Annotated in this window: 53 protein-coding genes (2 of these 53 running past the window's edge); 33 read left to right on the plus strand and 20 right to left on the minus strand. The window is 62.4% G+C overall.

Features of this window, described 5'->3' with window-relative positions; translation table 11 throughout:
• From FPZ08_RS21500 to FPZ08_RS21510, 3 genes are all read left to right on the plus strand, one after another.
• Nucleotides 1-1,679 carry the 3' portion of an SEL1-like repeat protein gene (locus FPZ08_RS21500; RefSeq protein ID WP_146292737.1) on the plus strand. The gene continues 1,846 nt to the left of window position 1, outside the view, so 1,679 of the gene's 3,525 nt are visible here — the last part of the coding sequence; its start codon lies beyond the left edge, outside the window; its stop codon occupies nt 1,677-1,679.
• Nucleotides 1,680-1,834: 155 nt separating this feature from the next.
• A complete protein-coding gene (locus tag FPZ08_RS21505) occupies nt 1,835-2,761 on the plus strand; it encodes a sulfite exporter TauE/SafE family protein (protein WP_146292739.1) in 927 nt (308 codons plus the stop codon).
• Nucleotides 2,758-3,519 (plus strand): TIGR02186 family protein, encoded by a 762-nt coding sequence (locus FPZ08_RS21510; protein ID WP_146292741.1) that lies wholly within the window; start codon nt 2,758-2,760, stop codon nt 3,517-3,519. Before FPZ08_RS21505 ends, FPZ08_RS21510 begins: the two co-directional genes overlap by 4 nt.
• On the opposite strand, the gene pdeM is transcribed toward FPZ08_RS21510, so the two are convergent.
• A complete protein-coding gene (gene pdeM / locus FPZ08_RS21515; protein ID WP_186767129.1) occupies nt 3,516-4,178 on the minus strand; it encodes a ligase-associated DNA damage response endonuclease PdeM in 663 nt (220 codons plus the stop codon). The two genes, FPZ08_RS21510 and pdeM, sit on opposite strands and share 4 nt — an antisense overlap.
• A gap of 41 nt (nt 4,179-4,219) precedes the next feature.
• Nucleotides 4,220-6,709 (minus strand): ligase-associated DNA damage response DEXH box helicase, encoded by a 2,490-nt coding sequence (locus tag FPZ08_RS21520; RefSeq protein WP_146292745.1) that lies wholly within the window; start codon nt 6,707-6,709, stop codon nt 4,220-4,222.
• A gap of 208 nt (nt 6,710-6,917) precedes the next feature.
• Between FPZ08_RS21520 and FPZ08_RS21525 the strand changes: the two genes are divergently transcribed.
• From FPZ08_RS21525 to FPZ08_RS21535, 3 genes are all read left to right on the plus strand, one after another.
• Nucleotides 6,918-7,208 (plus strand): DUF6460 domain-containing protein, encoded by a 291-nt coding sequence (locus FPZ08_RS21525; protein ID WP_146292747.1) that lies wholly within the window; start codon nt 6,918-6,920, stop codon nt 7,206-7,208.
• Complete coding sequence (locus tag FPZ08_RS21530) at nt 7,208-7,879, plus strand: nucleoside/nucleotide kinase family protein (RefSeq protein ID WP_146292749.1); 672 nt, start codon at nt 7,208-7,210, stop codon at nt 7,877-7,879. Before FPZ08_RS21525 ends, FPZ08_RS21530 begins: the two co-directional genes overlap by 1 nt.
• Nucleotides 7,880-8,284: 405 nt before the next feature.
• Complete coding sequence (locus FPZ08_RS21535; protein ID WP_146292750.1) at nt 8,285-9,652, plus strand: MATE family efflux transporter; 1,368 nt, start codon at nt 8,285-8,287, stop codon at nt 9,650-9,652.
• Between the two features lie 78 nt (nt 9,653-9,730).
• Here FPZ08_RS21535 and FPZ08_RS21540 read toward each other — a convergent pair whose 3' ends face one another.
• Nucleotides 9,731-11,353 carry an ATP-binding response regulator gene (locus FPZ08_RS21540; protein WP_146292752.1) on the minus strand — a complete coding sequence of 541 codons (1,623 nt, stop codon included), beginning with the start codon at nt 11,351-11,353 and terminating at the stop codon, nt 9,731-9,733.
• Nucleotides 11,354-11,526: 173 nt separating this feature from the next.
• On the opposite strand from FPZ08_RS21540, the gene mscL reads away from it, so the two are divergent.
• The 3 genes from mscL (at nt 11,527) to FPZ08_RS21555 (ending at nt 13,813) form a co-directional block, all read left to right on the plus strand.
• Entirely contained in the window at nt 11,527-11,961 is a 435-nt protein-coding gene (gene mscL, locus FPZ08_RS21545) for a large conductance mechanosensitive channel protein MscL (protein WP_146292753.1), read from the plus strand.
• 274 nt (nt 11,962-12,235) lie between these two features.
• Nucleotides 12,236-12,871 (plus strand): response regulator transcription factor, encoded by a 636-nt coding sequence (locus FPZ08_RS21550; protein ID WP_146292755.1) that lies wholly within the window; start codon nt 12,236-12,238, stop codon nt 12,869-12,871.
• Between the two features lie 207 nt (nt 12,872-13,078).
• A complete protein-coding gene (locus FPZ08_RS21555; RefSeq protein ID WP_146292756.1) occupies nt 13,079-13,813 on the plus strand; it encodes a phosphotransferase enzyme family protein in 735 nt (244 codons plus the stop codon).
• Nucleotides 13,814-14,470: 657 nt separating this feature from the next.
• On the opposite strand, the gene FPZ08_RS21565 is transcribed toward FPZ08_RS21555, so the two are convergent.
• The gene (locus FPZ08_RS21565; protein WP_146292758.1) at nt 14,471-15,067 is read right to left on the minus strand and encodes a CGNR zinc finger domain-containing protein; all 597 of its coding nucleotides are present in this window, start codon (nt 15,065-15,067) and stop codon (nt 14,471-14,473) included.
• Between the two features lie 102 nt (nt 15,068-15,169).
• Here FPZ08_RS21565 and FPZ08_RS21570 point away from each other — a divergent pair, with 102 nt between their 5' ends.
• The gene (locus FPZ08_RS21570; RefSeq protein WP_146292759.1) at nt 15,170-16,045 is read left to right on the plus strand and encodes an alpha/beta fold hydrolase; all 876 of its coding nucleotides are present in this window, start codon (nt 15,170-15,172) and stop codon (nt 16,043-16,045) included.
• Between the two features lie 172 nt (nt 16,046-16,217).
• Entirely contained in the window at nt 16,218-16,775 is a 558-nt protein-coding gene (locus FPZ08_RS21575) for a hypothetical protein (RefSeq protein WP_146292761.1), read from the plus strand.
• 54 nt (nt 16,776-16,829) lie between these two features.
• On the opposite strand, the gene FPZ08_RS21580 is transcribed toward FPZ08_RS21575, so the two are convergent.
• Nucleotides 16,830-17,183, minus strand: coding sequence for an iron chaperone (locus tag FPZ08_RS21580; protein WP_146292763.1), 354 nt, complete (start codon nt 17,181-17,183; stop codon nt 16,830-16,832).
• Between the two features lie 155 nt (nt 17,184-17,338).
• Here FPZ08_RS21580 and FPZ08_RS21585 point away from each other — a divergent pair, with 155 nt between their 5' ends.
• Nucleotides 17,339-17,845, plus strand: coding sequence for a cupin domain-containing protein (locus FPZ08_RS21585; protein ID WP_146292765.1), 507 nt, complete (start codon nt 17,339-17,341; stop codon nt 17,843-17,845).
• Between the two features lie 122 nt (nt 17,846-17,967).
• On the opposite strand, the gene FPZ08_RS21595 is transcribed toward FPZ08_RS21585, so the two are convergent.
• Genes FPZ08_RS21595 through FPZ08_RS21605 form a run of 3 tightly spaced genes read right to left on the minus strand, consistent with a single transcriptional unit; the run spans nt 17,968 to nt 19,381 of the window.
• Nucleotides 17,968-18,540, minus strand: coding sequence for a dihydrofolate reductase family protein (locus FPZ08_RS21595; RefSeq protein ID WP_146292767.1), 573 nt, complete (start codon nt 18,538-18,540; stop codon nt 17,968-17,970).
• Nucleotides 18,540-19,058, minus strand: a complete 519-nt coding sequence (locus FPZ08_RS21600; RefSeq protein ID WP_246132755.1) for an SRPBCC family protein — start codon at nt 19,056-19,058, stop codon at nt 18,540-18,542. Before FPZ08_RS21600 ends, FPZ08_RS21595 begins: the two co-directional genes overlap by 1 nt.
• Complete coding sequence (locus tag FPZ08_RS21605; RefSeq protein ID WP_246132756.1) at nt 19,055-19,381, minus strand: ArsR/SmtB family transcription factor; 327 nt, start codon at nt 19,379-19,381, stop codon at nt 19,055-19,057. The genes FPZ08_RS21600 and FPZ08_RS21605 overlap by 4 nt, the downstream gene beginning before the upstream one ends.
• Before the next feature lie 165 nt (nt 19,382-19,546).
• Between FPZ08_RS21605 and FPZ08_RS21610 the strand changes: the two genes are divergently transcribed.
• From FPZ08_RS21610 to FPZ08_RS21625, 3 genes are all read left to right on the plus strand, one after another.
• The gene (locus tag FPZ08_RS21610) at nt 19,547-20,236 is read left to right on the plus strand and encodes an outer membrane protein (RefSeq protein ID WP_186767131.1); all 690 of its coding nucleotides are present in this window, start codon (nt 19,547-19,549) and stop codon (nt 20,234-20,236) included.
• Nucleotides 20,237-20,351: 115 nt separating this feature from the next.
• Nucleotides 20,352-20,930, plus strand: a complete 579-nt coding sequence (locus FPZ08_RS21615; protein WP_146292775.1) for a dihydrofolate reductase family protein — start codon at nt 20,352-20,354, stop codon at nt 20,928-20,930.
• A 658-nt stretch (nt 20,931-21,588) separates the two neighbouring features.
• Entirely contained in the window at nt 21,589-24,159 is a 2,571-nt protein-coding gene (locus FPZ08_RS21625) for an autotransporter outer membrane beta-barrel domain-containing protein (RefSeq protein WP_146292777.1), read from the plus strand.
• A gap of 15 nt (nt 24,160-24,174) precedes the next feature.
• Here FPZ08_RS21625 and FPZ08_RS21630 read toward each other — a convergent pair whose 3' ends face one another.
• From FPZ08_RS21630 to hemA, 5 genes are all read right to left on the minus strand, one after another.
• On the minus strand, nt 24,175-24,636 hold the full coding sequence (locus FPZ08_RS21630; RefSeq protein ID WP_146292779.1) for a hypothetical protein: 462 nt from the start codon (nt 24,634-24,636) through the stop codon (nt 24,175-24,177).
• Between the two features lie 17 nt (nt 24,637-24,653).
• Nucleotides 24,654-25,919, minus strand: a complete 1,266-nt coding sequence (lysA, locus tag FPZ08_RS21635) for a diaminopimelate decarboxylase (protein ID WP_246132757.1) — start codon at nt 25,917-25,919, stop codon at nt 24,654-24,656.
• 74 nt (nt 25,920-25,993) lie between these two features.
• Complete coding sequence (locus FPZ08_RS21640; RefSeq protein ID WP_146292781.1) at nt 25,994-26,779, minus strand: nucleotidyltransferase domain-containing protein; 786 nt, start codon at nt 26,777-26,779, stop codon at nt 25,994-25,996.
• Between the two features lie 139 nt (nt 26,780-26,918).
• On the minus strand, nt 26,919-27,293 hold the full coding sequence (locus FPZ08_RS21645; RefSeq protein ID WP_146292783.1) for a VOC family protein: 375 nt from the start codon (nt 27,291-27,293) through the stop codon (nt 26,919-26,921).
• 137 nt (nt 27,294-27,430) lie between these two features.
• Nucleotides 27,431-28,711: a 5-aminolevulinate synthase gene (gene hemA, locus FPZ08_RS21650; protein WP_146293401.1), complete on the minus strand. Its 1,281-nt coding sequence runs from the start codon at nt 28,709-28,711 to the stop codon at nt 27,431-27,433.
• Between the two features lie 336 nt (nt 28,712-29,047).
• Here hemA and FPZ08_RS21655 point away from each other — a divergent pair, with 336 nt between their 5' ends.
• The 3 genes from FPZ08_RS21655 to FPZ08_RS21665 all read left to right on the plus strand — a co-directional run bounded on the left by FPZ08_RS21655 (nt 29,048) and on the right by FPZ08_RS21665 (nt 32,212).
• A complete protein-coding gene (locus FPZ08_RS21655; RefSeq protein WP_146292785.1) occupies nt 29,048-30,361 on the plus strand; it encodes a hypothetical protein in 1,314 nt (437 codons plus the stop codon).
• 305 nt (nt 30,362-30,666) lie between these two features.
• Entirely contained in the window at nt 30,667-31,437 is a 771-nt protein-coding gene (locus FPZ08_RS21660; RefSeq protein WP_146292787.1) for an SDR family NAD(P)-dependent oxidoreductase, read from the plus strand.
• A gap of 109 nt (nt 31,438-31,546) precedes the next feature.
• Nucleotides 31,547-32,212: a YiaD family glycine zipper/OmpA-like lipoprotein gene (locus tag FPZ08_RS21665; RefSeq protein WP_146292789.1), complete on the plus strand. Its 666-nt coding sequence runs from the start codon at nt 31,547-31,549 to the stop codon at nt 32,210-32,212.
• Nucleotides 32,213-32,381: 169 nt separating this feature from the next.
• On the opposite strand, the gene FPZ08_RS21670 is transcribed toward FPZ08_RS21665, so the two are convergent.
• Nucleotides 32,382-32,714, minus strand: a complete 333-nt coding sequence (locus FPZ08_RS21670) for a hypothetical protein (protein ID WP_146292791.1) — start codon at nt 32,712-32,714, stop codon at nt 32,382-32,384.
• A gap of 170 nt (nt 32,715-32,884) precedes the next feature.
• On the opposite strand from FPZ08_RS21670, the gene FPZ08_RS21675 reads away from it, so the two are divergent.
• Nucleotides 32,885-33,271 (plus strand): PRC-barrel domain-containing protein, encoded by a 387-nt coding sequence (locus FPZ08_RS21675; protein WP_146292793.1) that lies wholly within the window; start codon nt 32,885-32,887, stop codon nt 33,269-33,271.
• A 79-nt stretch (nt 33,272-33,350) separates the two neighbouring features.
• Here the strand turns inward: FPZ08_RS21675 and FPZ08_RS21680 are convergent, their stop codons facing one another.
• Both FPZ08_RS21680 and FPZ08_RS22105 read right to left on the minus strand, forming a co-directional pair.
• Entirely contained in the window at nt 33,351-33,797 is a 447-nt protein-coding gene (locus tag FPZ08_RS21680; RefSeq protein WP_146292795.1) for a MaoC family dehydratase, read from the minus strand.
• A 201-nt stretch (nt 33,798-33,998) separates the two neighbouring features.
• Nucleotides 33,999-34,172, minus strand: coding sequence for a hypothetical protein (locus FPZ08_RS22105; protein WP_186767132.1), 174 nt, complete (start codon nt 34,170-34,172; stop codon nt 33,999-34,001).
• Between FPZ08_RS22105 and FPZ08_RS21685 the strand changes: the two genes are divergently transcribed.
• From FPZ08_RS21685 to FPZ08_RS21740, 12 genes are all read left to right on the plus strand, one after another.
• Nucleotides 34,171-34,722 carry a TetR/AcrR family transcriptional regulator gene (locus FPZ08_RS21685; protein WP_186767336.1) on the plus strand — a complete coding sequence of 184 codons (552 nt, stop codon included), beginning with the start codon at nt 34,171-34,173 and terminating at the stop codon, nt 34,720-34,722. The genes FPZ08_RS22105 and FPZ08_RS21685 overlap by 2 nt on opposite strands.
• Before the next feature lie 8 nt (nt 34,723-34,730).
• Nucleotides 34,731-35,879: an FAD-dependent monooxygenase gene (locus FPZ08_RS21690; RefSeq protein WP_146292798.1), complete on the plus strand. Its 1,149-nt coding sequence runs from the start codon at nt 34,731-34,733 to the stop codon at nt 35,877-35,879.
• A 51-nt stretch (nt 35,880-35,930) separates the two neighbouring features.
• Nucleotides 35,931-36,902: a Bug family tripartite tricarboxylate transporter substrate binding protein gene (locus FPZ08_RS21695; protein ID WP_186767133.1), complete on the plus strand. Its 972-nt coding sequence runs from the start codon at nt 35,931-35,933 to the stop codon at nt 36,900-36,902.
• 7 nt (nt 36,903-36,909) lie between these two features.
• On the plus strand, nt 36,910-38,106 hold the full coding sequence (locus FPZ08_RS21700) for a CaiB/BaiF CoA transferase family protein (protein ID WP_146292802.1): 1,197 nt from the start codon (nt 36,910-36,912) through the stop codon (nt 38,104-38,106).
• A 23-nt stretch (nt 38,107-38,129) separates the two neighbouring features.
• Nucleotides 38,130-38,600 carry a MaoC family dehydratase gene (locus FPZ08_RS21705; RefSeq protein ID WP_146292804.1) on the plus strand — a complete coding sequence of 157 codons (471 nt, stop codon included), beginning with the start codon at nt 38,130-38,132 and terminating at the stop codon, nt 38,598-38,600.
• Nucleotides 38,597-39,322 (plus strand): Rid family hydrolase, encoded by a 726-nt coding sequence (locus tag FPZ08_RS22110; RefSeq protein WP_186767134.1) that lies wholly within the window; start codon nt 38,597-38,599, stop codon nt 39,320-39,322. The genes FPZ08_RS21705 and FPZ08_RS22110 overlap by 4 nt, the downstream gene beginning before the upstream one ends.
• A gap of 34 nt (nt 39,323-39,356) precedes the next feature.
• Nucleotides 39,357-39,803: a tripartite tricarboxylate transporter TctB family protein gene (locus FPZ08_RS21715; RefSeq protein ID WP_186767135.1), complete on the plus strand. Its 447-nt coding sequence runs from the start codon at nt 39,357-39,359 to the stop codon at nt 39,801-39,803.
• Complete coding sequence (locus FPZ08_RS21720; protein WP_146292809.1) at nt 39,803-41,317, plus strand: tripartite tricarboxylate transporter permease; 1,515 nt, start codon at nt 39,803-39,805, stop codon at nt 41,315-41,317. Before FPZ08_RS21715 ends, FPZ08_RS21720 begins: the two co-directional genes overlap by 1 nt.
• 77 nt (nt 41,318-41,394) lie before the next feature.
• Nucleotides 41,395-43,050: a thiamine pyrophosphate-binding protein gene (locus FPZ08_RS21725; RefSeq protein ID WP_146292811.1), complete on the plus strand. Its 1,656-nt coding sequence runs from the start codon at nt 41,395-41,397 to the stop codon at nt 43,048-43,050.
• A gap of 266 nt (nt 43,051-43,316) precedes the next feature.
• Entirely contained in the window at nt 43,317-46,217 is a 2,901-nt protein-coding gene (locus tag FPZ08_RS21730) for an Ig-like domain repeat protein (RefSeq protein WP_186767136.1), read from the plus strand.
• Between the two features lie 1,039 nt (nt 46,218-47,256).
• The gene (locus FPZ08_RS21735; protein ID WP_146292815.1) at nt 47,257-47,634 is read left to right on the plus strand and encodes a hypothetical protein; all 378 of its coding nucleotides are present in this window, start codon (nt 47,257-47,259) and stop codon (nt 47,632-47,634) included.
• A 533-nt stretch (nt 47,635-48,167) separates the two neighbouring features.
• On the plus strand, nt 48,168-48,833 hold the full coding sequence (locus FPZ08_RS21740) for a recombinase family protein (RefSeq protein ID WP_146292817.1): 666 nt from the start codon (nt 48,168-48,170) through the stop codon (nt 48,831-48,833).
• A gap of 42 nt (nt 48,834-48,875) precedes the next feature.
• Here the strand turns inward: FPZ08_RS21740 and FPZ08_RS21745 are convergent, their stop codons facing one another.
• The 3 genes from FPZ08_RS21745 to FPZ08_RS21755 all read right to left on the minus strand — a co-directional run bounded on the left by FPZ08_RS21745 (nt 48,876) and on the right by FPZ08_RS21755 (nt 52,897).
• Nucleotides 48,876-49,310 (minus strand): hypothetical protein, encoded by a 435-nt coding sequence (locus tag FPZ08_RS21745; RefSeq protein WP_146292819.1) that lies wholly within the window; start codon nt 49,308-49,310, stop codon nt 48,876-48,878.
• Nucleotides 49,311-49,544: 234 nt separating this feature from the next.
• Nucleotides 49,545-51,137, minus strand: coding sequence for an ATP-binding protein (locus FPZ08_RS21750; RefSeq protein ID WP_146292820.1), 1,593 nt, complete (start codon nt 51,135-51,137; stop codon nt 49,545-49,547).
• 284 nt (nt 51,138-51,421) lie between these two features.
• Nucleotides 51,422-52,897: a DNA sulfur modification protein DndB gene (locus tag FPZ08_RS21755; protein ID WP_186767137.1), complete on the minus strand. Its 1,476-nt coding sequence runs from the start codon at nt 52,895-52,897 to the stop codon at nt 51,422-51,424.
• Between the two features lie 200 nt (nt 52,898-53,097).
• Between FPZ08_RS21755 and FPZ08_RS22195 the strand changes: the two genes are divergently transcribed.
• The gene (locus FPZ08_RS22195; protein ID WP_210246835.1) at nt 53,098-54,603 is read left to right on the plus strand and encodes a DEAD/DEAH box helicase; all 1,506 of its coding nucleotides are present in this window, start codon (nt 53,098-53,100) and stop codon (nt 54,601-54,603) included.
• Entirely contained in the window at nt 54,600-55,571 is a 972-nt protein-coding gene (locus FPZ08_RS22200; RefSeq protein WP_210246836.1) for a hypothetical protein, read from the plus strand. Before FPZ08_RS22195 ends, FPZ08_RS22200 begins: the two co-directional genes overlap by 4 nt.
• 183 nt (nt 55,572-55,754) lie before the next feature.
• On the opposite strand, the gene FPZ08_RS21765 is transcribed toward FPZ08_RS22200, so the two are convergent.
• A protein-coding gene (locus FPZ08_RS21765; protein ID WP_146292824.1) for a tyrosine-type recombinase/integrase crosses the window boundary here: on the minus strand, nt 55,755-56,303 show its 3' end. The gene runs 1,098 nt beyond the window's last position; 549 of the gene's 1,647 nt are visible here — the last part of the coding sequence; the start codon falls outside the window, past its right edge; it ends in the stop codon at nt 55,755-55,757.

Raw genomic sequence — 56,303 nt, forward strand, 5'->3', positions numbered from 1 at the left:
TCGATCCGAGCAGCGTCGAGCGGCCGCCGCGTCCGCAATCGAGCTTTGCCACTACTGGTGCCGATCCGTTCGCGGCACCGCCCGTGAATGCGGCGCCGCAGGTCGAAACGTCGGTCAGCCAGAGCAGCACCAGCACGTTCGTCGCCGCGGCCCGCCGGGCCCAGCGCGCGCGGCAGGAAGCGGTCACGCCTGCCGTCTCCAGCAATTCGTTGATCAGCCGCGCTCTGGCCCGGGTAAAGCCCGGTTCCGCCGCTGCGGCGCCTGCGGGTGACGAGGCCGTTCCGCCTGCGCCCAAGGCCGAAAAACCCGCCAAGCCCGTCAAGCCGGCAAAGCAGAAGAAGGCCAAGGCCGACGAGCTTCCGCCCGTGGCGCCGACACTGGGCGCCGATAGCGATGCGCTGGCCGAACCGCGGCAGAGCTTCCTGACCCGGCACCGCCGCCCATTGCTGCTGGCGGCGACGCTGGTGGCCGTATCCATGCTGGCGCTCAACCTGGTCATGCAGCGCACGGCGCCGACCCCCGCGCCCGCGGCCCCGCCCGTCGCCGAGACCGAGCAGCCTTCGGCTGAGCCGGCGGCGACCGACGATGTGTCCCTGGTCCGGCCCGAGCCGCGCGCCATCGACATGATCGACAGCAACGCCACCGCTTCGATCAATCCCGGCCAGCCGATGAGCTTCACCAGGCCCGTCGTCGCCACGCCGATGCCCCCTTCGCTCATGGCGCTGACCAGCGGCGGGATAGAGGCCGCGCCGGCCGATATTCCAACCGATATTGTCCCTGATGTCACCGGCAGCATCGACCGCGATGCGGCTGCCGTCGAGACATTCGAGCTGCCGCCCGAGGGCGTTGGCCCGCTCGAACTGCGCCAGGCTGCCGCTGATGGTGACGCCCGCGCCCAGTTCGAAATCGGCGCCATCTATACCGAAGGCCGCGCCGTCACCCAGAATTATCCCGAGGCGGCCAAGTGGTACGAGCGCTCCGCCGCGCAGGGCTTCGTGCCGGCGCAATACCGCATCGGCAATCTCTATGAAGCCGGGCAGGGTGTGGACAAGGATTTCGAGGTCGCCAAGCTGTGGTACCAGCGCGGCGCCGAGGCTGGCAACCGCATGGCCATGCACAATCTGGCCGCGCTCTATGCCGGCGGGCAGTTGGGCGACCAGGAATTCGAATCGGCGGCCGAATGGTTCGCCCAGGCGGCCGCGCGCGGCATGACCGACAGCCAGTTCAACCTCGGCATGCTCTATGCCCGCGGGCTGGGCGTGGAGCAGGATTTCGAGCAGTCCTATAAATGGTTCTCGCTGGCCGCCCGCAATGGCGACGGCGATGCGGCCAAGGCCCGCGACGATATCGCCAAGTCGCTGACCGCCGAAGCGGTGGACCGTGTCACGGGCGAACTGGCCCAGTGGCAGGCCGAACCGATCGACCTGGCGGCCAATTTCGCGCCTTTGGGCACCTGGTCCACCAGCTTCGATCCGGGCGAGACCATCACCACCAAGGATGTGATCTCCAAGGTGCAGATGGTGCTCGACAAGCTCGGCTTCGATGTCGGCACGCCCGATGGCCTGCCCGGCCCCAAGACAGCCGAGGCCATCAAGGCGTTCGAGCGGGGCACCGGGATGAGCGAAAGCGGCGCCGTCAATCCCCGCCTGCTCGCCGTGCTGGGCAGCCAGCCCGTCTGACCATCGTCTGACACCGAACTGTCGTTTGACAGGGCCCGACCCTGGCCCTAATCCCGTGCCGTGATGAGCTTCCGCTGCGCCGGAAGTCTTGACCTATTGTTGACGGACGGCCTGTAAGGTCGTGCGGCGTAGTCATTTTCAAACGGATCAGGGTCTTGCAGGTCTATCTGCCGATCGCCGAGTTGTCCGTGAACCTCTTCTTTCTCGTGGGGATCGGAGGGGCGGTCGGTTTCCTGTCCGGGCTCTTCGGGGTCGGCGGTGGTTTCCTGCTGACGCCGCTGCTGATTTTCTCCGGCGTACCGGCCCCGGTAGCGGTGGCTTCGGTCACCGGGCAGGTGGTGGCGGCTTCGACCTCGGGGGCGCTGGCGCATTACCGACGTGGCGCCATAGACCTTCATCTGGCGCTTTACCTGGTGCTGTCGGGCGTGCTCGGGGCCTTCGGTGGCGTGGCCATGTTTGCGCTACTGCGCGATGCCGGCCAGCTCGACCTGGTAATTTCGCTGGGCTTCCTGGTGCTGCTCGGCTCGGTCGGCGTGCTGATGCTGGTAGAATCCACCCGCGCCATCCTCAAGCAGCGAAAAGGCGTGGTGGTGCGCGAGCGCCTGCCCAACCAGCACAACTGGATCCACGGCCTGCCCATGCGGGTGCGGTTCAAGAAATCGCGGCTTTATATCAGCGTCCTGCCGGTGCTGATCATCGGCCTCTTCATCGGCTTTGTCGGCTCGCTCCTCGGTGTCGGCGGCGGCTTCATCATGGTGCCGGCACTGGTCTATCTGCTGCGTGTGCCCGGCAATGTTGTCATCGGCACCTCGCTGGCGCAGGTGGTGGCGATGATGGCGGCCACGACGATCCTGCATGCCGTGCAGAGCCAGAGCGTCGATATATTGCTCGCCTTCTGCCTGATGGTCGGCGGCACGGCCGGTGCCCAGTTCGGCGCTTCCGCGGGCAAATATCTGCGCGGCGAACAGTTGCGCGGGCTACTGGCTCTGCTGGTGCTGGCCGTCGCCATCCGCTTCGGCCTGTCGCTGGTGTTGGCGCCGGCCGATGTGTTCTCCATGGCGGTGACCGGGGGGGCGCAATGAGCCGGCTGCTGGCCCTGCTCGTCTGCCTTTTTGTGCTCGCCGCGCCGGCCCAGGCCGAGCGGCTGGTGTCGCAGGTCTCCAACGAGACCATCGAGATCACGTCGAGCTTTGCCGGCGAGCGCATGAACTTTTTCGGCACCATCATTCCCGATGCCGGCTCGACCGACAAATTCGTCACCGGCCCGTTCCATGTCGTCGTGGTCGTGCTCGGGCCAACGCAGAACCGCGTTGCCCGCAAGATGAACAATGTGCTGGGCATCTGGCTCAATACCGACCAGGTCGAATTCACCAATTTCCCGAGCTATTTCCACGTCCTGTCGAGCGGCAGGCTGACTGACATCACCGATGTCACCACGCTGACCACCAACCTCATCCTGCCCGAATCCCATACCCTGGCAGCCAGCGGCAGCGACTGGTGGAAGGGCGCTATCTTCGGCCGCGAACTGGTGCGGCTGATGACCGAGCAGGGCCTGTTCGGCGTACAGGAAAACGGCGTCAACTTCCCGGCCGACAATTTCTATTCGGCCCGGCTGACCCTGCCCAGCAACGCGCCGCCGGGGCCCTATATCGCCCTGACCTATGTGTTCAAGAATGGCGAAATCGTTGCCCGCAAATCCGAAGGTTTTGCGGTGCGCAAGATCGGTTTCGAGCGGTTTCTGGCGCAATCGGCGGTGCAGCAGCCGTTTTTCTACGGGCTGGTCTGCGTCATCCTGGCGCTGTTCACCGGCTGGCTCGGTGGCGTGCTGTTCAGGCGCTAGCCCCGGACAAGCCGCTTCGGGCTCACCGGATAAGTCCGGTCCTTCCCCAACATGGTCACCTCGACCGAGGGCCAGTTTAGCAGGCCGAAAAACGCCGGGGATAAAATATTGAGCGACCCCGTGGAGGCCCCGTAGGCCGGGAGAATCAAGAGCCTGTTATCGTGGACGAAGCAGGGGCGGCGGGTGGAGCGGCCCTGGAAAAAGACATGCGCCGCCGGGTGCAGATGGCCGGCAACAAGGCCGGTTGTGCCGCGTTCCGGCTCATGGGTGAAGGTCAATCCGGCCAGTTCCAGCCGCGGCAGGCAGGTGCCGCCGATGGCATGCGGGGCCGGATCGTGATTGCCTGACAGCCAGATGCAATCGACCATTTCGGTGACCGCATCGAGTCTCATTCGGTCCGCTAGTGTTAACAGACTGCTAGCATCGACGCGATGGAACGTGTCACCGAGCGAGAGCAGCCGGGCGGCGCCGGTGCGGCGCAGGTCGGCCTCGAGACGAGCCAGAGTGAGGCCGGTATCATAGGGTGGCAGCATCTGCCCGCGACGCGCGAAGCTCGCCATTTTTTCGAAATGCAGGTCGGCAACCAAAAGGGTCTGTTGGTTGTGCCAATAGAGCGCGCCCGAGGGCAGGGGTTCGAAATTGTGGCCGGCAAAGCGCAAGATCGGCGTCTCCGTGACCTCGGCTCTAGAGAGTGCTTGATTCAACTTTGCCCTAGGGCTTCCCGCATCAGTTCATCTGCGGCATCAGCCATAGCCGATTCGCGGCCTTCGCCGAAAATCGGCTCCTTGCCGATATCGAGCATGACTGGGACGGCGAGCGGCGAAATTTGCGCCAGGGGCTGGTGGACGATGTGGTTGCGGATGCGGCGCAGCATGTCGCCGAGGCGCTCGATATCGAGCAGGCCGCGGGCGGCGTCGCGGCGTGTGGCCTGGATGAGGATGTGGTCGGGCTCGTGCTGGTAGAGCACGTCATAGATGAGGTCAGAGCTCATGGTGATCTGCCGGCCGGATTTCTCCTTGCCGGGATGGCGGCGCTCGATGAGGCCGGAGATGATGGCGCAGTTGCGGAAGGTGCGCTTCATCAGGGCGGATTCATCGAGCCAGGCTTCAAGATCGTCGCCCAGCATGTCCTCGGAGAAGAGGTCGTCGAGCGACAGCCTGTCGGTGCGGATCAGCGCCGAGAGATCGCCCAGGCCCCAGATGGCCAGGGCATATTCCGAAGCCACGAAGCCGAGCGGGCGGGCGCGGGCGCGCTCCAGCCGGCGGGTGAGCAGCATGCCGAGCGTCTGGTGGGCCAGGCGGCCTTCGAAGGGGTAGCAGACCAGGTAATTGTGGGCGCCGCGCGGGAAGGTTTCGACCAGCAGGCTGTCGCGTTTGGGCAGGACGGAGACGTCGCGCTGCAGGCGGAGCCACATCTCGACCTGGTCGGGCAGTTTCTTCCATTCGTCCGGACTATCCATGATGCGACGGACGCGCTCGGCCAGATAGGTCGAGAGCGGGAACTTGCCGCCCATATAGCTCGGAATTTTTGGATTGCTGGCCGGGGCGCGGGAGACGAAGGCCTCGTTGTCGCGCATGCCCTCGAAGGCGACGATTTCGCCGCCGAACATGAAGGTGTCGCCGGGCAGCAGCGTGCCGAAGAAATATTCCTCCATCTCGCCCAGCACGCGCCCGCCGGCCCCGATGGGGCTGTTGCTCTGGCCCTTCTTGAGGCCGCGCTGGCGGATGAGGCGGACGCGTACCATGGGTTCTTCGATGATGGTGCCGATATTGAGCCGGTATTGCTGGACCACCTGCGGATTGGCGACGCGCCACTTGCCGTCATCGGTGGGCTTGAGCCGGGCATAGCGCTCATAGGCGCGCAGGGCGTAGCCGCCGGTGGCGACGAAATCGAGCACGCGATAGAACTGCCCTCGTGGCAGGTCGCGATAGGGCCAGGCGTGGCGGATTTCGTCATAGAGGTCGTCGGCGGCAAAGGGGCCGGCACAGGCCATGCCGAGCACGTGCTGGGCGAGAACGTCATAGCCGCCCGAGACCGGGTCTTCGCTGTCCTGATGGTTTTCGGCGACGGCTTCGAGCGCGGCTTCGCATTCGAGCACTTCGAAACGGTTGGACGGGACCAGCACGGCCTTGGAGGGTTCGTCGAGCCGGTGATTGGCGCGGCCGATGCGCTGCAGCATGCGCGACGACCCTTTGGGGGCGCCGACCTGCACGACCAGATCGACATCGCCCCAGTCGATGCCGAGATCGAGCGTCGAGGTGCAGACCACGGCCTTGAGATTGCCGGCCACCATGGCGCTTTCCACCTTGCGGCGCTGCTCGACGGAGAGCGAGCCGTGATGCAGGGCGATGGGCAGCATGTCGTCATTGACGGCCCACAGGCCCTGAAACAGCATTTCGGCCTGGGATCGTGTGTTGACGAACAAGAGCGTGGTCTTGTGGCGCTTGATGACCTCGTAGAGGTCGCGATGGGCGTAATTGGCCGAATGCCCGGCCCAGGGCAGGACCTGCTCGGTTTCGAGAATTTCGAGGACGGGCGGGGCGCCGCCCGAGGCGGTCAGCAGATGGGTGGGCTTGTCCGGCACCGGCCTGGCGATCCAGTCGCGCAGCAGGTCGGGTCGGGCAACGGTGGCGCTGAGGGCGGTGATCTGGAGGTTTGGGGCAAGGCGGGTGATACGGGCGAGGGCCAGCGACAGAAGTTCGCCGCGCTTGGAGGTGACCAGAGCGTGCAGTTCATCGAGGACGATGCGGCGGAGCGAGCCGAAGAACAGGTCGGCATGGGGATGGCTGATGAGCAGGCAGAGCTGCTCGGGCGTGGTGAGCAGGATATTGGGCGGCTTGCTGCGCTGGCGGGCGCGCTTGGAGGCGGGCGTGTCGCCGGTGCGGGTTTCGGCTGATATCTTCAAACCCATTTCAAGAATGGGCGCGTTGAGATTGCGCTGCACGTCCACCGCCAGCGCCTTGAGCGGGGAAATGTAGAGCGTGTGGAGGCCGTCGAACGTGCCGTCGGCGAGGTCGGTGAGGGTAGGCAGAAAGCCGGCCAGAGTCTTGCCCGCGCCGGTGGGGGCGATGAGCAAAGCCGAGGCGCCGGCATGCCAGGAGGCGAGCACGTCGAGCTGATGCTGGCGGGGGGACCAGTGCTTGCGAGTGAACCAGTCTGATATGATGGGGTTGAGGGGAGAGTCTTTCATGGATACCCCCTCCTAGCCTCCCCCTGATAGGGGGAGGAATCCGGCCGGTGATTGGGGCAAGATGGTGCCAAAGCCCCGATGCGGCTCCTCCCCCTATCAGGGGGAGGTTGGGAGGGGGTATCCGCAAACCTAAAAACCACCAGCCGCACCTTCTGCAAATCGCCAAACACCCTATATGATCCCCCAGGACCACAACAGGGAGGCCTCTATGGCCGATCAACACCAGACCGAGACGCGGCGTTCCGGTATCGAGCGCTTCTTTGGCGGTCACCCGATCAATGTCATCATCAAGCTGGCCTTCATTTCGCTGCTGGTCGGCGTTTTCATGAGCGTTTTCGGGCTCGATGTGCAGGGGCTGGTGCGCGGCACGGTTATTCTGTTCCGTGAAGCCCTGCGCGACGGGTTCGGCGTGTTCCGCGACATTGGCGGCTATATCCTCACCGGGGCGGCCCTGGTCGTGCCGATCTGGCTGCTCATTCGCGTCAGCAAGAGAAGCTGATGGCGCCCGAGCGGCTGCATCTGACGCCGCAACAGGCGCTGTCGCGGCTGGTGCCGCATATTCTCGACATGGAGAGCCGGGCGCAGCATCGCATCGCCATTGGTCTGGCGGGCGGGCCGGGCGCCGGCAAGTCGACACTGGCGGCGGAGATGGTGACCATGCTCAATGCCGTTCATCCGGGCAGTGCGGCTCTGGTGCCGATGGATGGCTTCCATATGCGCCATGCCAAGCTCGAAGCCCTGGGGCAGGTGGACTACAAGGGCGCGCCGCATACATTCGAGGGCGCCGAATTCGTCAATTTCCTGCATCACCTCAAGGTGGCGACGTCTGCGGTCAGCGGGCCGGGATATTCGCGCAAGATCGAGGATGTGGTGGAGGACGATTTCACCGTCGGCCCGGAAGTGCGCGTGCTGGTGGTCGAGGGGAATTACCTGCTGCTGACCGAGGGGCCATGGGCGGGGGTGAAGCCGCTGCTGGATTATGCGGTGTTCGTGGATGTGCCGCGGGAAGTGGTGAAGGCGCGGCTGCTGAAGCGCCATGGCGAGGAAGGGTTGTTCACCGAGGAGCGTAACCGGGCGCATATCGAGCGGAATGATTTGCCGAATTATGATCTCGTGTGCCTGTCGCAGGATCGGGCGGATGTGGTGATTGCCATGGATGTGGAGGGGTAGGAAGGATACCCCCTCCTGACCTCCCCCTGAAAAGGGGGGAGGAATCCGCGCGGTGGGTGTTGCAGGATGGTGCCCCACGCGCCGCTCTCCCTTCTCCCCTTGTGGGAGAAGGTGCCCGAAGGGCGGATGAGGGGGCTGCGAGGCATCCGCAGATATTGAAGCATGGGCGAGCTCAGCCCCCTCACCCGCAATTTCCTCTGAACGAGGAAATTGCCCCGTCTCCCACAAGGGGCGAGGGGTGGTCCGGTGGGTGGGGTGAGCTATTGTGCCCAACAACCACCGCTCATTCCCGCGAAAGCGGGAACCTCCGTTTCCTTTCGCCGCATTGCCAACAGAGGTTCCCGCTTTCGCGGGAATGACCGCGTGGATAGGGTCAGGTTCCTCCCTGGTCCCGAGTCGCCTCCCATGTCTCCCCGTCCGCAATATCCCTTTACCGTGCGTCATGCCGATGTGTGGAAAATCGCTCTGCCCGCGTCGGTGGCTTTCATCACCGAGCCGCTGGTGGGCATTGTCGATATCACCGTCATCGGCAGGCTGGGCGATGCCGGGTTGCTGGGCGGGCTGGTGCTTGGCGCGCTGCTGTTCGATATCATCTTCTCGCTGGCCTATTTCCTGCGCATCGGCACGGCGGGTCTGACGGCGCAATCGGTGGGTGCGCGCGACAGCCGCGACGGCTTGCTGCATGTGAGCCGGGCCATCCTGCTCGGCGTGGGTATCGGCGGGCTGATGATTGCGCTGGGCGGGCCGATCCTGTTTCTGGCGACCTGGTTCCTGGCGCCGGAATCCGGGGCCTCGGCGGCTTTGGCGGACTATTTCCACTATCGCATCTGGTCGGCGCCATTCTCGCTGATCAACTACGCCTTGCTCGGCTGGTTCTATGGCAGGGCGGCGGCCAAGACCGGCATGATGCTGCAATTGCTGCTGCATGGCTGCGATATCGTGCTGTCGATCTGGTTCGTGCATGGGCTGGGCTGGGGCGTGCCGGGCGCGGCTGTTGGCACAGTGATCGGGCAGGCGGTGGCGGCGGCGGTGGGTCTGGGCCTGCTGCTGCGCCACTATGGCGGCCTGGGCGCCGTGCTGCGTCATATCGCGCCGGGCGAACTGATGGATGCGGTGGCGCTCAAGCGCATGTTCGGGCTGAGCCGCGACCTGATGATCCGTTCGGCCGCCTTGATGGGCGCCTATGCCTGGTTCGCCGCGCAGGGCTCGCGCATGGGCGAGGTGGCGCTGTCGGCCAATGCCGTGCTGCTGAACCTGTTGATGATCGTCGCCTATTTCCTCGATGGTATCGCCCAGGCGGCCGAGCAATTGACCGGCAAGGCGGTGGGCGCCAATTGGCGGCCGGCCTTCGACCAGGCCTATGGGCTGTCCATGCTGTGGGGGCTGGTCATTACCCTGACTCTGGGCCTGGCCTGGTATTTCGGCGGGCCCTGGGTCATCGGGCTGATGACCACCAATGCCGAAGTGCAGGCCTATGCGCTGACCTACCTGCCGATTGCGGCGCTCTGCACCGTCACCTTCATGCCGGCCTTCGTCTATGACGGCATTCTGGTCGGCACCACGCTCAACACCACGATGCGCAACGGCATGGTCGTGTCGCTGGTGGTGTTCCTGGTGGCGGCGCTGGCGCTGGAGCCGGTTTGGGGCAATTGGGGCCTGTGGGCCGCGATGCATTGCTGGTTCGTGGCGCGCGGCGGGATCTACTGGTGGGCCCTGGAACGGCGCAAGGCCGGGCTGTTCGCCTCTCCCATGGCTCAACAGACCTCATCCTGAGCTTGTCGAAAGACGAGGTCGTGGCACGATCTCGCCACGCCCTCGTGGTTCGACAGGCTCACCATGAGGGCTACGGATTCAACCCGCCCGCATGGCGGGGCTGCGGCTCTGGTTGGCGAGGCCGCTGATGGCGGCGCGCAGGGCGGCGGGCTTGACCGGCTTGGTGACGACGGCAATGCCGCGCTCCTCGGCGAGCGCGCGCACGGCGGGGCTGCGATCGGCGGTGACCAGGGCGGCGGGCAGGTGGCCGCCGACATTGTGGCGCAACCACTCGATGGCATCGAGTCCCGATGTCTGGTCGAGGTGGTAATCCATCAGCACGAGATCGGGATACCAGCCTTCGAGCAGGCGTTCGCGGTCGATCTGTTTCAGCGAGAGGGCGGAGCGCACATCGCAGCCCCAATGGCGTAGCAGGCCCTCCATGGCCTCGATGATGGCGCGCTCATTGTCGACGCAGAGCACCTTGAGATCGAGCGTGCCGAAACTGGTTTCGGCCGGGGCGGGGTTGGCCTCCGGCGTGGCGCGGACGGTGCGGGTGGCGGGCAGGAACAGCGAAAACCGCGAGCCGCTGCCCTCGCGGCTGTCGAGCTCGAGCGTGAGGCCCAGCGCGGTCACCAGGCGCTGTACGATGGAAAGGCCCAGGCCCAGGCCCTGCGCCATGCGGGCGCCGCGTTCGAGCCGGGAGAATTCGGCGAAGAGCAGCCGGTGCTGGTCCTTGTTGAAGCCGATGCCGGTATCGATCACGTCAAGCCTGATGCGGTTGCCGCGATGGCGCAGGCCCACCAGCACCTTGCCGCCGGGCTGGGTATATTTGATGGCGTTGGAGACCAGGTTCTGCACGATGCGGCCGACCAGCATGCGGTCCACCAATACGGTGGCGTCGGTGGCCACGATGCGCAGCGAAATGTTGCGCTCGCGCGCCATGGGGCCGAATTCGACCTCGATCTTCTTGAGCAGGTCACGCCCGGCCACCGCCGCTGGCGCCGGCTTGAGCGCGCCGCTGTCGATGCGCGAAATATCGAGCAGGGCGCCCATAATGTCTTCGACGGCGGTGAGCGAGGCTTCGATGGAATTGGCCAGATCGGCCAGCCCGGTGGATTTGGCGCGCTCGATCAGCGTCGAGGTATAGAGGCGCGCGGCGTTGAGCGGCTGCAGCAGGTCGTGGCTGGCGGCGGCGAGGAACCGCGTCTTGTCGTGATTGGAGGCGTCGGCCTTGGCGCGGGCGCTTTCGAGCTCGGCATTGACCCGGGTCAGCGCCGCGGTGCGTTCCTCCACCCGCTCTTCCAGCGACTGGTTCATGCCGGCCAGTTCGCCCTCGGCCCGCACCCGCGCGGTGACATCGGAAAAGCTGATGACGAGACCCCCGTCGGGCAGGCGGCTCGAATGGAATTCCAGCACCTGCCCGCCACTGCCCAGCCGCTGGGTCACCGTGGTCGGCGCCGCCGTGAGCAGGTTGATGCGTTCGATGGCCAGCCGCGCCGCGTCGCCCTCGCCCAGATCGCCCCGATCTCCCAGGAACAGCGCGATATCGAACAGCGGCGTGCCCGGCCGGGTCAGCGGCATGGGCAAAGCCAGCAGCGTGTTGTAGCGGCTGTTTGATGTGACCAGGTGCAGCCTGGCATCGAACACGGCAATGCCCTGCGGAATGTGGTCTATCGCCTGCCTGAGGCTGCTGGCGCTGTCATGTCGGTGGGCGGACATATCGATTGCGATCCTGGGGCTTGGGGGCGCGCGGGAACTATCGGCTCGCCATCAAACCTGCGCAAGACCGACTCTGGACCCATTGCATTTACTTGCAAGCTAAGGAATTCTCGACACCCGCCGGTCGCGCGGGCCGTCTTGGGAAGGGCGGATCACCAGAAGAGGGTTAGGCCATGTTCAAGGAATTTCGTGATTTCGCCATCAAGGGCAACATGATCGATCTCGCCATCGGCGTGATCATCGGCGCTGCCTTCGGGGCCATCGTCTCCTCCATCGTCGATGATATCTTCATGCCGATCATCGGGCTCATCATCGGCGGCATCGATTTTTCCAACCTGTTCGTCGTGCTGTCCAATCCCGGCGAAGTGCCGGTGCCCTCGCTCGCCGCTGCCAAGGCCGCTGGTGTGGCCACGCTCAATATCGGCCTGTTCATCAATGCCGTGGTCAAGTTCACCATCATCGCCTTCGTGCTGTTCATGGTGGTCAAGGCCATCAACAGCATGAAGCGCCAGGCCGCCACCGAGCCGGTCGCCGAAACCCCGGCCCCGAGCAAGGAAGAAGTCCTGCTCACCGAAATCCGCGACGCACTGCGCGCCAATCCGCGCTGATCGCTCGAAAAGCCGGCCTTGCAGGGCCGGTTTTTCTTTGTCGGAGATATAGGATAAAAGTCCGTTGACAAAGCAGAGATAGGCAAATAGACCTAGTATCTAGGTGCTATATCCTACGTGTTGTCCATGTCGGACGGCGCGAACACTTAGCGCAAACTACCGCTGCGATTCACCGAGGGGGCGTGTCGCGGGCCTGTCACATGCGGGCCGGCGATGGCGAAGGCTTGCCGCCCGATGGTCGCGCTTGAGCGAAACTTGTCAGGGCAGAGGCAATATGAGCGACCAGATTTACTATCATTCCTTCCTCAACCGCGACCGGCTGATCCATGTCGTGGATGCCGACCCGGCCACCTGCGAGGCACTGAGCGTGCTGTTCCGCCTCGAAGGGTTCCAGACCACTTTCTCGCTGGAAGCGGCCCATTTCATCGTCAGCCTCGAGCGACGGCGGCCCGATATCGTCGTGCTCAACCTGCGCGTGGGCGAGGAAAGCGGGCTGACGCTGCTGCGCCGCGTCAAGGCGCTCCGCACCGGCACGCCGGTCTTCATGCTGGCCGATACGCCCCAGCTCGAAGCGGCGGTGACGGCCATGAAGCTGGGCGCTTCCGACGTCATCTCCAAGCCCATCGATACCGAGCATCTGCTGACCGTGATCCGCGACGCCCTGCGCCGCGACATCCATTTAGGCGCCATGCAGGGCGGCAGCCGACCGGTGGAAGTGCGTGGCTTTTCCCAGCTTACCCCGCGCGAGCGCGAAGTGCTGCAGCTCATCACCAACGGCCAATCCAACAAGGAAGCCGGCCGCGAACTGGGCATTTCCCCGCGCACGATAGAAGTGCATCGGGCACGGGTGATGGAAAAGCTGGGGGCCAGGAATACCGCGGACCTGATGCGGATCGTGCTGACGAGCTGAGCGGGGTAGGGGTGGCCTTGTCCACGAGGTCATTCCCGCGCAGGCGGGAATCCACGCTATGGAGAGCCCTGTAAGAATGGATTCCCGCCTGCGCAGGAATGACGCTGCCAAGCCAAAGCGTCCGGAATGAACGGGAATGGTGCGGGTACACCTCAATCTCCGCATGCCCTAGGATAGTGCCAGTCGGCTTGATTGGAGATGGCGCCAGTGGGGTGGGAAACGCTCGGGCTTTGGGGCGAGGACGCGGTTCGTATCGAGCCGCTGACCGGTGGATCGTCCAGCGACGTGTGGAGCCTGCGCGTGCAGGGCAGGCGCGCGGTTGGCCGCCTCGGAACCAGAAGCGATGCCGACCTCGCCTGGGAAGCCGGGTTGATGCAATATCTCGACCGGGCGGGCCTCAGCGTACCGATGCCGATCCCGACAAGGGATGGAAGGCTGTTCGCCGACGGCCTGACTGTGATGACCTATATGGAGGGCGGGCCGCCCCGAACGGCAGGTGAATGGCGCCGCGTGGCCGATGTGCTGCGCCAGGTGCACCGGCTGACACAGGACTGGCCGCAGCGTCCCGGCTGGCGCTCGTCGACCGAATTGCTGCATGAGGAAACCGGGACGCGGATCGACCTCGGGGCAATGCCGCCGGGGGCCGCCGAGCGATGCCGGGCAGCCTGGGCGCGGCTCGCCGGGCGCCCGACCTGCGTCGTCCACGGCAATCCGGACAATCCCGGCAATATCCGCATGACGGCAGAGCGGGTCGCGCTGATCGACTGGGACGAGTCCCACCGCGACGTGCCCGACCTCGACCTGGTGCTGCCCCACAACGCCGCCGGTCTTGAGGGAGAGGCGCATGACATCGCCGCCCAAGCCTCGGCCGCCTGGGAAGCCGCGGTTTGCTGGGGCGACGACTACGCCATCAAGCGCCTCGCCGAAGTTCGGGCCGTGTGAGGGTAGGGGGTGCAGCGCTCTGCGGTGTGCGAGGGGCTGCAGGCCCGAAAGCTGGCATCCCGTTCGCTCAATCGCACATGGCACGCGCCGACGCCGAACCCGGCGTATATGGCCGCCAGCTGAGCCAGATCGTCATCCGTGCGAAAGATGAAATTATGAGGCTTGAAAGCAAGCTCGCTAGTTGCATGAGGAATATCTTACCCCCATCCCATCAGGCGCGGGCCATACATAAGCATGAATATGACGATCAGCGCGGCGATCGCAATCGGGCCACGTGCAGTTGCCTTGAAGATTTTCCCAAGCTCAACGCTCAGGTGATCACGATTATCTGGGGGAGGGGGCAACTGCGGGACCGTCATGGCACACCTTTTCATTAAGAAAAAGATGCGCTGCTCGCTGCTCCGCATTGCTCCATGATTCGGTCGGGGACGCAAGTAGGTGTGCTGCGAAAAACTCGTAATCTAGGGGCTCGACTCGGAGGATGTCATTTTTGTCTCCCCTCTATTTTGAAGGTTGTCTAATATAAGTTTTTGATGTTGTTGAGGTTTTCTGTTCTGAGGGGGCAGAGAATATTATTTTGAACCCAAGTAGATAGCCTTTGTAGCGCGAACAGCGAGCCGTCCGAGCCACAAGATGTTCGTGTGTGCCTGCTGATCGTCAGATTTTTTCCTTGTGGCGCGATGCTTTTTCGCGATTGCCGCAAGTCTGCATGCTGCACCAACGCCGCTTTCCGCCTCGTGACGTGTCGAGGAAAAGCCAGCCGCACCGAGGGCACGCATGCAGCCTCTCGCGAGGGAGAACGAAGTACGCCTCGATCGAGATGCTGGCCAGAGAAGCGACAATGGCCTGGGCGTCGTCGAAGCGCACGATTTGCGGTGGGCGCTCGCTTTGGGTCAGCTTGAGTCGGCCTCCTTTCAAAAGCCCTTTCGACGCCCGCTCGAACAGCAGGCCCAGTCCTTCCGTTGACGGCGGTTTTCCGGCAGCGAGTGCATTGAAAACCGAAAAGGATGCCTCTCGCAGTTCCCGGACGCTTCCCAGAAAATCAGGGGCAGGGATGTCCGAAACCGCTTTCGCCTGAACCCCCGTGGCCAGTCCGGCGAAATGAAGCCAGTGTCCGATATCCCGTGGGGAGTTCAACAAATCATTGTCGGCATGGGGCGCGTGCCGGGTGAAGACGGTGTTGGTGAGGTCGATCCCCGGATGGCCGCCGATGAAATGTTCGGGCGTCCAGATGGTATCCAGTCTATTCGACATCGAACCTAACCATATAAAGGCAGTTATCCGGTTGCCTAAAGGCTAACCGCTATATTAGGTTTAACCGGTTTTTATGGCCAGGGATAGCAGTCGAGGAGGCCCATGCAGACCGTGGAGAAGCCCAGACATCACACGATCGATATCGATGGCGTCGATCTGTTTTACCGAACAGCGGGGCAGCGTGGCGCACCGGGACTGCTGCTTCTGCATGGCCAGCCGTGCTCGTCGTTCTATTTCCGTAACGTGATCGGCCCGCTATCGGACGTCGCGCACGTCGTCGCCCCGGACCTGCCGGGCTTCGGCTTTACGGAAGCGCCCGAGGACTATCCGTACACCTTCGACGCCATGGCCGAGACCATAGACGCGTTGTTGGCCGAAATTGGCATGGATCGGTTCTTTCTCTACGTGCATGACTTCGGTTCTGCCGTCGCCTACGCCCTGGCGAGGAAATATCCCGACCGTGTGCTCGGGCTGATCATTCAGAACGGAAACGCCCATGACGAGGGCCTTGGCGAGCCCTGGAACCTCGTGAAGTCCTATTGGGCCGACCCTTCGCCCGAAAACCTGGCGAAAATGCCTGAATGGCTGAATTACGAAGGTGTCAAGCACACCTATGTCGGCGATATTCCGGAACGCTTGGTGCCGCTTGTGGCGCCGGACGGTTGGCATCTCGACTGGGAACGCATGAGCCAACCGGGACGCATTGATATGCAGCTCCGCATTTTTTCCGATTACGGCTCTCACGCTGCCAGTTTCCCCGCTTGCGCAGTCTACCATCGCGACCATCAACCCCGCGCGCTGCTTCTTTGGGGCCGCCATGACCCCTACTATAATATTGCTGAAGCGGATGCCTATGCCCGGGATATTGACCGGATCGACATGCACTTCTTCGACGGCACTCATCTGCTGCTGGAGACGCATCACGAGGAATGCGCGCGCATGATGCGCAATTTCATTGTGGAGGTAGGGATGTCCTGACGTCCGCTTCTCATAAGTTTCTGCGCAAAGACGACATCCCGTTTTCCACCTCACAGGCGCCGGTCAGGCGACCCATCGCGTCGTTGGACAGTTGCCAACCATAGGCGGACGTGAATAGTCAGGTACATTAGACTGTCCGATCATTCGCTAACCTGTGGAGCGCGCCACGAATATGCAGCAGTCGGAGTTCAATATCGCCGAACTCACCGCATTGTTGCCTTGGCAGGAATACAATTTCCCGGCCCGGAACATATTGGTCGTGAGCGGCATTCTGGGCGCATTCGTCGTCGTGGCCTGGCTCATTGAGCGTGGATCGGTCTCGAATTACGCCTTTGGCTTCCTGGCGATAGTAATTCTTGTGCCGGCAGCCCTGTTTTATGTCCAGGGTTCCACGCGGGGAAACTGGTTGATCTATCCCGTGGGCATGGATCGCGACGGTATCGTCGGGCCTGGAATGTGGGGCACGACGTATATCCCTTGGTCCCAAGTAATAGCTGTCGCGCATGTGTCTGGAATTGTTGGGGGAGCAATCAGGCCCATTCAACCTCAACTGGTCATTTACAAGCGCCGAGGATTTGCCTCGCGACTGTCTCTCCCGCATTTGAGCGACGAAGAGCAAGAACAGTTGTTCTCGGTGTTGGCGGGACTTTCCGTTCTTCGCGGCTTCAGGCTGGTCCTCAGCCACACGCCCGAGGGGCAGCGCTGGCTCAAGCAGGCACCTTGGCTTTGATCTGATTGGCTGCTGTGCGTCGTGCGCCAATTGGTGCTTTGCCGAGGACCGGCGCTAGAGCCCGTTTTTGCTGCGTGAACTGACTGCCAGTTTCTCCACCAGTTCAGCAGGAATGGGCTTGCTTGCCGAGAATGTAATGCCGGTCTTGCTTGCCTTGAGTGTCAAGGACGCAATCTCGTCGGCATGGGCGGCAATGGCGCCCGGATCGACATATAGGCCGCATTGTTTGCTGAAGGCGGCATAGCCCGCGATGATCGTTTCGCCGATCTGAAATCCGGGCATGTCGTATTTGATGACTTCCCTGGCGTCCGGGAGTGCGCGGGAAAGCTGCGCACGAAGTTGACCCAACACGGCGCGAAACTGCTCGGGTGCGGCGGCTATATAGGCGTCATGACTGGCTTTCGACATGTCGTGAGTATGGCCTTCGGCGTGGTCCGGCTCAAGGGCGGGTTAGCGCTCTCCCGCACTCCGCGGGCGTGGTCGGCAATCGACCCCATTGTGGACATCAGCCGGTTGTCTGATGCTCCCGAAGCTGCTGCGGGTGATTGGAAGGAGTCGTGCTTATGACTGAAGCTGTGGTCAATCTTGATGCACTGTCCCTCAAACCCGACACCATTGGCACGCGCTTCGCCAACGAATACGCGGAGATTGGGACGGCTCTCGGCCTCAAGGCGCTGGGGGCGAATTATCTCGTCGTTCCGCCCGGCAAGACCTCCATGCCGTTCCATCGGCACCACATCTCCGACGAGATGTTCTTCATTCTTTCGGGGAGTGGCGTGTATCGCTTCGGCGAGGAACGCATTCCGGTGCGGGCAGGCGATTGCCTCGGGGCGCCTGCCGCCGGGGCGGCCCATCAGCTCATCAATACGGGCAGCGAGCCGCTGCGCTACCTGGCGCTGTCCAACAATACCAATGCCGAGGTGATCGAATATCCGGATAGCGGCCGCGTCCGCGTGGATGTCGGTCTGTCGGGGTTTCACCGTTATGATGGCACTTTCAAGCAAGGCGGCAAGCTGTCGCCGCTCGGCTATTGGGAAGGCGAGGATATCGACGGCGCGGATGACGTCTGAGGCCGGCGCCGTTTAGCGGGATAGATCGCGAACCGGGCGAACGTGATCCTCAAACGGCACGTGTCGTCGCTGGAAGGTGGCGCCTTCCTTGACCGCCGGCCGGCTGACAGGGGTGGACTGCGCTATCGTCTCGGCTCGTACCGTAGCGCTATGGCGCCCGAGCTGAGTTCCTTGCGATCGACGAGCTTCAGCTCGACATATTTGGAGAGCCCGGCGAACGGGGTAGGCCCGTGGCCGGCAAGTCTGGGCTGCACCACGAATTCGTACTCGTCGATCAGGCCCAGCTCCGCCAGCGCCAGCGGGAGCTGCACGCCGCCGGTGAACAGCGCCTTGCCGGGCTGCTGCTTGAGCTTCTGTACCGCCTCGCCCAGGTCGCCGCGCACGAGTTCGGCGTTCCAGTCGACCCGGTCGAGCGTGCTTGAAACGACGTGTTTCTCCATCGCGTCGATGGTGCGGGCGAACGGCTCGGTCCAGTCGGGCGGTGTCATGGTCCGCGTTTCCAGCCGCCATGCAGCTTCCATCATCTGGTAGGTGACGCGACCAAAGAGCAGGGCGTCGGCCCGGGCGATGGTCTCGGTGGCGTGGCGATGCGTGGCGCGCAGTTGCTCCTGCAGCAGGGCCGCGTCGGCTGGTCCGGCATTGTGGTCGACGCAGCCGTCGAGCGTGACATTGATGGAGTAGAGGAGGGGGCGCATTAGGGTTGTTGCTCCTGTGTTGCGCGGGCCGCTATGGCCAGCTCGAAGCGTTGTAGCTGGCTGGTCAGTCCGGCGATGGCGCCGCGTGTCATTTCGGGATCCGGGTGACGATCGGCGGTGAGGATCATGCGCACGCGCCCGGCCTCGGCATGCAGCTCGACCAGCATGTCGTAGGGATAGGACTCGACGCCGGGGACGAAGTCGATGTCGAAGCGAATCCGCAGGCGCCGATGAGGCACGATCTCGATGAATCGAGCGCTCACCCACGCCGTCGGCGGCCTGTTGAGTTTCGCCATATAGGCGATCTCCTCGGCGCCCACCGCGGTCATCACGTGATCGAAGGCACCGCCGACCCGCAGCTCGAGGACCGAGACCTCGAAGCGCATGCCCTCGGGCGCGAACCATGCCTCGAGCCCTTCCCTGGTGGTCCACAGCGCCCAGACATCCTCGATCGAGGCGTCATAGACGCGCTCGAAGCTGATACTATCAGCCCCTGTCCCGCTGGCCTGTACCATCATTTCTTCCTCTCGCTCTGCCGTCGCGCCAGGGCGGCGTCGAAGCGATCGAGCCGGCCCTCCCAAAGCCTGCGATAGCCCTGAACCCAGTCGTCGACCGCCCGGAACGGCTCGGGCCGGAGCGAATAGAGGCGCCTCGCCCCATCCGGCCGCATGGTGACGAAGCCGGCTTCGCCCAGGATACGCAGGTGGCGCGAAACGCCGGACTGATCGATATCGACAGCGCGAACCAGGTCGCCCACGGCCTGCTCGCCTTCTGCCAGCGCCGCGACGATGCGGAACCGCGTCGGGTCGGCCAATGTCTGGAATACGTTTTGTTGCATCATCATGCATATGTATATAGATGCATATTCAAGGTCAAGCCGGTTCCGCGCCGGGGCGCCGCGCTATCGCTGGGCCCGATGGTTTGCGACGGTAGCGACAGGCCCTATGGTCGCTCTTCCCGGCTGCCGATAAAGCCATTAATGTTCCCCCGCTGGATGGGGGATTCCATGTCGAAAATCTTGATCATCGCGCCGCTGCTTGCGGTGCTGAGTGGCGGTGCCGTGCTGGCGCAGGATAGGCCGGCCGCGCCGGCTTTCGACTGGACCGGCTTCTACCTGGGCATTCAGGGCGGCTATCAGGGCGGAGAGACCCGTGTTACCGAATTCTTTTCGGCAACGGGACTGCCGACGGGCTATACCCCCCACGCCGATATGGATGGGTTCACCGGCGGCGGCCATATCGGCTATATCTACCAGACCGGCTTCGTGGTGCTCGGCGTAGAGGCCGATGCCGAACTCACCAATATTACCGGCAGGCACACAACCGCTTCGAGTATTTTCGAGACCACCCAGCAGTGGCAAGCCTCATTGCGGGCGCGGCTGGGCCTGACGGCAGCCGACAGGCTGTTGATCTATGCCACCGGGGGCCTGGCGGTAACCGGGTTCGACAATGCCGGCAATTATTTGCCGGGTCCCTTTACAAAGGAATGGAACGGTATCGCCGCCGGCGGAACGATCGGCCTTGGGGCCGAATATGCCATTACAGATCATGTGAGCCTGCGCGGCGAATATCGTTATAGCGATTTCGGCAGCTTCGATTTCGACTGGCTCAATATCGGCGGCTTCGGCATAGACGCGCATTATGAGCAGACGCTCAGGACGCATTCGGTCAGGGCGGGGCTGAGCTACCGGTTCTGAAGGGGAGCACGCGGCGCGGGGCTGCGCTCCCCACGCAACCCCACCCGCCCCCTGTCTTTCATGTCGGAACACGTCTCCCTCGTTCGTCGTAGAGATGAATGTGAGGAGAACCACCATGACTGTTACCTACACTTTCGACGTCTTCATGAGCCTCGATGGCTTCGGCTCCGTCAGTCGCGGTTGGGGCGGGTATTGGGGCAAGCAGGGGCCTGAACTGCTCGCGCACCGGCTTGCTTTGTACAATCAGGAGCAGTGGATGGTGCTGGGTGCCCATACCTATCGGGCCTTTGCGCAAATGCTGGCCGAGAGCAGCGGGGAATCAGAGGTGCACGACGCCTGGGTGACGCGGATGCGGCACCTGCCGGCAATAGTGGTGTCGAACACGCTGGACGAGCCGCTCGACTGGCCGGATGCGACCCTCGCCAGGGGCGACGCAGTCGAGGTTGTTGCCCGCCTCAAGGAAGAATCCAGTGTGCCGTTGCGCTCGCATGGCAGCCTGTCGATGAACCGGGCGCTGATGAAAGCAGGGCTGGTGGATCGGGTTCAGGTGACGCTGTTTCCGGTGATTACCGGCGAGACCGGAACGGAGCCAATTTTCGGCGGCGCTGCCGACTTCGACCTCGAACTGCTCGAGCAGCGGACGCTCGACGGCCGCACGCAGCAGTTGATCTACCGACCCAGCCTGCATGCCTGATTTGCGGATGGCCTGACACCGGGCAGTCCGTCTCGCACAGCAAGAACGGTCAAAGGCGAACACTGAATCTCCGATAGGCTTTTGGCGATCGTATCGTTTGCCACAGGGGGCCTTGCGGCATTGCGCTGTGCTGGCTGGGGATTTTTGCATGATTAACTGCTCATCCGCTGTTTTCGCCGCGACCGGGGCCGCCTCGTCCCGTCGCGTATTGCTCTGCGGCATTTCTGCGCTGGCACTGGCGCTGGTTTGCATAGCGCCGACCCCGGTTCTGGCACAGATGATCACCCAGGGTGGGGGTAATGGTGGTGACCCTGGCAACCTAGGTAAATCTGGCCCAGGAGGTATTGCAGGCGGCGGCGGTGGCGGCGGCGGTTATGGGGGGGCCGGGGGCTCGGCCGCAACTGTTCCTGGTGGCTCGGCATTGGCAGGTGGTACAGCAATAGGCGCCGGCGGCGCGCCAGGCTCTCCCAATGGCCTTGCCGCAGGCGGCGGCGGCGGTGGCGCCGGCCGCTTGGGCGGCGTCAACACCCCGGGAGATGGCGGAAACGGTGGCGGAAATCCATCTGATCCCGGACTGAACGGAATCCCCGGTGCTGGCGCAGCCAACGTCGGTGGCGGCGGCGGTGGCGGTGGCGCAGGCGGGACGATCATCGACGGAATGAGCGCCGTTCTGGCACCGGCGGCGGGTGGCAATGGCGGCAATGGCGGTGCCGGCAGCATGACCGGCGGTGGCGGTGGCGGCGGCGTGGGGGTGGTACTGCTCAACGGCGCCGGCTTCACACTCTCTACCACAACGCTCGGTGCCGGGATCATCTCGGGCGGCGATGGCGGTGACGGCTACACCGGCGGCGGTAGCGGCGCCGGCATGTTCCTTTATGATGGCGGCACCCTGTCTCACGAGGCCGGCACCATCACCGGTGGTTCTGGCGGAGATGCACCAGGCACGATAGCCGGCGGTGGCGGCACTGGCGTCCTCAGCAATAACGGTGTCATCGACAATCAAGCGACTATCACCGGCGGACAGGGTGGTGCCGGCAGCAGTGGAGGTGCGGGCGGCGCCGGCATCGAGGCCTGGGGTGGCAGCATCATCAATGCCACCACCATTGTCGGCGGCAATGGCGGTGCTAGTTCCTATGGTGGTGGTTTTGGCTATGGCGGTGCGGGCATTGTCTTCAGGGACGGTCAAACCGCGATCGTGACCAATAGCGGCACCATAAGCGGCGGTAATGGCGGCGGCGGTGGCGCCGGTATTTTCGGCGCTACGACGGGCGGCATCACTATCGTCAATGGCGGTGTCATCAATGGCGGCCTGGCAGACAGCGGCAACCAAGCTGAAGCCGTTATCTTCGGCGGGAATGACAACCGGCTGGAACTGCTCAGTGGTTACAGTTTCGTTGGCAATGTCGTGGCGGGCGGCGGCACGGGCAATGTGCTGGCGCTGGGCGGCGCGGTGAATGCCGGTTTCGACCTTTCGCAGATTGGCGCTGCGGCGCTGTTCCAGGGCTTTACCGAGTTCGAGAAGGCTGGCACCGGCACCTGGACGCTGACCGGCACCAGCGCCTTTACCGGTCCGACCAGCGTCAATGAAGGCACATTGCTGGTCAACGGCGACCTCTCATTGTCGGCGGTGACGGTCAATAGCGGCGGCATTCTGGGTGGCAATGGCGTGCTGGGAGATGTGACGATCGCCTCGGGTGGGACCCTGGCGCCGGGCAATTCCATCGACACCATCCATGCCGGTGCGCTGCGCTATGGCGCCGGCGCCATCCACGAGGTGGAACTGGCCGATAGCGGCAACACGGCCGGCACCGACAGTGACCTGACCATTGCCAGCGGCGTGGTCAATATCGACATCGGCGCCATCCTGCATGTCACGCCGGAAAACGGCACCGATGACGGCAAGACCTATACGCCCGGCCTCACCTATACGATCATCACCTCGACGAGCGGTGCCGCCACCGGGGTCGCCGGCACGTTCGGAACGGTGGCGGACGACTATCTCTATCTCGATTTCACCGACAGCTACGATAGCCACAACGTCTATCTGACCAGCCATATTCCCGGCGCGACGACCTTCTGTCTGGCCGGCTTCACCGTCAACCAGTGTGCGGCGGCCGAGGGGACGCAATCCGTGGGGTCAGGAGCTTTGTTCAACGCCATCGTCAACCTGACTGACAAGGATGTGGCCGGCGCCGCCTTCGACGCGCTTTCGGGCGAAATCCATGCCTCGGGCCAGGCGGTGCTGATCGATGGCAGCCACTTCGTTTCCGACGCGGTAAACGATCGTATCAGGGCCAGCTTCGCGGCCCTGGGGCAGCAGGATGCGCCTGTTCTGGCCTATGCCGGCACGGGCGGCAATATGGCGAGCTCGGCCATTGGCGGGGCGCTGGTCCCCACGCCGGCCGAGCGCTTCGCGGCCTGGGGCTCCGCTTTCGGGGGCTGGGGCCATCGCAATAGCGATGGCAATGCCGCCGGACTGGACAGCGCCACCGGCGGCATGGTGGCCGGCATTGACGGCCTGGTCACCGACACCGCGCTTCTGGGTGTAGTGGCTGGCTATACCCGTTCCGGCTTCGACGCCGCCGACCGGGCGTCATCGGGCCATGCCGACACCTATTATCTGGGCGCCTATGGCGGCACCGAGATCGGCGCGCTCGGTATCAGGGGCGGGGCGAGCTATGGCTGGAGCCATATCGACACGACGCGCAATGTCGCCTTCCCCGGCTTTACCGACACGTTGACTGCCGGCTACGGCGCCGGCCTGTTCCAGGCCTTCGGCGAAGTGAGCTATCGCTTCGACACCCCGGCCGCCAGCTTCGAGCCCTTCGCCAACCTCACCCATGTGAGCCTGCATACCGACGGCTATACCGAAACAGGCGGCGCCGCGGCCCTGACGAGCGCCGGCCAGACCACCAATACCACATTCGCGACATTGGGCCTGCGGGCCTCGACGGCGTTCGAACTCGGCGACATCGCGGCGAAGGCGCATGGCACGCTGGGCTGGCAACATGCTTTCGGCGATACCGTGCCGACCGCGACCCATGCGCTGGCCGGCGGCGACGCGTTTTCGGTCGCGGGTTCGCCCATCGCCCGGGACGCCGCCATGGTCGAAGCCGGTCTCGATTTCACCCTGGCGCCCAATGCCACGCTGGGATTTTCGTATAATGGCCGGTTCGGTGGCGGCGCTTACGAGAACGGCGCAAGGGCCAGTCTCAGCGTCAAGTTCTGAGCCACCTGGTGCGGCTTACAGGCGTTCGAAGGTCTGGGACAGGTCAGGCTCCCAGCCGGCGCCCTCGCGCGACATCTCGCCCGTGCTGACCATTCTTGCGCCATGGGGCTCAATGGCGAAGGTCATGCGCTGCGAGAATTTGGGGTCCATGCGCTGCATGGCAAAGCCGTTTTCGCCAAGGGTGACGTCATACTTGCGGGAGACACCGCGCTCGTCGAAATAGCTGATGAAGAGGGTGCCGGCCGCGTCATCGCTGCCGATAATGGCAATGCCGTCGGGAAACCGCAGGTCATCGACCTCGGATCGCCAGACGACAAATGCGCCGCCGTCCTGCCACGCGAATGAAATCCGGCCGTGCAAGGTGACGCCGGGCATGGCCGGATGCGTTCCCGTGGTGCGCCATTGCCCGATGATCCGCTCGAAGAATTTGAGCTGCGGATTGGCGATATTGGCCTTGGCGCCGATGTCATCTGCCATGATGCGTCCTTCCAGGCTCAGAGCGTGCCGCCGCCCTCTTCGAGGTCGAGCAATTGTTCGAGCGGCTGGCGCTTGCGGATGAGCGTGAGTGCGCCGCCATCGAGCATGACTTCGGGGGCGAGGGGGCGCGTATTGTAGTTCGAGGACATGGCGGCGCCATAGGCGCCGGTGTCGCGCAGGATGGCCAGGTCGCCAACTGCGGGCAGCGGCAGGTCGCGGAATTCGACATAGCCGCCATCCTTCTGGGTGAAGACGTCGCCGGATTCGCAGAGCGGGCCGGCCACGGCCAGGGGATGGGTGGGGCCGGCCACCGGCACGCCGGATGGCGTGACGAAGCAGATATCGTGGTGGCTGCCATAGATGATGGGGCGGGCGAGGTCGCTGAAGCCGGCATCGATGAGCACGAAATGCTTGTCGGCCACCTGCTTGACCGCGCGGACTTCGGCCACCAGCAGGCCGGCATTGCCCACGAGATAGCGCCCGGGCTCCAGTTCGAGCCGGATCGGGCCGCCGGTGATGCGCTCGGCTTCGCGCCGCGTCTCGTTCCAGGCCGCGTGATATTCGGCAATGTCGATCTCGGGTTCGCCGTCGCGGTAGGGCACCGAAAGGCCGCCGCCCGCCGAAATGGCTTCGAGCGGCCGATTGGCGCGCCGCACCATGTCCAGCATGCTGTCGCAGACGCGATGCAGGTGACCATAGTCGACGCCCGAGCCGATATGCATGTGCAGGCCGACCAAGGTGAGGCCGAATTCATCGACCAGCCGCAGGCTGTCCTCGAATTCCTCGTGCCAGATGCCATGCTTGCTCGAGGGCCCGCCGGTATTGGTCTTGCGGTTGTGGCCATGGCCGAAACCCGGATTGAGCCTGAGCCAGACCGGGTGGCCCCTTTTGGCGTGGCCGACCTGGCGCACCATGTCGGGCGAGCCGCAATTGACCGGAATGCCCAATTCGACCACGCGGGCCAGCGTCGCTTCGTCGATGATATCGGCGGTGAAGACGATCTCGTTCCTGTCAGTGCCCGGCTCATAGCCGGCGCGCAGAGCGCGTTCGATCTCGCCGAGCGAGACGGCGTCGACCATGACGCCCATGGCGCGCAGCAGGCGCAGGATATGTGTATTGCTGTTGGCCTTCTGCGCATAGCGAACGCAATCGAAGGCCGACACCTGTGCCACCCGCTGGCGGATCGGTTCGGCCTCGTAGAGCCAGAGCGGCGTGCCGACGCCCTGGGCGGATTTCAGCGCGGCCTGGATCAGGTCCGGCCGCAAGGATTGGGGTCTGGTCACGAACAGTCTTCCGTCGGGTAATGGCCGAAGGTGTTTAGGCTATTCCCGGCGGGAGGGGAACCGGGCGGAGGGCGTCAACGCGCGGGCACCTCCAGTAAAGGCAGCAGCAGCTCGGGCATGCCGACTATTGTCGTCTCCGGCGGCTGGTCAGCGCGCAATTCAAGATAGAGCCGCATCGCATGGGTGAGGCCCGCCGCCACCGATTGCGTGCCATGGGTGGCCACGGTGGGCAGGAGCGCCTGGGCAATGCCGGCCTGTTCGAGCTTGCGCACGCCGCGCTGCGGCCGTCCGGCGCGCCGATGCAGCATGGGGCCGAGGACCGCGTCGCGGAAGAAGGCGATCGTGCCGATGGCCTCGAACAACTCACCCCGCTGCAGCTTCACGGCGGCATAATGCAGCCAGGTCCAGGCGCGATCCTCGAACCATTGGGGCGCCCTGTCCGGCCAGGCGATGCGGGCCCTGTCGAGGGCGCCGGAAACCGCCGCCGCGTCCCGCGCCCACAGGATCAGCGGGCGTTCGACGAGCCTGGTCAGGTCGGACAGGATGACGAATTTCAGGTCGACATGCAGCAGCTCAGGCCCATAGAGGCAGATGAGCAGGCGAGGCTCGCCCACATGTTCGCCGGTGAAGGCGGCGAGCAGGCCGCCCTGGTCACGGGCGATGTCGCCCCGTTCGGCCATGACCTGGGCATAGACGTCGTCCCTTACGACGAGCACCAGGTCGATGTCGGAAAAGGCGTCGAAGCCGCCATGCACCATCGATCCGCCGGCAAGGACGGCATCGAAGCGTGGGTCCTTGGCGAGCTTTTTAATCAGCGCATCGAGGAAGGTGGCATGCAGGGAAGGCAGGTTGCTGGTCATTCGATTCTCCAAGCCAGCAGTTCAGGTTATGGCGAACCCACCATTCGTGCAACTTACCCCCGATGGTGTGCCGCGCAGGGGCGCAATTGGCGATCCTGGCCGCTGGCGCCGATGTCCTGTGCCATGCTGTGCCCGCAGGCTACTCGGACGGGATGCGGCCGAGGCCGATTTCGTTGCCGTCGGGGTCGTAATACATGACCTTGCGCACGCCTTCGGCCGGGATTTCCTCCTGGCCGAAGCTGAGGCCGCGCTCGGAAATCTGCTCAATGACAGCTTCGAGGTCGCTGCTCATGATGGTCTGGATCGCGCCGCCGGCCCGCTCCACATCCACGATGATGTAGATCCAGCGATGCTCGGCAATGGCCCAGACCGCCTCGGTCTCATTGGGAAAGAAGCTGGGCTTGGCGCCGAACAGGCGCTGATACCAGTCAAGGGACGTCTGGAAGTTGCTGACGGGAATGCCCGAAAACATCTCCGTTCCCGTACCGCCAAGGATGAATTGATCGTCCGCCATGGGTCACACTCCGTCTGCTGTGATCAGAATGACGGATGAACCCGGCCTGTTCCGACAGTAGCCCTTATGGTGACCATAGCTCCACTCACGCGACCTCGTGGTTCGACAAGCTCACCATGAGGTCTCTGAGGTGTTGGCTAGCCGCCGATGGTCGGCAGGGTCAGGTCGCCGGAGGTCAGCTTGCTGGCCGTGATCTTGGCATCGGCCGGCTCGCGCGGCAGCTCGAGGCTGGTCCAGACGCTAACCAAAGCATGGCGCAGGGCGAAGATCATCTCGTCGGTATGGAGCGGCGTCGGCGTGATGCGCAGGCGCTCGGTACCCTTGGGGACGGTCGGGTAGTTGATGGGCTGGATATAGATATTGTGCTTGTCGAGCAGCATGTCGCTGGCCGCCTTGACGGCGCGGGCATCGCCCACGATCAGCGGCACGATATGGGTCTCGGTCTCCATGACCGGCAGGCCGGCATCGGCCAGGATCGCCTTGGTGAGACGGGCCTGGCGCTGGTGCATCATGCGCTCGTGGCTCGAGCCCTTGAGATGCTCGATCGAGGCGCGGGCTGCCGCGCAGAGGGCCGGGGGCAGGGAGGTGGTGAAGATGAATTCGGGCGCATAGGAGCGCACGGCATCGACAATGGCCCGGTTGGCGGTGATGTAGCCGCCCATCGTGCCGAAGCCCTTGGCCAGGGTCCCCTCGATGATGTCGATCCGGTCCATCAGGCCTTCGCGCTCGGCAATACCGCCGCCGCGCTCGCCATACATGCCCACGGCATGGACTTCGTCGATATAGGTCAGCGCGCCGAATTCCTCGGCCAGGTCGCAGATTTCCTTGATGGGGGCGACGTCGCCATCCATGGAATAGACCGATTCAAAGCAGATCAGCTTGGGGCGCTTGCGGTCGGTCGCGGCGAGCAGGTCGCGCAGATGGGCCACGTCATTGTGGCGGAAGATGACCTTCTGCATGCCCGACTGGCGCACGCCCTGGATCATCGAAGCGTGGTTGAGCTGGTCGGAGAAGATGATGCCATCGGGCAGCAGGCGGCCAATGGTGGAAATGGCCGCTTCGTTGGAAACGAAGCCCGAGGTGAAGACCAGGGCCGCTTCCTTGCGGTGCAGGTCGGCAAGCGAACGCTCGAGCTCGACCAGCGGGCGATTGGTGCCCGAAATATTGCGGGTGCCGCCCGAGCCGACACCCAGCTTGCTGGCGGTGTCCTGCATGGCACCGATCACCTTGGCGTGTTGGCCCATGCCGAGATAATCGTTGGAGCACCAGATGGTGATGTCGCGCATATTGTCGGCATCGTCGCGATAGATGGCGCGGGGAAACTGGCCCGCCACCCGCTCGAGATCGGCAAAGACGCGATAGCGCTTTTCTGCCCGCAGCGTATCCACTGCATCTTCGAATATGCCGCGATAGTCCATCGAAACGTCCTTTTGTCCTGCCGTCGGCGGGTAAGGTCGCGCCGGCGAACAAGTCATAACTAGGTTGGAGCCATCTGCATTGACATAGGTCAATTCGACGCGCGCCACGCCCCCGCCAACCCCTTCCGGCACAAGGGTCGGGGCGGCGAACATGAGAGTCATTCTAAAGTGTGAAGGGCCTTCTGCCAATGCGGCAATCGCGCCGGATGGCGCTCAATATCGCTGGCGCGGTTGCTTTCATTCATAAATCGAGACTGTCGCGCGACTGTTGAAGCAAGTTCACTCTCAGATTACCATCGTGGAAAGCCCGCATGGGCTCGCGAGGGGGTGAGTTCAGTGAAGAGTTTTTCGTCTTCCAGTTTCGCCGGGCAACATGCCGAAGTGCTCGACCTGGCGCAGGCGGCGGTGCGCCGCAATCCGCAGGCTCTGTTCACCGATTTCCAGTGGTTTCTCTACCAGGGCCAGGACACCGTCTTCTTCACCGCCTTTTCCACCAACAGCTTCGATCAGGATGGCCTGGGAAACCTGGTGGCCGAAATGGTGGCGCTGGCGCCGCAGCTGACGCATGGCTTCGAGGGCGCACGGCCGGGGCACCCATTCCCCAAGCATATGCTCGACGCCATTACTTCGGTGGAGCTGGTCGATGAACTCGACGGCTATCCCGATAAATGGCTCGGCAAGTCGACCGATATTTTCGATGCGCCCGACCTGCCGCTGTTCCGCGTCATGGCGGCAGTGCGGCGCGGTGGCCCGGATGCGGCGGGGCGGACCTCGGTCATCCAGGTGCGGTCGAGCCATGCCCTGCTGGAAGGCTCCGATTCGGCGCTGCTGACGCGATCGCAATCGGCGAGCCACGGCACCATGTCGGACCAGTCCAACAAGGTGGGCTGGCGCTCGCGGCTCAAGGGCGTGTTGCGCGGTGGCTTTACCGCCGTGCTCTATATGGCCATCGCCAATATCATGGCCCCGGCGGAAAAGCCCTGGGGCTTCCGCACGCTGGCGCTCAGGCGCCACCGGCTGCGCCTGCTCGCCAACAAGCTCGGCGTGCGTCAGCGCTCGCTGCTGTTCGCGCTGGTGACCCACGCCCTCAATGGAGAGGGCGAGGACAAGACGATGAGCAAGAAGGTGATCGGCGCCGCCTATACGATGCTCGACACCAGGCGGAACGATGCCGACGACGACTTCTTCCGCGTGCGGGCACTGGAGGCCAAATTCGCCGTGCTGGAGGATTTCGTCGACTATGTGCGGGCGGTGGACGACACGGTGGCGGCCATCGAGCAGAAGGATATCACCAAGTTCCAGGTGATGATGCTGGCCATGTTCGGCGCGCTGCGCGCCATCAACCGCGTGCTGCCTTTCCTGCCCGGCAAGCGCTTCTGGCGCTTCAATGGCGGCATTCATGTCGTGCTGACTTTGGTGCCGCCGCACCGCACCTATGGCCCCATGACCCATGGCGTGGTCGAGCCGATCTATTGCGGCGCCTGGCACCCGGCCACCAATATCGTCACCTTCTGCCCCGGCCGCGAATATGTGACGCTGAATTTTTCGATGGAGCAGCGGCACCTGGCCAATGTGGAGAAGGTGATGGCACTGCTCGAGCAGGTGGAGCGGCGGGAGGTGAGCCCGCGGAAGGTGATGGCGGACGCATGAGGCGGGCTTCCCCTCTCCCCTTGAGGGAGAGGGCGGTTTTCCGCGTTCAGCGGAAAACCGGGTGAGGGGTCCTGCGCCATCCCATGCGTCAATGCTTGCGGATAGCTCGACACCCCTCATCCGCCCTTCGGGCACCTTCTCCCTCAAGGGGAGAAGGGAAGCGCCCAGACATCGAGGAACACGCCGCCCGCAAACGAAGGGCGACCAACTACATCGGAGATTGATGTACGTACCTCAATGCGCTTGCATGGCCGGTGCGAGGGCGGTATCTGAGAGGGACCGTCCTCACCCCTCCCGGATTTCTCATGAGCCAGTTCGCCACCTATCCCAGCCTTGCCGGTGTGCCGGTGATCATTTCAGGCGGTGCTTCCGGCATCGGGGAGAGCATGGTGCGCCATTTTGCCGGGCAGGGCAGCAAGGTCGGCTTTGTCGATATCGCTGACGCGGCGGGTGAAAAGCTGGCCGCCGAACTGACCTCGGCGGGGCAGGCGGTGCGGTTTGCCCATTGCGATGTCACCGATGTGGCGGCCTATCGCGCGGCCATTGCCGGCTTTGCCGCTGTTCATGGCGATGCGCTGGTGCTGGTGAACAATGCCGCCCACGACCAGCGGCATGATTGGCGCGAGGTGACGCCGGACTATTGGGACGACCGCATGGCGGTCAATCTCAAGCACGCTTTCTTCGCCATGCAGGCCGTGGCGCCGGGCATGATCGCGGCGGGGCGCGGTTCGATCATCAATCTGGGTTCGATCAGCTGGATGATCATGACGCCCCGCATCCCGCTCTACGAAACCGCCAAGGCCGCCATCCATGGCCTGACGCGCTCCATGGCGCGCGAACTGGGCCAGTCCGGCATCCGCGTCAATTCGCTGGTGCCCGGCGCGGTGATTACCCCGCGCCAGATGGAACTATGGCTCGACGAAGCCTCGCTCAAGGGAATCGCGGCCGAACAGGCGCTGGCAGGGATGGTCTATCCCGATGACGTGTCGCGCATGGCCTTGTTCCTGGCCGCCGAGGACAGCGCCATGATTTCGGCACAACAATTCCTCGTCGATGGCGGCTGGGCCAATGGGTGATGGGCGCTATCCCGTTCATTCCGGGTTCAGGCTCTTTGCTTCACCACCATCCTGCCGTATTCAGTGGTCACCAACAGGCCACTGTCATGATCCTTCAGGGGGATAATCTATGAAGTCGAAGATTCTGGTCGCGTTCGCCGCGACGCTGGCGCTCACCGCCTGCACCACCACCAATCCCTATACGGGCCAGTCCCAGATTTCCAACACTGCCGGCGGCGCGCTGATCGGTACGGGCGGTGGCGCCGTTGCCGGCGCGCTGGTGGGTGCTGCCGTGGGCGGTGACCCGCGCGTGGGTGCACTGATCGGCGCCGGTGTCGGCGGCCTGACCGGCGCGGCCATCGGCAATTACATGGACCAGCAGGAAGCCGAGCTGCGCGCGCAACTGCAGGGCACCGGCGTTTCGGTGACTCGTGTCGGCCAGAACATCATCCTCAACATGCCGTCCAACATCACCTTCGCCACCGACCAGTCGACGGTGAACCCGGCCTTCAATTCGACGCTGGTTTCGGTCGCGCTCGTGCTCAAGAAGTTCGACAAGTCGATCGTCGACGTCTACGGCCACACCGACAGCCAGGGCGACGACGCCTACAATCTGAGCCTCAGCCAGCGCCGCGCCGTTTCGGTCGCCACCATCCTGGCCAACCAGGGCATCGACCAGCGCCGCTTCTATATCGAAGGCAAGGGCGAAACCTCCCCGATCGCGTCGAACGCCACCGAAGCCGGCCGCGCGCAGAACCGCCGCGTGGAAATCCAGATCGCGCCGATCAACGGCTGATTTGTTGGAAGAATGCGGAAGGCGCGGCCCATTGGGCCGCGCTTTTTCTATTCAAGACCTCATGGTGAGCTTGTCGAACCACGAGGTCGAGCGAGTGGAGGCCTGTGTGCCACGCCCTCGTGGTTCGACAAGCTCACCATGAGGTCTACTGGGCTGAGGGCGCTTGGGCCTACTGCGCCGGAACCGCCGGTTCCTGCACCGGTACGGTCGGGTCGGTTGCCGGCGCTACCACGCTTTCCGAGGTTGGGGTGCCGGGCTGTACATCGGTCGCGGGGGCGCCCTGGAACATCTGCATCAGGAACAGGACGGCGATGACGATGGCCAGTCCGATAACGCCGTAAAGCCACCAATTGGTGGGGCCGGTGGCGCCGACCGTGGCTTCATGCTCGCCGGCGACCTTGATCGGCGAGCCATCGGGCACGTCGATGCGCGAGCCGTTTTCGTCGACCAGCACATCGACCTCGGCAACGGTCGGGGCGGGCTGCTTGGGTGCTGTGGCCATAAAAACCTCCCTTTGTCACGGGCCGGAGGGCCCTCGGGAGACTCAATGCGTGGTGTGCGGGGGAGTTCCCGCCGCCATCCGTTGCCAATGCGCGATCACATTTTTTCAGGTCGGAACCGCTGCCGCCCCGGTGACGTTGACCCCCCACACGCAACCAAGAGGAGTTCGAGATGGCTTATGAAGACATTCGCAACCGCGACGCCAACGTCAAGGAAACGCACGACCTCATTGCTTCCGACAAGGTCGAGGGCACCAAGGTCTACGATCCCAATGGCGAACATATCGGTTCGATCGAGCGCATTCTGGTCGAAAAGCGCAGCGGCAAGGTTTCCTATGCCGTGCTGAGCTTCGGCGGTTTCCTCGGCATGGGGCACGATCACTATCCGCTGCCCTGGTCCAAGCTCAACTATGACGAAAGCCTGGGCGGTTATCGGGTCGACGTGACCAAGGACCAGCTCGAAGGCGCGCCGAAATACGACAATGACGACGATTTCTGGACGGCCGAGAACGGGCGCCGCGTCTACGACTATTATGGTGTGACCCCGTATTGGATCTAGCCGTACCGGAGCGACATTTCAGCACCAGATGATACTGCCGGCCGGCGCTCCACAACGGGGCGTCGGTTTTTGTTGCGGCTCAGGCCGCGCCGTCGCGGCGCTTGATGAGGGCGGTCTTGTCCATCTGGAACACCAGGACATTGTCCTGGTTGAAGACCTCGTCGCGGAAGACGACGATGCCGCGATCGGGCTTGGATGTCTCCTTCCGGCTGACAATGGTCACCACAGTGCGGATCGTATCGCCCGGACGGACCGGGGCGAAGAAGCGCCCGCCATCGAGACCCAGCATGCCCATGATGCCGTCGCGAAACAGCGACTCCGTCATGCCGGTCGAAATCGACATGATGAGATGGCTCGGACAAATCCGCCCGCCGAAGGACGTGGTGCGCGCATAATGCTCATCGATGAACAGGGGGACGTGATACCCCACCAGGGCGCAGAACAGGGATAGATCGGACTCCGTGATGGTCCGCGCATAGCTTTCGAAGCGAAAGTCCTCGCGAAAATCCTCGTAGAGATAACCCATTCCCTCTCCCAATCTTCAAACCCGCCGAAGCGGTCATCCGGTTGCCGGAGCGCCTGCATTCTCCCGAATCCAGGCCACTCTATCCCTTTGTCACGGCATCATTTTTCGCAGAGTGCCTTCTGCGCGATGCCCTCGGTGTCCGCTCGGATTGTAGTGCCAAAATTCTCGGCGAAAACCGGTTGACGCCCAATATTTATGCTGTTAGCTGTTTTTGAACTTGAAGTCAAAGTCAAAAACTGGAGCGGCCAGCTTGGCAACGGAATCGACAGAAGACGGATGGATTGGCAGGCAGGGCTCTCCCGATGAGCGCCGGCTTTCGGTGATGCGCAGCATCGGGCGGGTCTTGCGGCAGTCCAGGTTCAGCACCCTGACCATGCAGGCCATCGCCGAGCAGCTCGGCGTCACCAAGGGCAATCTCTACTATTACTTTTCCGACAAGCAGGACCTGCTGCTGCAGTTCCACGTCTTCTGCGTGGATATCAGTCTCAACATCCTGAGCGAGGAGCGGGCCCGGGCCGGCTCGTCAGCCGACAAGCTCCAGGCCGTGTTGCGCCGGCATATCCTCGTGCTGCTTGAGGAAGGCCTCGGCAGCGTCATGGTGGCCGATCTCGAAAATGCCCCGGCCGAGCGGCTGGGTGCCTATATCAGCAAGCGCGACGAATTCGAGCACGGGGTACGCGACCTCATCCAGCTCGGCGTTGAAGAGGGCAGTTTCGAATGCCCCGACCCGCGCATCGCCGGCTTTGCCATCCTGGGTTCCATCAACTGGATCCCGCGCTGGTATCACGCCGATGGCGAACTCACCCCCTCCCAGATTGCCGACGACATGGTGACGTTTTTCCTCGCGGGCCTGTGGACCCGGGGCTCCGACGTTCTCACCACGGGCGAGGCACCCTCCCTTGCCCTTCGGCAACCAAATTCGTGAGCAGCCCAATGAGCAAACCTAAATCCATCGCCATTATCGGCGCCGGCATTGGCGGGCTGACCGCAGCCGCCGCCATGCTCAAGCTGGGCATGGAGGTGACCGTCTACGAGCAGGCGCCCCAATTCGCCAGGGTGGGCGCCGGCATCCAGATGAGCCCCAATGCCATGAAGAGCCTGCGCGGCATCGGGCTGGAGGATCGCCTGGTCGAGACGGGCCTGCAGCCGCTGACCAGCCTCAACGTGGCCCATGATACGGGCGAAGTGACCAATGAGCTGCCGTTGCGCGCCGAAATGTTCGACCGCTATGGCGCGCCGTTCCTGTGCCTGCACCGCGCCGATCTCCACGATGCGCTGCATAGCGCCGTGCCCGATCATCATATCCATCGCGGCGCCCGCCTGAGCGGCCTTGTGCAGCATGATGACGGGGTCGAGCTCAGCTTTGCCGACGGGCGGACCGCCCGGGCCGACCTGGTCATCGGCGCCGATGGCGTGCATTCGCGGGTGCAGGACGAGGTGATCGGTCCGGTCAATCCGGTCAAGACCGGCCGCGTGGCCTATCGGGCCACCTATCCGGCGGCGCTGCTGGGTGATCTTCGCCTCAATCAGTCGCGCACCAAGTGGTGGGGCCCTGACCGCCATATCGTCATCTATTATACGACCAAGGCGCTGGACGAGGTCTATTTCTGCACCAACCAGCCCGAGGATGTGAGCTGGTCGACACCCGAATCCTGGTCGGCCGAAGGCGATCTCGACTATCTCAAGGCCGAGTTCGCCCATTTCCATCCCGAGGTTCGCGCCGTGATCGCCGCGGCGCCGAAGGTCCACAAATGGGCCATGCTGGTGCGCGATCCGCTGCCGACCTGGCATGCCGGAAGGCTGGTGCTGCTCGGCGATGCCTGCCACCCCATGCTGCCGCATATGGCGCAGGGCGCCAGTTGCACCATCGAGGATGCGGTGGTGCTGGCCCGCGCACTGGCGGCCTTCAGCGATCATCGCGAGGCCTTCGCGCATTACGAAGCGGTGCGCAAACCGCGTGCCTCCGAAATGCAGCTCGAAGCCAGCCAGAACAAATGGATGCGTCGCCGGACCGACCCGAGCTGGGTCTACGGCTACGACGCCTGGTCCACCCCACTCGAGCCCGAAACCGAGCTCGCATAACGCCTCCTCCCGCCCTCTCCTAGCGATACCTGATTTGAAAGGACGTGCATGATGACGAAGATGAGCCGACGCAGTTTTGTCGCCGGTACGATGGCCCTGGCCGCCGCACCTCTGCCTGCTTTCGGGCAGAGTTTCCCGTCCCGCGCCATCACCATCGTCTGCCCCCAGGCGGCGGGTGGTGGCGCCGATACCTGGTCGCGGCTGGCCGCGGAGCGCCTGCAGACCTATCTGGATTCACCGGTGGTGGTCGAAAACCGGGTGGGCGCCAGCACGATGATCGGCGCCGAGCATGTGTCGCAGTCCCGCCCCGACGGGCACACGCTGCTCATGGGCTCGGTGACCACGCTGGCCATCAATGTCGGCCTGTTTCCCGACATCCGTTATGACCCGCGCACCGACTTCATCCCGCTGACCATCGTCACCAGCTTCCCGCTCTACATGACTGTCACGCCCAAGCTGGACGTGCACAGCGTCCCCGAGCTGATCGCCTATGCCAAGGAGCATCCGGGCGAGTTGAACTATGGTGCACCGGGCGCCGGCACCTCGCCGCACCTGACCGCGGCGCTGTTTGCCTCGGTCGCCGATATCGATGTGATGGCCGTGCCCTATGCCGGTGCGCCGGACGTGTCGCTGGCGCTCAAGCGCGGCGACATCCACTTCGCCTTCTCGTCCTCGGCACTGCCCGATATCGAATCCGGCGAACTCCGCGGCATCGGTGTGTCGAGCCTGGAGCGCACGGCGCAGGCGCCGGATATCCCGACGATCGACGAGCAGGGCCTGACTGGCTTTGAATCCTCGGTCTGGAACGGCCTGGTCGCGCCGGCCGGCACGCCGGCCGACATCGTCGCGCAGCTCGAAGAGCTCTGCATCCGCGCCGCAACCGACCCCGTACTGGTCGACCGCGTGCGCGACCTGGGCGGCGACACCGTTGGCAACACCTCCGAAGAGTTCGCGGAAGTCATCCGCAACGACATCGAGAAGTGGTCCGCAATCATCGAGGAAGCCGACGTAAAGGTCGGTTGAGACACAAATGACGATACCATCCCCATTGCCGCCCGGCGCGCTCGACGGCGTTACGATCATCGACCTGACGACGGCCGTGCTCGGACCGCTTGCCACGCAACACCTTGGCGACATGGGGGCGGATGTCATCAAGGTCGAATCCCCCGGGGGCGATCTCAATCGCCAGATCGGCATTGGCCCCCGGGAGGCCATGGGCGCCTTCTATGTGACGATGAACCGGAACAAGCGCAGCCTCGTGCTCAACCTGCGCGACCCCGGGGCCAAGGAAGCCCTGTTCCGTCTCATCGAGCAGGCCGATGTCGTGGTGCACAATATGCGCTCGGCCTCCACCGAGCGGCTGGGCATCGACTATGCCGCGGTGGCCGCGCGCAATCCGCGCATCATCTATGCCTCGGCCCAGGGCTATCGCTGGGACGGCCCCTACAGCAATCGCCCGGCCTATGACGACATCATCCAGGGCGAGAGCGGCTTGGCCGATCTCGGCGCCGGTGGCAATGGCGCCCCGCGCTTCGTCCCGACCGTGCTGGCCGACAAGCTGGCCGGCCTGTCACTGGCCAGCGCCATCGGCTTTGCCCTCTATGCGCGCGAGAAAACCGGCCTCGGCCAGGAAATCCAGGTCCCGATGCTCGAGACGCTGCTGTCCTTCCTGATGGTCGAGCATATGTGGAAGGCCGCCTTCGACGGCGACAAGACCCAGCTCGGTTACCAGCGGCTGACCACGCCCAACCGGCGGCCGCTGCCGACCAGCGATGGCTTCGTCTGCATCATGGCCAATTCGAACGGCCACTGGCGCGCGCTGTTCGACGTGCTCGGCTGTCCCGAGGCGATGGACGATCCCCGTTTCGCCACGTTGTCGGCCCGGTCGCGCAATTTCCACGATCTCTACGGCTTCATCGGCGAGCGGACCGGCGCTTTCAGCTCGGATTATCTCATCGAGAACCTGCAGAGCCGCGACGTGCCCTGCGGCCGCGTCAAGCGCCTGGCCGACATGTTCGAGGACCCGTATCTCACCGAAACGAACTTCTTCCAGCACATCGAGCATCCCACGCTCGGCAAGATCCTCACTACCGCCATCCCGACCTATCTCTCCGAAACGCCCGGTAGCATTCGCACGCCGCCGCCGGAGCTGGGCGAGCATACCGCCGACATTCTCGGCAAGCTCGGCTACAGCGCCGACCAGATCGCCAAAATGGCCGCCGCTTAGTGCCACCAACCCGATAGTAAGACATGACCGTAACGACTTTGCCGGACAACGATATTGAAATTCCCGAACTCGCCATCAAAGCCGGCGATGTGTTTCTCGGGCCATCCAAGACACTGACAGACACCCATTTCACGCTGTTTTCGGCGATCACCAATGACATGCATCCGATCCATTACGATCTGGAATATGCGCGGGCCACCCAGTTCGGCCGGCCGCTGGCGCATGGCCTGCTGCTCAATGGCCTGACCGCGCTCGGCGCCACCGCCGCGGTGGGGCTGATCCATGGTTTCGTCATCGTCGAGCAGGGCTCGCGCTTCCTGGCCCCGGCCATGGTCGGCGATACGCTGCAGCCCAAGCTCACCATCGAGCGCATCTGGCGCGATGGCGCCCGGATATTCTGCCGGATCAGGACCGAGCTGACCAACCAGCGCGAGGAAACCGTGCTGGAAGGCTTTCACCTCTATCGCGTGTTCGACACGCCCGCAGTGCCATGAGCGGATCACCCGAAGAAATTCTCGGTCCGCATGGCTGGACCGACAAATTGACCTATGTGCCCGCCGTGCGGGTGGGCGACATGGTGCATATCTCGGGCACGACGGCCACCGATGCGCAGCATCAACTGGTGGCGCCGGGCGATATCGTCGGCCAGACACGCCGCATCTTCGAGAAATTCGAAGAGCTGCTGCAGAGCCTGGGCGCGAGCTGCAAGGATATCGTCGCCACCACCGACTATTACGTTACGGCCGAGAACTATCCCGGCACCGCCGCGGTGCGCCGGGAATTCCTCGGCAGCCGGCGGCCCATTTCAACCGGCGTGCAGGTGGCGGGACTGTTGCGCCCCGGCGCGCTCATCGAAATATCGGCCATTGCCCATGTGCCGCCCCGGCCCGCGCCCAGGCCGGCCGTCTCTGCCAGTCGCCAGCTCTACGCCATCATCCGCTTCGACCGGCCCGATGCGCCGGCGGACCTGCGGGCGCGGCTCGAGGTCGAGCATCGCCAATATGTCGCGAGCCTCGCGCCGGCGGTAAAGGGCGGCGGGCCGCTGGTCGCCGATGACGGCACGACCCCGATCGGCGGCATGATGCTGATCGAAGCGGCCAGCCGGACCGAAATCGAAGCCCTTGTCGCCAGCGATCCCTACCAGCGCGGCGGGCTCTTTGCCGAGCCCCAGATACTGGCCTGGAACCGCATCCGGTCCGCCCCGCAAGCGGGATAATTCGAGCAAGCCCATGATCCAGGAGGATGGAACCATGACCCTGCCCAAATACATAATCAGTGCGGCACTCCTCGCGCTGCTCGGCCTCGGCGCCGCTGCCATGGCCACCAATTATCGCCTCGGTTCGCTGCACGACATGGGGCCGGGCATGTTCCCCATGGTGCTGGGGATCGGCATGGCCGTGCTGGCCGTGCTCTACCTGGTGCTGGCCCGACGTGGCGGCCAGGAGGCCGAGGACAAGGTGACCTTCAATGATGGACGGCCGCTGGTCGTGATCCTTGGCTCGGTCGTCGCCTTCGGTGTGCTGCTCGATCCGCTGGGGCTGGTGGTCGCGCTTTCGGTGCTGATCACCGGCTGCTGGATCGCCAATACCGACCGCAAGCTGATCGAGCTGCCCATGATGCTGGGGCTCTACAACGCGATGGCGATTGTCATCTTTGTGCACTTCCTGAACATTCCAATTCGCCTGGGGCCACTGTGATGGAAGGCTTTCAGAACATAGCGCTCGGCTTTGCCACCGCCCTGCAGCCGGAGAACCTGCTGCTCTGCCTGTGTGGCGTATTGTTAGGCACCTTTATCGGCATCCTGCCCGGCGTGGGGCCGCTGATCACCATCGCGGTGCTGCTGCCGGTGACCTTCGGCCTGCCGCCGGAAGGCGCAATCATCATGCTGGCGGGCATCTATTACGGCGCCCAGTATGGCGGTTCGACCACGGCCATCCTCGTCAACCTGCCGGGCGAAGCCTCCTCCGTCGTCACCATGATGGATGGCCATGCCATGGCCAAGCGCGGCCGGGCCGGCGCGGCGCTGGCCATTGCTGCCATTGGCTCGTTCATTGCCGGTGTCATCGGCACGATCCTGATCGCCGTCTTCTCGCCGGCGCTCGCCTCGGTCGCCATGCAATTCGGGCCGGCCGAATATTTTGCGCTGATGGCCTTTGCCCTGTGCTGCACCAGCGCATTGGTGCAGGGATCGGTGCTCAAGGGCGTGGTCATGGCCATGCTGGGCGCACTGGTCGGCCTGATCGGCACCGATATCAATTCGGGGGTGTCCCGCCTCGATTTCGGCTTCCGCGAACTGTCGAACGGTATCGAATTCTCGGCGCTCGCCATCGGCCTGTTCGGCATTGCCGAAATGGTGCGGCATCTCGGCGACCCCGAGCCCAAGGGGCAGGTCACCGTCAAGACCGGCCGCATCCTGCCGACGCTGGAGGACCTCAAGGTTTCGATCGGCCCGATCCTGCGTGGAACCGGGCTTGGCACGCTGATCGGCATCCTGCCGGGGGCAGGGCTCTCCATCAGCAGCTTCGCCGCCTATATCCTGGAAAAGAAGGTGGCCAAGGACCCCAGCCAGTTCGGCAAGGGCGCCATCCAGGGCGTCGCCGCCCCGGAGGCCGCCAACAATGCGGCGGCGCAGACCTCGTTCATCCCGACACTGACGCTGGGCATTCCGGGCAGCGCCACCATGGCGCTGATGCTGGGCGCGCTGCTGATCCAGGGCATCACGCCGGGACCGCGCATCATGCAGGAGCAGCCGACGCTGTTCTGGGGCCTGATCGCCAGCATGGTCATCGGCAACCTGCTGCTGCTGGTGCTCAACCTGCCGCTCGTCCGCCTGTGGGTGAAGCTGCTCGACGTGCCCTATCGCTGGCTCTGCCCCGCCATCCTGACCTTTGGCTGCGTCGGCATCTATTCCATCGGCTTCGCTGCCAGCGACATCTATATCGCCGCCGCGTTCGGCCTGGCCGGCTACCTGTTCCTCAAGCTCGACCTCGAACTGGCCCCGTTCATCCTCGGCTTCATCCTGGCCCCGATGCTCGAAGAGCATTTCCGGCGCGCCATGCTGCTGTCCCGCGGCGACCTGACGGTCTTCGTGACGCATCCGCTGAGCGCCACCTTCCTTGGCCTCATCGTCGTCCTGATCGGGCTGATCGGCGTGCATAAATACCGCTCCTACCTGGCTGACCGGGCGGCTGCGGCGGAGGCGCGGGGATGATCCCCTGACGCCTAGCCGCCCGGCCGACACCCCATCCTGGCTCCAGGTCGAGCCCCGTTACAGACGAGAACATCTCCATGTCCGAAAAGATCTACACCATGCTGGCCCGTGCCTTCGCCGCCGAGGGCGTCGATGTGTGCTTCGGCCTGATGGGCGATGGCAACATGCACTTCATGACCACCCTGGCCGGATTGCCTGATGTGCGGGCCTATTTCGTCCGGCATGAGCATTGCGCCTGCACCATGGCCGCCGGCTTCTCCCGCGCCCGCGATACGGTGGGCGTCGCCTCGGTCACCTGCGGGCCGGGGCTGACCCAGATCACCACGGCCCTGGCCAGCGCCAGCGCCTCGAATATTCCCATGGTGATCTTTGCCGGCGAAAGCCCGCTGGGCGCGGCCTGGTATGGCCAGCGCATCGAGCAGGCGCCCATCGTCGTGGCCACGGGCGCGCATTACATTGCCTGCCACAGCGCCAAACTCATGGCGAAATATGTGAGCGAGGCCTTCTTCATCGCGCGGACGCAGAACCGGCCGGTCGTGCTGGGTGTGCCCTATGATCTGCAGCAGCTCATGGTGGAAGACGACCAGCCCTATCAGCCATCAACCGATTTCATTCCCACGCTGGCGCCCCTACAGCCGCCGCCGACCGATGTCGCCGCGGCCAGGGTCATGATCGAAGCGGCCCAGCGCATCGTCGTGCTGGGTGGCCGTGGTGCCCGGCTGGCCGGCGCCGCCGACGCCTGCCGCGCACTGGCCGCCAGGACCGGCGCGCTACTGGCCACGACCCTGCCGGCGCGCGGCTTGTTCTGCCCAGATCCGTTCGAACTGGGCGTGGCGGGCGGCTATTCCAGCGCCGTCACGCGCGACATGATGGCCAAGGCAGACCTGATCATCGCCGTGGGCGCCAGCCTCACCAGCTATACCGCCGATAGCGGCAAGCTCTTTCCCGGCGCGCGCGTGATCCAGATCGACGAGCACCCTGTTGGCGTCAAGCATGCCCGGCGCACCGCCGACCACTATCTGCGGGCCGATGCACGGCTCGGCGTCGAGGCACTGATCGAGGCCGTGGGCACCCGCGCCCCGCAGGCCGGATGGCGGGATGCCGAAACCGCCCGCCGCATCGCGCAGGAACCCGCCGATACCCATGATTTCCCGGTGCCAGCCGATACGATCGACCCGCGCCGGGCGGTGGCCGCCCTGGATGCGGCCCTGCCAAAGGACTGGGTGCTGGTCAACGGCACCGGGCACAACGCGCATTTCTCGGTGCATATGCGCGGGCGCAAGGCCGACGATTTCATCACCATCCGGGAATTCGGCGCCATCGGCAATGCGCTCAGCCAGTCCATCGGCGTGGCCGCGGCGCGCCCCGATGCCACCGTGGTGGTGATCGACGGGGATGGCAGCGTGCTCATGCATATGCAGGAGATGGAGACTATCCGGCGCTACAATCTGCGCATCCTGGTCTGCATTCTCAACGACGGCGCCTATGGCCCGGAAATCCACCGGCTGCGCGCCCAGGGCCTGAGCGACGCCGGGGCGGTCTTCGGGCGCGGCGACATGGGCAGGATGGCCGAAGGCTATGGCATTCGCGGCCGGGTGGTCACTGCGGAAGAGCAGATTGCCACCCTGACACAGGCCTTTACCGCCAGCGAAGGCCCCGAAGTCTGGGACATCCACATCGCCGACACGGTGATCTCCCCCATGACCCGGCGGTCGCTGGTAAAGCACGGCTAGCCCGTGCCCGGATCGCCCTGATCCGGACGGACAATCTCTGGATGAGCGATGAGGGCGCGGTTCACCTGCCGCGCCTTCACCAATGGCATATTGCAACCAGCGCGGAGGGTGTTAGGGTCGGGACCAGCGATTTATTTTAGCAATTTTTCATTGTTCATAGGGTGTTGCGCGTGCGATTCGATTGTATCCGGCATGCGCCCCTGGTTCGGTCGCTGAGCAAAGCCGCTTCCATTCTGCTCCTTGGTGCCCTGCTGCCGGTGCTGGCTGTGTCCCAGGCTGCGGCCGCTGCCACCAACGGCTTCCTGACCACAAGTTTCGTGACGGACGACCTGTGCCTGGCCGGCCCCTACAAGAACAGCGAAACTGCCGATCTGAGCGTCACCTATGGGGCAAATACGGCGGACGACCTGCAAAGTGTTTCCCTGGGAGTCTGGAACACGCTCGGCGGCATCGGCGGCATTGACGCCGTGTTCCCGCCACCCGGCTCCACCGCGGCGACAGAGACCGTTCAGCGCAGCTTTTCCACCAACCATATCGTGGGAACGGCGCTGTATCTCTATCTCTATCAGTCGTTTACCGATGCCGGCGATGGACGCTCCTACGATACGCCCCCAACCGATCCGACCAATGTCCCCTCCGGTTTCGAGGGCTATTATCATCAGACGCTCATCGACATGGCCCTCGACCCGGACTGCATTCCCCGGCCCGATGTGCAACTGGAATATAGTGGCGCCGTGTCCTCCGGCCCTGCCACCGCGCTCAATGGCCGCGACTTCGGGGATGTGGGACCCGGTGATGTGCCGGCCGTCCGCAACTTCACCTTGCGCTCGATCGGAATTTCATCGGTCAACGTTACCGAACTCAGGATCAACGGCAGCACCGACTTTGCCGTGAGCCCTTCCGCGCCCGGACCGATTTCCACCACCTCGCCCTTTGCGATCATCTTCAATCCATTGACGATGGGGACAAAGACGGCGCAGCTCGAAATCATCAGCGATGCCGTTTCGGGCACGATATCCGTGCCGCTGACGGGCAACAGCCTGACGGATACGACAGCGCCGTTGCCGCCGGTCATAACCACGCCCGTGCATGGCTCGACGATCCCGGGGCTTACGCCGACTATTGGCGGCACGGCCGAAGCCGGCTCGACGGTAACTGTCGAGATCGATGGCTCGCCGGTGGCTACGGACATACCCGTTGTGGGCACTGACTGGACCTATACCAGTTCCACGCTCACCGCCGGTCCCCACGGCGCGCGCGCCAGGGCAACCGACGCCTCCGGCAATAGTTCGGCGCTGTCGCCGGAGACGGAATTCACCCTCACCCCCTTCGTCTCGACCGTGACGCTCGCCGCTTCGGCGCCGAACTCGACCTTCGGCACACCGGTTACGTTTACCGCCACGGTGGGCGGCGGTGGCAGCCCGACGGGCAGCGTGCATTTTTTCGACGGCGCGACCGCGCTGGACACCGTCGTGCTATCCGGCAACGAGGCGGCGCTTTCCATTGCCACGCTGGGCGTCGGTCCGCACAGCATCATTGCCGTCTATGCGGGGGATAGCGGCAACCTGCCCGGCACCTCCGCGCCCGTCACGCATCTGGTCGGGCAGGTCGCCACCACTGTGGGGATCGCCGCATCCAGCCCCACTTCCGCGCCGGGGCAGGAGGTGACATTCACCGCCACCGTATCGCCGGCCACGGCGTCCGGCACAGTCACCTTCCTGATCGACAGCGTCCCGCAAACGCCAGTGGCCGTAGCAGGCGGTATTGCGACATTGCGGACCAGCCTGCTCTCCGACGGCAGCCACGCGATCATTTCCCGCTATGACGGCGATACGAACCATGCCGGCTCGGTCACGCCGCCGCTCGCCCATACCGTGCTGGCGCAGGGCTCGGTGATCATCCGGCAGCAGACCGAAGGCGGCGACGCCGTGTTCGGCTTCTCGTCACCCACAACGGAACTCAACCTGTCCATTCCCACCTCGGGCGGGCGCGGGGAGAGCCCCGCCGTCGCGCTGGCGGCCGGAACCTATACCATCACCGCCGATGACATGAGCGGCGCCGGCTTCGGGCTGACATCGCTGGCCTGTTCCGACGCGGACAGCATCATCGACATCGCCAATCGCTCGGCCCGGATCGTGCTCGATGCCGGCGAGGCCCTGATCTGCACCTTCATCTCGGTCCAGTCCCGCGACCGCACGGTTCAGCTCATCGAGGATTTCCTCACCACCCGCGCCGGGCTGATCCTCTCCAATCAGCCCGATATCCAGCGTCGCATCGACCGGCTGAATGGGGTCGTCTCGTCGGGCGGCAATCCGGTCTCGTCGCTGATGGGCTATCTGCCCGGCGTCGCCTCGGGCAGCCCGCTCGCCGTCTCCACCTCGCTCGGCGCCATCGACCGGCTGGCCGGCAATGAAGCCCCCAACGCCCTCGATATCTGGCTCGAAGGCACCTTCGCCATCGTCGATACCGGCCGCCCCGACGGCAATTTCAGCGCCGCCAGCTTCGGCGCGGATTACCTGGTCACGCCGGACCTGCTGATCGGCGGCTTCGTGCAACTGGATCACCTGGCGCAGGGCACGGTGCCGGGCGCCGCGAGCATATCCGGAACCGGCTGGCTGGCCGGGCCCTATGTCACCGCGCTGCTGAACGAGAACCTTTACCTCGACCTTGTGGCGGCCGCCGGCACCTCGCAGAACCGGGTCAGCCCCCTCGGCACCTATGAGGACGGGTTCGACGCCACCCGCTGGCTGGTCAGCGCCTCCCTGCAGGGGCAATGGCAGTGGGACAACTGGACCTTCAGCCCGCGCGGCCGGCTCAGCTATTTCGAGGAAACCACCCAAGCCTATACCGACAGCCTGGGCGTGGGCATTCCCTCGATCACCGCCGGCCTCGGCCAGGTCGCAGTAGGTCCCGCCATCTCCTATCGCTACACGACCGGCGGCGATGTGGTCATCGACACCGGCCTGCGCTTCGAAGGCGTGGCGGAGCTGACCAGGACCATTGCAGGCTTCGGCTTCGACAACCTGCACGGCCGCATCGAAGGCACCATCGACCTGTCCCTGCCATCAGGCGCCAGATTCGGCCTCTCCACCGCCCTCGACGGCATAGGCGGCAACACCGACAACGCGACCAGCGCAAAAGTCCGGCTCAGCCTGCCGATGCAATAAGGGTGAGCTTTCGCGATGATTCTCGCGCGGGCGTCGGTCCATAATGCGGGAAGAAAATGGTGCTGCCGGACAGGATTGAACGCCGTCCACACCGCCTAAAATCCAGGATTTCCGGGCTTTTTGGAAGTCGCTTTGTAGCTCTGATCTGTAGCTGCCGCAAGTAGCGACTGAGAATGCATGGTTCGCCAAGTCGAGACCAAAGACCCTTCTGGTTGCTCCGTTGATCAAGTGGATGAGAGGCGTCTACGGCCACCAGAGGCAGAGAGCCTGGCTCCGAAGCGATGGTAGTCCTTCACAGATGAGTGGCTCCAATTGAGTGCCAACCGGAGAGCTGGCGAGGGGAGCCGTGTCAGTCCTCAAGTCTATGTTCTTACTTGTCTTTTTCAATAGTGGCTCTTTCCAGTGTGTCGAATTTTACGATAGCCAGAGAGTTGAACCCCGCTGCCTATGTCCCATTTGGATGTTCGGCAACGCTGCGCAACTAGGAGCCTAAGAATGCCAAAAATACCGTGGGAGTTTTCATCGCTCCCCGCCTTTCCATCACAGCCGTCCTACGATGGTTTTCTAGAGTGGTGTGCCAATCATATGGCCCGCTGTTCCAACCCCCGGTCCGCCCGAGACTTAGGTGTCCTCTGGGTGGATCACTGGCGGGGCAAAAGGAGGCGGACGGGCGACCGTCTTCATCTTGGAAGAAGCACCTGGGGAAGCTCACTGACAGGGCCGCGAAGTGGCTTGAACGACAGGTCGCAGCGGGCCGGATTGCCCCTGTTGACCAAGCTGGGAAGTGGTCTGCCAAGCGTTACGCCAAGGTGGATGGTCAGCGTCTGACCTACAACAGACGAAAGAACGTCTGAGAAATTCTCGGACATGAACCTGAAAAAAGAACAGCGAAATCAGTTGGTTGGAATTACGCTGGCAATAGACTTTAAGTGTTGCTTTTGGCTCATAACGCTTAGATGCCTGCAAGCAACTGATGGTGCGCCATTTTGAGGATGAGGGAGAAGTAGAGCCACATCCTCACAACACTAGGAGTTTGCCTTTGAGCAAAACGAAACAATGGTCCTTCGGCAAGGTGCCTGGAGGATACGGAAACACGGAACCACCAAAGCCTCCAAAGTCGGTTAAACTAGATGACGACCTCAAAGCTCAATATCCACATGAGCTCACCTTCTTCCTAGAAGATCGGCTTCGTGATGCCACCGCAAAGGACACCTACGTCATAGCGGGCGAGATGGCAGACGCCTGGATAGCATCCCGCCAGCTCCAGCGCGATGTGGACCCCAAGCAGCGGCGTCGAGTGGCAGAAAGCGTTAAGGCCCGCATTCGCAACTTCCTCCGCCAGGGCAAGATTCATGAGCTTGGTGGGTTTGACTTTCAGTACGGCCAGGACATCTCCGGCTATCGGTGGGCCTACTAGCACACTTAAAGGATGGAGGGGTGGTCCAGACCACCTCTTCTTCCTCCTCCTTGAGCAGCGTCTAACGGCGATCCTGATGTAGGTGCATAGAGTGACTACCTTGAGCACCTACCTCATGCCGCCTCTTTGTATCCTTTGGAGATGAAGAGGGTGTCTCTGACAACCTACCCGGCCTTGAGTATACGTAGCGGCTGCATCATGCCCTCCCTCGGCCCACGGTATCAGTGTCGTTTTGCAATCGGGCTGCGTACTTCGGTGCTCAAACTGATTGGATGCACCGGACATCTCCACCGCAAGCCAGCTTCTCCGGAAAGCTTTTTTGGGGTCGCTCACGGAACACCTCCAGTATACGTGGCGGCGGAACAAATTCCCCCTCCGGGTACCCTCGGAAACGGTGCATCACTTGATCATGCATGGCGAACTACGCCAACAGGGGGTGCCGTTGTTGTTATTTTGTCAGGCACAACGAACGTTGACATTAGACAAACAGCCTCGCTAGAACTCCTCCTCGTTAACTAAGAGGAGCAGCCGTCGTGCGTAAGTACGTTACCTACACTCGCGTCAGCACCAAGGATCAAGGCCGTAGTGGACTCGGCCTGGAGGCCCAACAGCGTGATATCCAACTCTTCCTCGACAACTACTCTGAGGTGCCTTGGGAGATAGTCGGTGAATTTCAGGATGTGCAGTCTGGCGGCGATGATGACCGCCCGCAGCTTCGCGCCGCCTTGGAGCAGTGCCGCCGCATCGGGGCAGAGCTGCTGGTAGCAAAGTTAGACCGCCTCAGTCGCAAGGTATCATTCATTGCCCAGCTCATGGACGACCCAAAGTTACGACTTCGGGTCGCCACCATGCCTCAAGCCGACAAGTTTCAGCTTCATATCTATGCCGCTCTGGCCGAACAGGAGCGCGACTTCATTTCCGCCCGCACAAAGGCCGCTCTAAAGGCCGCTAAGGCTCGTGGCAGGGCATTGGGCGGGCTTCGCGATACCACGATGAAGCGGAACGCCGCTATCCAACAGAAAGCGGTCACAGAGGCTAAGACTCTTCTCCACATCATTGCGCCCATGCGCGACGCTGGAAAGACACTAGCCGCTATTGCTGATGCCCTGGACAAAATGCAGGTTTCAACCTCAAGGGGCGGCAAGTGGACGGCGAAGCAAGTCTCTAGGGTCATTGGTAGGGCAGGTCAGTTGGAGTAGAAAACGCGCTCCTAACCACCAGCTCTGGCAGCAAATATCAGGTTAGCGGTAGAGTGTGCCAACCTTACTCACGAGCCCCAACAAGGTCTTGTACTCACTGTTGAACACCGGCTGCCCACCGTGCCCTACCATGTAGAGATGGTATGACTTCTTGTCGCCAAACAAGCCCCGGCCCTTCGACACCTTGAAGATCAAAAACTCTGATGCCTGATCGACTAGCCAAAGCGGCATCCAGCCACCGGACATGGCAGCTCTAAGCAGCTTCAGCTTCTCCTCCGGGCTTGACTCCGCCATTGGCTTCGCCGCTTCCCAAGGTGCACACCACAACACCGCTCCACGGCCATCTTGCTCACGCCAGCCCTTGATGGCTTTGAGCATGAATGATGCTTCGTCGTCATCAAACGGCATGATCGGCAGCATTCCGATGATGCTGTCCATCGCCTGAAGTTGGTGCTCAGCGTTGGCGAGGGAAGTCATGTTGATCCTACAGTCAGCTTTTTGCTGCCTGTAGCAGAGCCAAGAGATGGATGGTCAATTATCTCCCACTCAAGGATGCGGCCTCCACAACTAATCGCACTGTAGGATCAGGGCTTTACGGAATGCCCACTCCTGAAAGTTGTAAAGGTTTAATGATCGCCGAAGGCCGTTCTATCGGTTCAAGGCATTGGCTATGAACAAATGCTGCGAACGAGATGACCTGAAGATCACTTGCTAGACATCCTCGTCTACAAGCACGTCCTGTTTCACGGTTCTAAGAGCCATACCCATACGGCGCCGTGCGTTTTGCAATGCGTCGAGATAATCGTCTGCTGCAAGACTCAAACTCTCGGAAGTATGTGCCTTTGCGACATCCTCGGGCTGCCATTCCCTGTTCAGCTGTTTTGCCAAAGCATACACCACCGCACGCCCGACGCGCCCGACGATTGTGCGTTCGGCCAACTCCTTCGCAAGATTGCGAGTGATTTCTGGGTCTGGATGTGAAGCGTATTCCAGCTCAAGTTGCTCTTGCATAGCGTGGATGGCGGGATAGTTCATGTTCACGAAAAGCTGGCCTGCCTCTCTATAGAACTTGGCGGCCCGTCCCTTCAGACCCTTCTCCTGGATGTCGGCTTCGTCGCGTAGCAGTGTAATTTCGGGCGCTCGCTCAGCGTTGAGTGACATGGACGCACGTTTGGCACCCGAGGGCACCGCCAGCAGATCGTTGAAGTCAAACCGCGTTTCAGAGGTCTCTTTTTCTCCTCCCGACCCGTCTGAGCGCTCTGGGGCCATCGCCGTCCCCTGACCCCGATCAACCGCCAGGTCTCCGTTTTGCGCCAATGAAGGGCTTTCTGAGCGGACCCGAAGACTGTTGAGCAGCTTCTGCAATTCGTCCCGAATTTCATCCGTGCCGCCAGAATCTGATGGAGCGAAGGAGTTAATAGCATCTAGCAGCCACTGAGGCCGGTGGTCGCGAACTAGGTCGGCGAAGTCTCTAACGTCAACCTGACGCTGGTCTCCGTCCCTATATCGAAGGAACTGGCGGTATGCTTCAGGAAGAACGAGCGCACCATCGGGAAGCTCGACGTGAACGGAGATATGCTTTGCACCAAAGGGGATGCCGTACAAAGGTGCGTCGAGTGTCCACTGACGTCCACGCTTTAGAGAATAAAGCTCGTCACGATGCACTACAGCGCAGGTGCTGACATCCGTCGTTATGGCTCCGGTGACAGAGCGATTGTGGCCGCTGTTCTCACGGGGAGGATCGAGGAAATAGTGAACAATGATTCCGTTCTCGCATAGAACGCTTTCGGACTGTCCTATCGGATATGCCCGATCAGGGATGGTCCTGAAGAGCCGGTTGCCATCGAGCTTATGCGTGCCAGGCTGGAACTTAACCTGGATGCCGGGCGGCAGTCGGTAGAAGCGATGATAGAGGTAATCCGCCAGCCATTGTCCGTTTTGCGCCGGATTGCCATCGTATGGGTCACGCACCGTATTCTGATCGGGGCGATTGCCGAAAAGCACCACTTCTGTCCAATCGCTACTGAGGTCGTCGCCATCAGCTAGCGCGGCCTCTGTGACGTCAAAGACCTCTTCTAGTTCGCCTTGTTCATTAAGCCGTCGAATACGCCCATAAACACCGTCTCGTTGACCCAACAGCACCTCGCTGACCACGCCGCCACGGTTTGATCGGTAACGAAGTCCATATTTGTTAGATGGCAATGACGCTACCTTGGCCCCCATACCGAAGTTTCGATCCAAACCCATGTCTTTTCCGATTGACGCCGCAATGTCGCACATGGAGTGGAGCTGTTCGCTGGTCATCCCCGGCCCGGTGTTTCGAATTGCCAGCTTTTGAACGTTGCCCAATTCCGAGAGCGCGGATGTCGATAGATTGGGCGCCGTCTGGCGCTTGGACAGCCGCCTCGACCGCGTTCATGAACAATTCTCGGATCATCATCGTCTTTGGACAACGATCAATGGTCGTAGTCACCAAAAATGCTTCGTCTGCTACACGTAGGGCACTAACTGTGTTGGAGTTCGGTCATGGCAATTCAACCCTGAGAGGAGAACTAGGGGCCAGCCTGAAAGCCAGCCCCAACTGACTATTATGCAACCGCCAAGAGATCGGACGGCCTACGAGATGGGAGGTTCAATTTCCAACGGATCATGTCGGCAAGTATGGGGTAAATATCGTTATGCTTCGCACCAAAGCGCATCACATCGCCCTGATAGGAGCCGACGTCTCGATTTGCATCGGTGGTGACCGCTCCTCCATCGGGCAAGTAGTCAGACAGCCCCTCTAGTATGGGCGCGTCCCGCTCTTCGTCGCTCATCTCGTAGTACTGCCACATCGGATTGGCATGGCTGAAATCGGCGTCATTAAGATTGTCCAAAAATTTGGAGAAGAGCTCATCTCCATTATCCGGACGACGATTTGAGTAAAGCAGATCGAAAGTGATCTTGGCCAGCGCCTTTAGGACGACTGGTTGAGCCGCAACGGTTTTGTTCCGCGCCTGATTGTCGCCGAAGCCAGGAATCTTAGTGATTGCTACCCAAAGGCTTTCGATGTGAGCTTCCCGCTCATCAACGATTGCAGGCGTTGCAGATTTAACATTCGTCTTGTTGAGGAAGGCGATGGCACAAATGTTTGCCAAATCCTTGGTGTTTAAAGAGCCATCGTCAGCCGACCAGTCCTTGATCTCTTTGTCAGTGGAGCGCACCACGTTCTCTGCGATGAGGCGAGACTTTATGAAGTTGTTGATTGGGTTTCCCAGATCAAACTCTGTGGCCTGCGAGACATTGACCTTCTTTCCGAGATTGTTGAGATCGTGGAAAAGCTGTCGTTCCTGGTCGATGTCCAGCCCGAGATGAATCTCGATCTTCACGGTGGCAAAGGAGCGGGCGCAATCTAGCGCATCCTGCCAAACCACCATCTCTTCGTTCGTGACGTCCCCTTTGATGTCAACGACTCCGCCACGTGCCGGATACTTCCCGCTGCGTGTAATTTCCTTAAGCCACTCCATGACCATCTCTCCGCCGTACCGCCGATGCTGGCCATCAATGACCCACCAGCGAAATGACCTGGGCATAAAGATGCGGAATCCAACGGTGACTCCTCGCTCGGTAGTTGCACGATCAGCCCGGACAGAGGGTTTCGCTGGATCAATGTCGCGGATGTTGGCGACTACCGGCTGGATGGCGCAGTAAGGTTTAGCTCCAAGCATCTTTTGCACTTGAGCGAACGCCGCTGGGACATCCTGTCCTTTGAGAGTGCGTCTAGTGATAGCGGCATTCACAAGGCCCTTGAGCATGAAATGGCCCAGAGCTTTCGCGTGAGCAGTGTCGAGCTTCCGCTGTGCGACTTCGCCCTTCTCTATGTCGTTGGCAATTTCGGAAAGCTCAACGAACTTGGCCAAAGGCAGGTCGGTGGACCATGTGACATTGCCCAGGTTGTAACCCATCAACACATTGATCTCTTCTTCGTCGCTGCCGAAGCCGATCATTTCGGAAAGGCTGACAGATTCATTGGCCGTTTTGGCTGAAACCATCGCCTTGGGCATACCGTCGTTATTTCCAAACATAGCAATCTCCTGTTCCTGGATTGAGGATTGCAGCATAAATTACGCCTGTCAAGCTGCATCAAAACATCCCTGGGATATTTAATTGTGACTCCTGGCTATTGACGGCAATTTCCTGGAGGCTATCTTGCAGCCAGGCCGTTGGGTCCGGACTGGGCTTTGTGGCGAATGAATTTGAAGAATGAATATGTGAGGAGGCGCCAATGGCCCTGGATTTCGGAAAACTAAACGCGGGAACAACCGTCAAGCAGACCGACCCTCGAAAGATTTTCACTACTCTAAAACGGGATGCAAAATTCAAGCGCCCGTTGGACGAACAGGCCGACGTGCTTGATGCTTGGTATGGTCGGCGAAGTGCCTCAGACCTGACGATCAAGATGAACACAGGCGGAGGTAAGACCACCGTCGGCCTTCTATGCCTTCAAAGTTCTCTGAACGAAAATGTTAAGCCCGCTGTCTACATCACTCCTGATAACTTTCTAGTTCGGCAAGTTCTGGATGAGGCAGTTCTTTTGGGAATTGCGGCGACGGACAACGAGAAGGACCCTGATTTTTTAGCCGGTCGCTCTATTTTGGTGGCAAACGTTCACAAGCTCATCAACGGAAGGTCAGTCTTTGGCGTCGGGGAACGAAAGATTCCAATCGGGGCGATAGTGATTGACGATGCCCATGCGTGTCTTTCGGTCGTTTCTGACCAGTTTTCTCTTCGCTCATCTGAGGGGAGTCCTGTCTACGACGGCCTGCTGGAAATGTTCTCCGGGGATCTGGAAAACCAATCACCAGCCGGGCTGCTGGACGTTCGCGAGTCGGACCCCAATGCGGTCTTGGCGGTTCCGTATTGGGCCTGGCAGGCGAAGGGTGGCGATGTCCTGGCTTTGCTTCACGCAAATCGCGCAGGAAAAGACCTTGAGTGGCGCTGGCCCCTGCTTAGCGACTGTATCCCGCTCTGCACCTGCATTTTCGGGGCAGGTCGAGTTGAGGTGGCACCTAGATTCATACCGATTGACCGAATACCGTCCTTCGCTGGCGCCAATCGACGTATCTATATGACGGCAACGCTGGCCGATGATACAATTCTGGTCAGTCACTTTCAGGCTGATGGCGCCGAGGTCTCTAAGCCAATCAGACCAAAGGGCGGCGGCGACATAGGTGACCGTATGATACTCTCACCTCAGGAGATCAATCCGGAATACACTGTAGACGAAGTCAAGGGGCTTGTTGCTCGAATTGCAGATGATCTCAATGTTGTAGTTATTGTTCCGTCAAAGTCACGAAGCGAGTACTGGAGTGATGTTTCCGATCAGACTCTGGACAAGGATAGCATTCACGATGGTGTCGCCAAACTGCGCGGTGATCACGTCGGGCTCACGGTGCTGATCAACAAGTACGACGGCATTGACCTCCCAGGTGAGGCTTGCGAGCTGCTGGTCATCGACGGCCTGCCAGAAGTTCATGGCTTGGCCGAGCGCCTTGAAATGCTACTTATGGACGGCACCAAGCGGCAACTTGTTAGGCAAGTGCAGCGCATCGAGCAGGGGATGGGGCGTGGGGTGCGGTCAAGCGATGATCATTGTGTAGTTTTGCTCTTGGGGGGAAACTTACGCAGCGTCTTCATGACCCCGAGGCAGAAGAAATGTTCTCCTCAGCTACTCGCGCTCAGATTAGCTTGGGCAAAGAAGTTGCGGCCCAGGCCAGGGGTAAGCCCTTGAAAGAATTGGAGCCGATACTCGATCTCTGTCTTGAGCAGGACGATCAGTGGGTTGAGGCCGGACGAAACGCGGTTGTAAATGCACCAGCAATGGTCGGGGGCCATATTGACCCAAATGTTGTGCTGTTACGAGAAGCTTTCGACGCCGCTCGTATCGGTCGATATGACGTTGCTGTAACTAAGGTACAGGATGCAGTAGCAGCTACCACTGAGCGTTTGGCCAAAGGTTATCTCAAGCAACAGCTTGGTGAGTACACCAATTTTAGCAATGCGGCGTCGGCTCAGGAAATCCAACTGTCGGCTCTATCTCTGAACCCGAGATTGCTAAAGCCTCTCGCTGGTGTGACCTACAGTAAGCTGAGCGCTCCAGCGTCGGGTCAGGCAGGGTCTTCTGCGCAATTTATGACACGCTTCCTGGAGGGCAATGACCTTGTGATTTGGGTCAATGGCCTGTTGGATGACCTTCGGTGGGGGGAAGAGGTTACGAATCGTTTTGAGGCAGCGGTCCGTGATCTCGGCTCATTTCTGGGTTTTGGCTCCCAGCGACCGGAAGATGAAGTTGGGCGAGGTCCGGACAATCTGTGGGCACTGGGCGAGCTTCGCTACCTCGTGATCGAGTGCAAGAGCGGTGCGACTGGAGCCGATAAGATCTCGAAAAAAGATACCAATCAGTTGAACGGTTCCATTGTCTGGTTTTCGAAAGAGTATGACAGTTCCTGTACGGCGATCCCATTGATGGTTCATCCCAAGACCGTATTCGAGAACGCTGCGTCTCCTCATGAAGACATTCGAATTGTCCAGGACAGTGGTTTACAGGCCCTAAGAAGTGCGGTGCGAGCCTTTTCCGTGGCTCTTGCCACTTCAGGCGGATTTAGAGACGCGAAGGAAGTGGAGCGACAACTAGACCATCACAGACTCTCTGCTGAGGCTATCGTGGGGCTTTGCACTGTGGCGCAGGGCGCGAAGTAGCGTTCGATGGTGGGGCGTGTGCAATACCTTAGCACATGCCCCTCCAGTCGTGGCTATGGCCTCCATCCCTCATCTTCGACTTCAAGTCGTGGCAGCTTGTTGATCTCGCGATCTAGAACCGCTGGAGGCCAGTCACCGTACCCCTCGCGGGCGTCAGCGGTGTTCCGGCTACCCATCATGTAGTCACGGGCTTCCTTGTCCATTCGGCAGTCGCGGCTTCTCGTGGTGAACAGATGACGCCAAGCATGATTGGGCCGCCCGAGGGGGCGCGACAAGGCCAACTTCCTCCCTAACCCACTCGGACACGCGTTCGGCGGCATCCTTGGCTCTATGCCTACCGTCGAGCTTCGTAAGGTCGGTGTCATCCTCGTATGGCTCGTAAAACAGCGGCCCATCACCAACCTGCGTTATGAGATCAAGAAATCCCATTTCGATGAGGTGCTGATGAATGCCGACAGCCCACGCCTTCCCGCTCTTTGTGTTGCCGTCCAGCGGGGTGATAATGAGATGGGGAACGCCACCCTCTTTGCTCAGATGTCTTCCCCGAAACTGGGTAACCTCAGAAGCCCGCAAGCCGGTGTAAGCCAATATCCATGGCACCCAAAAGAGCGCCCGCTTGTGCGGTGTCGAGAGCGCCTTGGAGGAGCCGTCAAAGGTCGCCTTCAGAATCTGCACAGCCTCTGCCTCGCTCCATCCCTTCGACCTCATAGGTGCCGGAGAAGGGCGTGTGTC

It is taken from the genome of Devosia ginsengisoli, from assembly GCF_007859655.1.
Classification (GTDB): domain Bacteria; phylum Pseudomonadota; class Alphaproteobacteria; order Rhizobiales; family Devosiaceae; genus Devosia; species Devosia ginsengisoli.

What these genes read in the sequence shown, in the direction of transcription:
- FPZ08_RS21510 (WP_146292741.1), top strand. Translation starts at nt 2,758, where the DNA reads ATGAGCCGGCTGCTGGCCCTGCTCGTCTGCCTTTTTGTGCTCGCCGCG.
- FPZ08_RS21520 (WP_146292745.1), bottom strand. Translation starts at nt 6,709, where the DNA reads ATGAAAGACTCTCCCCTCAACCCCATCATATCAGACTGGTTCACTCGC.
- FPZ08_RS21525 (WP_146292747.1), top strand. Translation starts at nt 6,918, where the DNA reads ATGGCCGATCAACACCAGACCGAGACGCGGCGTTCCGGTATCGAGCGC.
- FPZ08_RS21530 (WP_146292749.1), top strand. Translation starts at nt 7,208, where the DNA reads ATGGCGCCCGAGCGGCTGCATCTGACGCCGCAACAGGCGCTGTCGCGG.
- FPZ08_RS21535 (WP_146292750.1), top strand. Translation starts at nt 8,285, where the DNA reads ATGTCTCCCCGTCCGCAATATCCCTTTACCGTGCGTCATGCCGATGTG.
- FPZ08_RS21540 (WP_146292752.1), bottom strand. Translation starts at nt 11,353, where the DNA reads ATGTCCGCCCACCGACATGACAGCGCCAGCAGCCTCAGGCAGGCGATA.
- mscL (WP_146292753.1), top strand. Translation starts at nt 11,527, where the DNA reads ATGTTCAAGGAATTTCGTGATTTCGCCATCAAGGGCAACATGATCGAT.
- FPZ08_RS21550 (WP_146292755.1), top strand. Translation starts at nt 12,236, where the DNA reads ATGAGCGACCAGATTTACTATCATTCCTTCCTCAACCGCGACCGGCTG.
- FPZ08_RS21565 (WP_146292758.1), bottom strand. Translation starts at nt 15,067, where the DNA reads ATGTCGAATAGACTGGATACCATCTGGACGCCCGAACATTTCATCGGC.
- FPZ08_RS21570 (WP_146292759.1), top strand. Translation starts at nt 15,170, where the DNA reads ATGCAGACCGTGGAGAAGCCCAGACATCACACGATCGATATCGATGGC.
- FPZ08_RS21575 (WP_146292761.1), top strand. Translation starts at nt 16,218, where the DNA reads ATGCAGCAGTCGGAGTTCAATATCGCCGAACTCACCGCATTGTTGCCT.
- FPZ08_RS21580 (WP_146292763.1), bottom strand. Translation starts at nt 17,183, where the DNA reads ATGTCGAAAGCCAGTCATGACGCCTATATAGCCGCCGCACCCGAGCAG.
- FPZ08_RS21585 (WP_146292765.1), top strand. Translation starts at nt 17,339, where the DNA reads ATGACTGAAGCTGTGGTCAATCTTGATGCACTGTCCCTCAAACCCGAC.
- FPZ08_RS21595 (WP_146292767.1), bottom strand. Translation starts at nt 18,540, where the DNA reads ATGCGCCCCCTCCTCTACTCCATCAATGTCACGCTCGACGGCTGCGTC.
- FPZ08_RS21600 (WP_246132755.1), bottom strand. Translation starts at nt 19,058, where the DNA reads ATGATGGTACAGGCCAGCGGGACAGGGGCTGATAGTATCAGCTTCGAG.
- FPZ08_RS21605 (WP_246132756.1), bottom strand. Translation starts at nt 19,381, where the DNA reads ATGATGCAACAAAACGTATTCCAGACATTGGCCGACCCGACGCGGTTC.
- FPZ08_RS21610 (WP_186767131.1), top strand. Translation starts at nt 19,547, where the DNA reads ATGTCGAAAATCTTGATCATCGCGCCGCTGCTTGCGGTGCTGAGTGGC.
- FPZ08_RS21615 (WP_146292775.1), top strand. Translation starts at nt 20,352, where the DNA reads ATGACTGTTACCTACACTTTCGACGTCTTCATGAGCCTCGATGGCTTC.
- FPZ08_RS21625 (WP_146292777.1), top strand. Translation starts at nt 21,589, where the DNA reads ATGAGCGCCGTTCTGGCACCGGCGGCGGGTGGCAATGGCGGCAATGGC.
- FPZ08_RS21630 (WP_146292779.1), bottom strand. Translation starts at nt 24,636, where the DNA reads ATGGCAGATGACATCGGCGCCAAGGCCAATATCGCCAATCCGCAGCTC.
- FPZ08_RS21640 (WP_146292781.1), bottom strand. Translation starts at nt 26,779, where the DNA reads ATGACCAGCAACCTGCCTTCCCTGCATGCCACCTTCCTCGATGCGCTG.
- FPZ08_RS21645 (WP_146292783.1), bottom strand. Translation starts at nt 27,293, where the DNA reads ATGGCGGACGATCAATTCATCCTTGGCGGTACGGGAACGGAGATGTTT.
- hemA (WP_146293401.1), bottom strand. Translation starts at nt 28,711, where the DNA reads ATGGACTATCGCGGCATATTCGAAGATGCAGTGGATACGCTGCGGGCA.
- FPZ08_RS21660 (WP_146292787.1), top strand. Translation starts at nt 30,667, where the DNA reads ATGAGCCAGTTCGCCACCTATCCCAGCCTTGCCGGTGTGCCGGTGATC.
- FPZ08_RS21665 (WP_146292789.1), top strand. Translation starts at nt 31,547, where the DNA reads ATGAAGTCGAAGATTCTGGTCGCGTTCGCCGCGACGCTGGCGCTCACC.
- FPZ08_RS21670 (WP_146292791.1), bottom strand. Translation starts at nt 32,714, where the DNA reads ATGGCCACAGCACCCAAGCAGCCCGCCCCGACCGTTGCCGAGGTCGAT.
- FPZ08_RS21675 (WP_146292793.1), top strand. Translation starts at nt 32,885, where the DNA reads ATGGCTTATGAAGACATTCGCAACCGCGACGCCAACGTCAAGGAAACG.
- FPZ08_RS21680 (WP_146292795.1), bottom strand. Translation starts at nt 33,797, where the DNA reads ATGGGTTATCTCTACGAGGATTTTCGCGAGGACTTTCGCTTCGAAAGC.
- FPZ08_RS21685 (WP_186767336.1), top strand. Translation starts at nt 34,171, where the DNA reads ATGCAGGCCATCGCCGAGCAGCTCGGCGTCACCAAGGGCAATCTCTAC.
- FPZ08_RS22105 (WP_186767132.1), bottom strand. Translation starts at nt 34,172, where the DNA reads ATGGTCAGGGTGCTGAACCTGGACTGCCGCAAGACCCGCCCGATGCTG.
- FPZ08_RS21690 (WP_146292798.1), top strand. Translation starts at nt 34,731, where the DNA reads ATGAGCAAACCTAAATCCATCGCCATTATCGGCGCCGGCATTGGCGGG.
- FPZ08_RS21695 (WP_186767133.1), top strand. Translation starts at nt 35,931, where the DNA reads ATGACGAAGATGAGCCGACGCAGTTTTGTCGCCGGTACGATGGCCCTG.
- FPZ08_RS21700 (WP_146292802.1), top strand. Translation starts at nt 36,910, where the DNA reads ATGACGATACCATCCCCATTGCCGCCCGGCGCGCTCGACGGCGTTACG.
- FPZ08_RS21705 (WP_146292804.1), top strand. Translation starts at nt 38,130, where the DNA reads ATGACCGTAACGACTTTGCCGGACAACGATATTGAAATTCCCGAACTC.
- FPZ08_RS22110 (WP_186767134.1), top strand. Translation starts at nt 38,597, where the DNA reads ATGAGCGGATCACCCGAAGAAATTCTCGGTCCGCATGGCTGGACCGAC.
- FPZ08_RS21715 (WP_186767135.1), top strand. Translation starts at nt 39,357, where the DNA reads ATGACCCTGCCCAAATACATAATCAGTGCGGCACTCCTCGCGCTGCTC.
- FPZ08_RS21720 (WP_146292809.1), top strand. Translation starts at nt 39,803, where the DNA reads ATGGAAGGCTTTCAGAACATAGCGCTCGGCTTTGCCACCGCCCTGCAG.
- FPZ08_RS21725 (WP_146292811.1), top strand. Translation starts at nt 41,395, where the DNA reads ATGTCCGAAAAGATCTACACCATGCTGGCCCGTGCCTTCGCCGCCGAG.
- FPZ08_RS21745 (WP_146292819.1), bottom strand. Translation starts at nt 49,310, where the DNA reads ATGACTTCCCTCGCCAACGCTGAGCACCAACTTCAGGCGATGGACAGC.
- FPZ08_RS21750 (WP_146292820.1), bottom strand. Translation starts at nt 51,137, where the DNA reads ATGACCAGCGAACAGCTCCACTCCATGTGCGACATTGCGGCGTCAATC.
- FPZ08_RS21755 (WP_186767137.1), bottom strand. Translation starts at nt 52,897, where the DNA reads ATGTTTGGAAATAACGACGGTATGCCCAAGGCGATGGTTTCAGCCAAA.
- FPZ08_RS22195 (WP_210246835.1), top strand. Translation starts at nt 53,098, where the DNA reads ATGGCCCTGGATTTCGGAAAACTAAACGCGGGAACAACCGTCAAGCAG.